The following is a 55844-nucleotide window of genomic DNA, read 5'->3' as shown; positions in this document are numbered from 1 at the left end:
GGCGCGAGCGGGATCGGGGCGGCGTCCGCGCGCGCACTCGCCACCCGGGGCGCACACGTCACCGTCGCCGACCTCGACGACGTCGCCGCCAAGTCGCTCGCCGACGAGATCGACGGAACGGCATGGCACGTCGACCTTCTCGACACCGAAGCCCTCGACGACCTGCGTCTCGAGACCGACATCCTGGTCAACAACGCGGGAATCCAGACGGTCAGCCCGATCGAGGACTTCCGGACCGCCGACTTCCGGCGGATCCAGACGCTCATGGTCGAGGCCCCGTTCCTGCTGATCCGCGCGGCACTGCCGCACATGTACGCGAACGGCTTCGGCCGCATCCTCAACGTGTCGTCGGTGCACGGGTCGGTCGCGTCCCCGTTCAAGGCCGCCTACGTGACCGCCAAGCACGCACTCGAAGGCCTGTCGAAGGTGACCGCCCTCGAAGGCGGTCCGCGCGGGGTCACCAGCAACTGCGTCAGCCCCGGATACGTCTCGACCCCATTGGTGCACAAGCAGATCGCCGACCAGGCCCGGGTGCACGGCATCAGCGAGACCGAGGTGGTCGAGACGGTGATGCTAGGCGAGTCCGCGATCAAACGCCTCGTGGAGCCGGACGAGGTCGGCGAACTCGTGGCCTGGCTGGCCGCTCCCGGCGCCGCGATGGTCACCGGCGCCTCCTACGCGATGGACGGCGGCTGGACTGCCCGCTGACCCAAGCGAGTTCGGCGGACCTGGGAGACAGGTCCGCCGAACTCGTTTCCACGCAGGCGGTTACACGAAGGCGGTCACATGCGGCACGCCCACAGATCGCACCTCTACATGTCGGAGGCGATGATGTTCTCGATGTTCCGCTCGGCGAGCGCGGTGATCGTCACGAACGGGTTCACGCCGACGTTTCCGGGCACAAGGGCCCCGTCCATCACGTAGAGGCCAGGGTACCCGTGCAGCCTGCCGAAGTTGTCGGTCGCCTTGTTCAGCACGGCACCACCGAGCGGGTGGTAGGTCAGGCCTTCGTTCCAGACCTTGTTGCTACCGAACATGTCCGAGCGGTAGACGGTGACCTCCTTCTTGTTGATCTTGTCGAACACCACCTTCGCCAGGTCGATCGACTTCTGGCCCTGCGCCTGCGTCCACGAGAGCCCGACGCCACCGGTGCTCGAGTTGTACTGGAAGGAGGCGCGTTCCGGGTTCTTGGTGATCGCGAGGTACAGGCTGATCCACAGCTCCGCGCCTGCGGGGAACGGCGCGATCTCGGCGAACACGCCGTTGGTGTCCCAGGCGTCGATGCCCATCGTCGGGATCGACGACTGCTTGTTGCCCGTGGCGTCCCATGCGTGATTGGCGCGGGCGACCATGACGTTGCCGTTGTGACCCCACTCCTGGCCGACCGCGCCGGACAGGTTCGGCAGGTGTCCCTGCGCTTTCATCGAGACCAGGAGCTTGCTGGTGCCCACCGATCCGGCCGCGAAGAACACCTTGTCCGCGGTGACGGTCTTGGTGGCGACGACGCCGCCCGTTTCGTTGATCTGCTCCATCTCGACCGTGTACCCGGAGCCCGCGGCGGGAGAGACCTTCGTGACGCGGTGCAACGGGCTGATCGTGACCTTGCCGGTCGCCGTGGCCTGACCGAGGTACGTCTTGGGCAGCGACTTCTTGCCGTAGTGGTTGCCGAAGATGACCTCGCCGTCGAGGGCGGATTTCGGGACGGTGCCCGCCGCTTCCTGCTTCATGTAGTTCAAGTCGTAGACGTTGGGCACGAAGGTCGTCGCGAAGCCGGAGCGCTGGGCGGTCTTTCGCCCGACCCGGGAGAACTGGTACCACTCGGTGGACTCGAACCAGGCCGGGTCGATGTTGTTGACGCCCAGCGTCGCGTTCGCGCGCGGGTAGAAGGTGTTGTACATCTCGTTGGAGTCGACGGACGGCAGGATCTGTTCGAACCAGCCTCGCTTCGGCGTGACGGCCATGCCGCCGTTGACCAGCGATCCGCCGCCGACGCCGCGCCCCTGGTAGACGTTGATCGCGCCCATGTTCTCGGCGTCGAGGATGCCCGTGTACTTGGAGATGTCCTTGTCGATCGAGACGCCGAGGAAGTGCGAGACCGGCTGCTTCGTACGGTCCCGGAGCCAGAAGCCGCGCTGATCGGGCGACGTGGTCTTGGTGAAGATCCTGCCGTCGGATCCGGGCGTGGTCCAGTCGCGTCCCATCTCGACGATGTGGCAGTCGACACCGGCCTGAGCGAGCCGCAGCGCCGTGACGGCTCCGCCGTAGCCGGAGCCGATGATGAGGGCGGGAACGCGGTCACCTGTGTTCAGGGCGCGGCGCGGGGATGCGGCTGCGCTCACCCACGAGGACGAGACCGCGGCGGCGCCGACCGCGAAACCCGTTGCTGCCAGGAACCTTCTGCGGTTGAGCCGGGCAGACGAGAGGGAACTACTGGGGGATGTCCGGAACTCGCTCAACGGAACCTCTTTCGGTCTCAAGCGGAATTGTCGGACTGTGTATACCGAACGGAACCGGACGGATCACCCGAAACTGCCGAGTAGTTTCGACATTGGGTGCGATTGATCGCCATAGTTCGAAAACCGCTGTTCTCCAATCGGGTTCAGCTGTAAGGTCCTTGTCCCCTGCGAATCTGCGCGCACGACGGCGCGGGCGGCAGAACGCAGTTCGGCGGACCTGCTTGCGACAGGTCCGCCGAACTTCTTTCACCGCAGTCGATTACCGAGGATCTCGATCACATGTCGGAGCCGATGATGTTCGCGATGTTGCGCTCGGCGAGCGCGGTGATCGTCACGAACGGGTTTACGCCCGTGTTGCCCGGGACCAGCGCACCGTCCATCACGTACAGGCCCTGGTAGCCGTTGAGGCGGCCGTGGTTGTCGGTGGCCTTGTTCAGGATGCAACCGCCGAGGGGGTGGTAGGTGAACTCGTCGCCCCAGGTCTTGGTCACACCGAACAGGTCGGTCCGGTAGATGGTGCCTTCCTTCTTGTTGATCTTGTCGAAGACGCCCTTCGTCATCGCGATGCCCTTCGCGTTCTGCGCGACGGTCCAGGACAGGTCGACCTTGCCAGTGCCCGAGTTGAACGAGAAGCGGGCGCGTTCCGGGTTTTTCGTGATGGCCAGGTAGAGGCTGACGTAGGTCTCGAGACCGGCGGGCAGCGGGGCGATCTCCGCGAAGATCGGCGCGGCCGGATCCGACCAGTTGTCGATGCCCATCGTCGGGATGGTGGCCTGATCCTTGCCGGTCGCGTCCCACATGTGGTTCGCGCGGCCGACCATGATGTTGCCGTTGTTGCCCCAGCCCTCACCGACCTCCGACGAAAGGTTCGGCAGGTGACCCTGCGCCTTCATCGCGACGAGCAGCTTGCTGGTACCGATGCTGCCCGCGGCGAAGAACACCTTGTCGGCGCCGATGGTCTTGGTGGCGATGACGTTGCCGGTCTCGTCGATCTGTTCCATCGTGACGTCGTAGCCTGCACCCGCGGGCACGACCTTGGTGACGCGGTGCAGGGTGGTGATGGTGAGCTTGCCGGTGGCCGCGGCCTGCGCGAGGTAGGTCTTGTCGAGGGACCTCTTGCCCGCGTGGTTGCCGTAGATCACCTCGCCTGCGAGTGAGGACTTGGGGACCTGCCCTGCGGCCTCCTTCTTCATGTACTCGAAGTCGTAGACGTTCGGAACGAAAGTCGTTGCGAACCCGGAACGCTGGGCGGTCTTACGACCGGTGCGCGCGAACTGGTACCACGGCGTCGACTCGAACCAGGCCTGGTCGATGTTGTTGACACCGAGTGTGGTGTTGGCGCGTGGGAAGAAGGTGTTGTACATCTCGTTGGCGTCGACCGAGGGCAGGATCTCCTCGAACCAGGCACGCTTCGGGGTGACGGCCATGCCGCCGTTGACGAGCGAGCCGCCGCCGACACCGCGACCCTGGTAGACCTTGATGCCGGCGAACTTCTCGGCGTCGAGGATGCCGACGTACTTCTCGATGTTCTTGTTGATGCCGAAGCCCATGAAGTTGCTGACCGGCTGTTCCGTCCGGGTGGCCAGCCAGGTCGAGCGCTTGTCGGGGCTGAGCATCCCCGAGAAGATCTTGCCGTCGGGTCCGGGGGTGTCCCAGCTGCGACCCATCTCGACGATGTGGGCGGGGATACCGGCTTGCGTGAGGCGGAGCGCGGTGACCGCGCCGCCGTATCCCGCTCCGATGACCAGTGCCGGAACGCGGTCACCATTGTTCAGTGCGCGGCGAGGCGAGGCTGCAGCGCTGACCCACGACGACGAGAGGGCAACGGCACCGGCCGCCAAACCCGTTGTCGCCAGAAACCTCCGACGGTTCAGGCGCGCCGAGGAGAGGGCGCTACTGGGGGATGTCCGGAACTCGCTCAACGGAACCTCTTTCGGTCACACGCGGGATGGTCGGATTGGTTATACCGAACCCGCCGAGACCGATCACCCGAAACTGCCGAGTAATATCGATATTGGGTGAAACCTATAGTGATGATTCGAAAACCACTGCTTCGCAGGCGGGTTCGGATATAGGGTCCTTCTCTCCGACGCGCGGGCCACCGAGGCGCCGCGCGCTCCACCGGCCCGGACGTGCCGGAACGCCACCTGGGTGCGCCACGCACCCACACCACCCGAGAACGGCGTCCAGTTACGAACGCCGCCAACGCGAGCACAGGGAAATCATCGTCCGAGCGCATCGTCCGCTAACCGAACAGCACTGCGCCCGTGAGCCTTTCCGGCCCTCCAGCGGACCGACACGACTCACGGGCGCAATACGCACACTCAGATGCTGATGCGACCCTCTTCGGCAGCGAGGCCGATGTCGGTGCGGAAGTGTCCGCCCGGGAGCTTCACGGCCTCGAGCTTGGCGTACGCGTCGGCGCGGGCACCGGCCAGGTCCGGACCCGTCCCGACGACGCTGAGCACGCGGCCGCCCGCGGACACGACGGCGCCGTCCTCGATCGCGGTACCCGCGTGCAGGACACCGTCAGCGTCGGCGCCGACGATCTTGTCGCCGGTGCGGGGCGTTCCGGGGTAGTTCTCGGCGGCGAGGACGACCGTCACCGCGGCACCGTCGCGCCACTGCAGCGGCGGAAGCGACGCGAGCGTGCCCGTCGCCGTGGCGTTGAGCGCCGCGCCGAGCGGCGACTCGAGCAGCGCCAGCACGGCCTGCGTCTCCGGGTCACCGAATCGGCAGTTGAACTCGACGACGGCGGGGCCGTCCTTCCCCATCGCCAGGCCCGCGTACAGCAGTCCGGAGAAGCCACTGCCCCGCCTGACCATTTCCGCGGCGACGGGCTCCACGACGTCCCGGACGATCGTGGTGACCGCATCGGCGGGCAGCCACGGCAGCGGCGTGTACGCCCCCATGCCGCCGGTGTTCGGACCGGTGTCGCCGTCGCCGACGCGCTTGTGATCCTGCGCGGGCAGCAGCGGCACCACCGTCTCGCCGTCAACGAGGCAGAACAGCGAGACCTCGGGGCCGTCGAGGAAGGACTCGAGGAGCACCGGGTGCCCGTGATCGAGGATCGCGGCGGCGTGGGCGCGGGCCTCGGCCCGGTCCGTCGTGACGACGACACCCTTGCCCGCCGCGAGACCGTCGTCCTTCACGACCCAGTTCGGGCCGAAGCGGTCGATGGCCTCGTCCAGCTTGGCCGGGTTGTCGACGACCTCACTGTGGGCGGTCCGCACACCTGCCGCCGCCATGACGTCCTTCGCGAAGGCCTTGGATCCCTCGATCCGGGCGGCGTCGGCGGACGGGCCGAAGCAGGCGATGCCCGCGGCGCGCAGCGCGTCCGCGACACCCGCGACCAGCGGAACCTCGGGGCCGACGACAACGAGATCGGCCTCGACCTTCGTCGCCAGCGCCACGACGGCGTCGCCCGACGCGGCGTCCACCGGGTGCTGCTCCGCAAGCTTCGCGGTTCCCGCGTTACCGGGTGCCGCGAAGAGCGCGGTCACTCCCGGGTCGCGGGAGAGGGCGAGAAGAAGGGCATGTTCACGGGCTCCGGAGCCGACGACGAGTACGCGCACGGGTCTCAGACTACGTTCCGGCCTGGTCGGTCGGCGCGGTCAGGTCGTAGAGGGTGACCCCGTCGACGGTGATGGGCGTGAAGTTCTCCGTCACCCACTGCGAGATCTCCGACGCGGTTCCACTGCCACCCATGCGGCCGCCCATGCCGCCGCCTGCGATGAAGTAGTGGATCTCGCCGTCCGCGACGTACTGCTGGAACCGGTCGAGGGTCGGCGACGGATCGCTGCCGTTGAACCCGCCGATCGGCATGACCGACCGTTCGGTTGCGAGCTGGTAGCCGGAGGCACTGTTGGACCCGACTGCCGCGGCCACCCACGTGTACCCGTCGGCGTCGTCCGTCAGGAGCGCGGTCAGCTCGGCACTCGGGGTGCTGCCGTTGAGCAGGCCGCCCGCGCCGCCTACCATCCCGCCGTCGGGCATCGCACCGACCTCGGTGCCGCCCGGAAGCATGCCGTTCGGGAGCTGGCCCATGCCGCCCGGCGCCCGACCCGTGGCGCCAGGAGGCTGCATGCCGCCCGGCATCGGGGGCATGCCGTTCCCGGCGGCGCCGTCACGCTGCCCGAAGCCGCGGCCGTCACCGGGTCCGCCGCGAACGCCGAAGCCCATACCGCCTGTATTCGGTCCCGCCGAGACGATGGAGCCGGTGTGCGGGGTCGCGATGGTGTCGATGGCGTAGGCGGTGGGACCGGCCAGTCCCGTGAGCACGGCAGCGATCGCGGTGACCGCGGCGAGCCGTCCCGTCAGCCGGGGCAGCAGCATCGCGACCGCGGCGACCCCGCCGACGACGAGGATCACCCAGCGCAGCCACGGCACGAAGTCGGGGCTCCGGCCGAGCAGTTCCCACGACCACACGGCCGTGCCGAGCATGGTGACGGCGGACGTCGCCCGCACCCACCAGAGGTCGCGGTGGTGCCAGGCGGTGACGGCACCCGCACCGACCAGTGCAGCGATCATCGGAGCGAGGGCGACGGTGTAGTACGAGTGGAAAATGCCCGCCATGAAGCTGAACACCAGCCCGGTGACCAGCAGCCAGGTCCCGAAGAGCACGAAGACGGCGCGCTTGCCATCGGTACGGGCACCCCTGCCGCGCAGCATGATTCCGAGGACGCCGAGAATCAGCGCGGCAGGGATCAGCCAGGCGATCTGCCCGCCCTGCGAGGCGTCGAACATGCGGCCGATGCCGGTCTCGCCCCACATGCCGCCACCGGGCATACCGCCCCCGGGCATACCGCCGCCTGCCATGTCGGCGCCGCCACCACCGGGGGTGACACTTCCGGTCTCGTTGCCGTTGAGGCGACCGAGCCCGTTGTAGCCGAGGGTCAGTTCCAGGATCGAATTGTTCTGCGAGCCACCGATCCACGGCCGCGAGTCCGCGGGCCACAACTCGACCGCGAGCAGCCACCAGCCGGCCGAGACGACCATCGCGCCGAGCGCGGCGAACAACTGTGCGATGCGCTTACCCAGCTTGGGCGGGCCCAACAGCAGGTACGTCAGCGCGAGCGGCGGCACGACGAGCATCACCTGCAACTGCTTGGTAAGGAAGCCGAATCCGACGAACACCCCGGTCAGCACGAGCCAGCGGGTGCGTCCATCCTCGATCGCGCGAAGCAGCGCCCACGCGGCGGCGAGCATCAACAGCACCAGAAGCGCGTCGGGGTTGTTGAACCGGAACATCAGTGCGGCAACGGGAGTCACCGCCAGCACCAGCCCGGCGAGCAAGCCAGCGGACGCGCCGAACCAGCGCCGCACCGTCGCCCACAGCAGGGCGACGGACCCGACACCCATCAGCACCTGCGGCACCAGGATCGCCCAGGAGTTCAGGCCGAACGCCCGCACCGACAGTTCCATCGCCCACAGCGACGCGGGCGGCTTGTCGACGGTGATCGAGTTCGCGGCATCGGAGGAACCGAAGAAGAACGCCTTCCACGACTCCGAACCAGCCTGCACCGCAGCGGAATAGAACGAGTTGGCCCACCCGGATGAGCTGAGGTTCCACAGGTACGCGATCGCCGTCCCGATCAGCAGCGCGGCCAGCGCCCACGGCTCCCACCGGGAATGCTGCCGCGGTTGCGGAGCGTCGGGGACCACGGGGTCATGGTCGAGGACGGGGGTGGTGGTCACTGGTCTGCTCCCTGGGTCTGGATCGTGGACTGGTTCGAGGATTCGATGTGGGGTCGGAACACCCACCGCAGGGCGACGAAACGGCTGACGGTGGCAACGAGATTCGCGACGACGAGGACCGCAAGTTCGACGTGGCGGGACGCGTCGGGCACCCAGCGGTGCAGGACGAACAGCGACCCGCTGGTGAGCAGCAGGCCGAACCCGAACACCGCCAACCCCTGCAGCTGGTGTCGCGCCGCACCGGTGGGTCCGCGTACCCCGAACGTGAAGGCCCGGTTCGCGGTGGTGTTGACGACGGCCGTGATCAGCAGGGCCGTGAAGTTCGCGGTCTGCGCACCGAGCAGCGTATGCAGCAACAGGTACAGCACCATGTACGCGACGGTCGACGCGACGCCGACAACCGCGAACCGCACCAACTGACCGACCATCCCGTGCGGAACACCCTGGACGAGTGGTTCGCGGCCGAGGCTGGTGCGCAACGCGGCGATGGGAAGGCGGCCGGTGGCCAGCGCCCGACCGACCCGCACGACGCCCTTGAGGTCGGCGACCGCGGTGGCGACGATGTCGACGGTGCTGTCGGGGTCGTCGACCCAGTCGACGGGTACCTCGTGAATGCGCAGTCCGACGCGTTCGGCGAGCACCAGCAGTTCGGTGTCGAAGAACCAGCCGGTGTCCTCGACCAGCGGCAGCAGTTCCCGGGCGACGTCGGTGCGCATCGCCTTGAACCCGCACTGGGCGTCGGAGAACCGCGCGCGAAGCGCACCGCGCAGGATCAGGTTGTAACAGCGGGAGATGACCTCCCGTTTGGGTCCGCGGACCACCCGCGAGGACCGCGCGAGTCGCGATCCGATCGCGACGTCGGAGTGCCCGGACACCAGCGGCGCCACCAGCGGCAACAGTGCGCCGAGGTCCGTCGACAGGTCGACGTCCATGTACGCGACGACCTCCGCGTCGGACGCGCTCCACACGGTGCGCAACGCGCGGCCGCGGCCCTTCTCGTCGAGGTGGACGACGCGCACGTCGTCGAACTCGGCGGCGAGCAGGTTCGCGACGGCGAGGGTGCCGTCGGTGCTGGCGTTGTCGGCGACGGTGATGCGACTCGGGTACGGGATGTTGTCGGCGAGGTGTCGGTGCAGTCGTCGCACGCAGCGTTCGAGGTCGCGTTCCTCGTTGTACACGGGGACGACGACGTCGAGGGTCACGGTCCGCAACGGGACGGTGACCACATCGGCATCGTGGCGAGCCAGGGACTTCGTCATGGAAGCGACTGTCGCTGCGGAACCTGGAGCGTCCCTCCGCCCGGACTGCGAGTTTCCTGTGAGCGCTTGACCTTCGACCTTGTCGAGACCGGATCATGAGCGGGTGCCCCCAACAGACGACCTGATGACCATCGGCGTGTTCGCCCGCTCGACCGGCATCACACAGAGCGCGCTGCGCTTCTACGCGGACTCCGGTGTGCTCGTCCCTGCCGACGTCGACGAGGCGACGGGCTACCGGTACTACTCCCCCGCGCAGCTCGACCGGGCGGTGACGATCCGGCGACTCCGCGAGATCGACATGTCGCTCGATCGGGTCGTCGAGGTCCTGGCCGCGGGATCCGATCGGGCGTCCGCGCTGATCGACGAGCACGTGGACGAGCTCGCGACCCGGGTCGGGCAGGCCCGCGCGACCGCCGCCGCCGTCCGCGTCGCGCTCGGCCGGTCGGGCGTGTCGGTCCCGGTCGCGACGGTCCGGGGTCCGGCGTTCGCGGCGGCCGTCGAGCAGGTGCTGGCGGCGACCGCCCACGACTCCGAGCATCCGGTGCTGACCGGCGTCCACGTCGAGTCGTCCGAGGACGGCCTCGTGCTGACGGCGACCGACCGCTATCGGCTCTCGACGCGGACAGTGGCGTTGGACCGGCCCGGTGCCGTGTGGGTGGGAACCGTCGGCGGCGACGATCTGCGTCTGGCGTTGGCCTGGATGCGGCGCAGGCCGGTCGTCGATCTGCGTGCGGACGCGCATTCCCTCGTCGCCGACGGTGGTGAGTCCGGGACGCGCGCCTGCCGACTGTTGCCCGAACCCTTCCCCGACCACCGTGCGGTGTTCGACGCGCTCGCCCCGGTCCGCACGCGCGCCGTCCTGCCACGAAATTTGTTGGTGGAAGCCATGTCCAGGATCGACGGCGACCGCATCGTCCTCGCAGTCTCCGAGGGTGCGCTCACGGTGACCGGACCCGGATCGGACGCGGTCCACCTCTCGGCGTCCGTGCACGGTGACGCCGTCACGCTCGCGTTCGAGGTGACCACCCTGCACCCCGCGATCGCCACCACCGCGGGCCCCGACGTGATGCTCGACATCGCCGCCCCCGACCAGCCCGTCGTCGTCCGGTCCGCCGACGACGGCGACCTGACCACCCTCGCCATGCCCGTCCGACACGAAGGAGAAGACGTATGACCGACACGACGATGGACGCCATCATCGAGGCCGTCACCACGGGACGGCAGGGCGACACCGACGCCGCCCGGACTCGGCTGCTCGCACTCTGGGACGAGATCACCCCGACCGGCGACGCGCTGCACCGCTGCACCTTGGCGCACTACCTGGCCGACCTGTATTCCGACGCCGCGGAGGCGCTGATCTGGGATGTCCGTGCCCTCGATGCGGCGTCCGCGCTCACCGACGCCCGCGCCCAGGACCACCACGCCTCCCTGCAGGTCGCCGGCTTCTACCCGTCCCTGCACCTCAACATCGCCGACAACCTGCGCCGTCTCGGATCGTTCGATGCGGCCCGCGAGCACGTCGAGGCCGGGCGCGCCCGGGCGGACGCCCTGCCCGACGACGACTACGGAGCGATGCTGCGCCGCGCGCTGGTGGAGGTGGGGGACGCGGTGGAGCAGAGGTCCACCGCGGTCCGCCCGACGGCGCCGAGCTCGGCGGGCTGAGCAGCCGGAACGGCGACTTCGCCGCGCCCTATGCTGTGGGCATGGATTCGCCCGCCAGCGCCCCGCGACTTTCGGACCGACCTGGCTACCAGTTGGTCAAGGCGGCCATGAAGGTGCGGCAGCAGTACGCGGAAACCCTTGCGGGACTGGGATTGCTGCCGAACCACCACGCAATCTTGAGCATCCTCAACGAACTGGGGCCGTGCCATCAGAAGGAATTGGCGCTCCGGGTCGTCGTCGACCCCGGCGACATCGTCGCGTACCTCGACGGCCTCCAGAAGCCGGGGCTCGTTGTTCGCGAGCGGGACCCCGAGGACCGTCGGCGGCAGATCGTGACCATCACCCCGGCAGGCCTCGGGAGGCTCCGTGACGCGGACGCAGCCCTGGACGAGCTCGAGCAATCGGTGTTCGGTGTGCTCGCTGCACGCGACCGCGTCACATTGGCGAAGCTGTCGAGTCGCCTCGCGGAATCCCTCTAGACCGGTCGGACGATGCCCGGTCGGCGCGACCGCGCGGCCGCCGACAATCTGTGGCCCCACGAACTGGGATTCTCGTAGGTCCGCGCGATCCAGCTCAGGTCGTCCACGGTGAGTCCGCCGTGGCCGTACTCGATCTGCAGCCCCGACGGGCTTCCGATGTACACCGAGGTCATCAGGTCGTTGGTGTGCCGTCCGAGCGACTGCATGATCTCGACGTCGTGAACGTCGAGCAGGTCGATGAGCCGTCCGAGGTCGTCCATGTACTCGACCTCGAGCATCAGGTGATTGAAGCCGGTGTGCCCCGGCAGTTCCGACAGCGCGAGGGAGTGGTGCCTCCCGTTCACGTGATAGAAGCGAACTCCGAAGTGCTTGTTGGTGATGCGATCCGACAGCCGAAAGCCGAGTAGGTCCACGTAGAACTCGTTGGCGGCGTCGATGTCCGGAACCTGCAGGACGATGTGTCCGAGCCCCTGATCGCCGGTGACGAACCCGCCCTTCATCGGCCGACCGGGCGTGAAGGACATCGGGTCGGCGCTCTTCCCCCAGGCCAGTTCGTGACGGATTCCCCACGGGTCCTCGAACCACACCAGATCGGCCACCTCCCGTTCCTCCCGCAGATCCGCGTCACCCTGACGGATCTCGACACCGCGCGAGCCGAGCCGGTCGGCGAACCGTCCGAGGTCGGTCTCGTTGGCCATCCCCCACCCCACGTAGCGCAATTCGTCCTGATCCGACGGATGGATCGAGATGCGGTGCCGGATGTCGTCGACGGCGAGGCGGATCGCGCCGTCCGGCCCGTCCGGTGCGGCCATGCAGCCAAGCAGCGACGTCCCGTATGTACGCCAGTCCTCGGCTCGCGGCGACCCGATTCCGACGTACGACAGTTCTTGAATCATGGTGTGACCCCTTCGATCAGAGACGAGTTCGGATGCCCCCACCACTAATACTGGATCAACCAATCATTGGCAACACCAATGATTTGATCGGTCTCCGCCGCGCCCGTGTCGCACTCGTCGGCGCATAATCGCAGCCATGGCATCCGTGTTCAGCATGATCATCGCCGGCGACCTGCCGGGCCGCTTCGTCTGGGAGGACGACGACGTCGTCGCCTTCCTGACCATCAACCCGATCACCAAGGGGCACACCCTGGTGGTCCCGCGCGCCGAGATCGACCAGTGGCAGGACCTCGACGGCGAGGTGTTCGCGAAGGTCTCGAAGGTCGCGCAGATCGTCGGTCAGGCCGTCCGGAGGGGCTTCGACGCGCCCCGCGCCGGTCTGCTGATCGCCGGCCTCGAGGTCCCGCACCTGCACCTGCACGTGTTCCCCGCGTACAGCCTCGGCGACTTCAACATCTCCGGTGCCGACCCCAGCCCGTCGCCGGAATCCCTCGACGAGGCGCAGGCCACCATCAAGGCTGCGCTCCGCGACCTCGGCCACGGCGCCAACGTCCCCGACTGATTTCACGGTCCCGGCGAGCGGGATCGGGCGGGCGGGCGGGCGGGGTTCCCGGTTGATTGGGTACCCCGCCCGTCCCCTTCAGGAGTTGTGACCGCCACCGTGACCGCCACCGATTCCCCGCTCCACCGTCCCCTGCGTGTTCGCGGGCTCGACCTGCCCAACCGGATCGTCATGACCCCGATGACCCGGACTGCGTCACCGGGCGGCGTCCCGACGGACGCGGTCGCGCAGTACTACCGCCGACGCGCTGCGGGCGGCACGGGGTTGATCGTCACCGAGGGCGTCGGCATCGATCTGCCGAGCGCGATGGACCACCCGGACGTGCCGAACCTGCACGATCCGGCAGCGCGCGACGGCTGGCGGCGCGTGGTCGACGCCGTGCACGAGGCGGGTGGACGCATCGCGCCGCAGCTGTGGCACGTCGGTCCACTGTTCGGCGCGATGCGCCACGTCGACGACGTCGCGCCGATGCGGCCGTCGGGTCTGTGGGGCGAGCCGGGTGTGACCTCGTATCCGCAGGAGTACGTCGAACGCTCCGCCGCGCCGACGGCGGCGATGACCGAATCCGACATCGACTGCGTCATCGAGTCGTTCGCCGACGCCGCCCGCACCGCAGTCGACCTCGGGTTCGACGCGGTCGCGATCCACGGCGGCCACGGCTACCTGCTCGATGCGTTCCTGTGGTCGTCGACCAACCGTCGTGACGACGCGTGGGGTGGAGACCTGCTGCGCCGCACCGCGTTCCCTGCGGCCGTGGTCCGCGCCATCCGCGAGGTGATCGGCGACGACATGCCGATCCTGTACCGCTTCTCGCAGCACAAGCAACAGAACTACACCGGCCGCATCGCGGACACCCCGGAGGAGCTGGGCGTGATCCTGAACGCGCTGGTCGACGCGGGTGTCGACGTACTCGACGCGAGCTCACGCCGTTTCGACGCTCCGGCGTTCGAGGGCAGCGACCTGTCGCTGGCCGGCTGGGCGAAGCGCACCACCGGAGCGATCGCGATGGCGGTCGGCAGCGTCGGTCTCGGTGCATCCCTGCGGGACGGCAGGCTGGCAGGCCCGACGGTGGAGTCCGTGGACAACGTCGCCGAGCTCGAACGGCGGATGGCCGCAGAAGAATTCGACCTCGCAGGAATCGGCCGCCTGCACCTGGCCGATCCCCGGATCGCCGAGACGCTGCGGGAGCGTCGCCCCCTACCCGAGTTCGACCGTCGCAGGCACGAGGCCGTCCTCACCTAGAACAACCCGATCAAACCGCGCCAGGCGATCACCAACCCTTAACCGCGGTCCCGTCGAACAGCGGATCGGCCAGCAGTTCCGGTGCCGGACCGACGAAGGCGCGTGCGGCGTCGGCGTCGCCGGTGAGGGTGAAACGCAGCCACGCGGTCAGGTACCCGCGGAACCCACCCCCGTCGGCCGGCCAGTTGTGGCCGACACCCAGCAGGCGGCCGCGGGCCGCCGGAACGGGGCTCACGGCGTGATAGGCGGCCTGCGGGATCGCCGTCGACACCGGGTCGTCGGACCCGGTCAGATAGAACACGGGACCCGTCAGCCGAGCCACGTCGATCGCGTCGACGGGTCGAGTCGCCCACCAGGGGTCCGGGAGGTCGAGCACGGCGGTGGAGGTGATGAGTCCGTCGGAGTTGGTGCTGGCGTTGATCGAGCCCCCGGCCCCCTGCGAATGCCCGACTGCGGCGACGCGCGCGACGTCGATGCGGTCGTGAAAGACGCTCTCCGGATTGTCGTTCTCTGCCAGGACGTAGCGCGCTGCCGCCAGGATCTCCGTCCCGTCACCGGTGACGCTGCTGTCGGCGACCACGACGACGAAGCCCCATGAGGCAAGGTGCCGCAGCAACTCCTCGTACTGCTTGTACGTCGCGTAGCTTCCGTTGCCGAAGGTGACCACCGGATGGCGGTCGAGGCTGGTGGCAATGTCTGCGGGGTGGAACAACTGGTATCCGGGTACCGCAACGGATGTGACCGCATGGGGGCCGGTCGCGGCATAGCGCTCGCTGACCGGTTGCCGGTCCGGAGCAGCGGGAGCCACCGGACCAGCCGCGGGAACGGAGGCGAGGGCCGGCGCCGGGAATGCGGATGCCATCGGACCAGCCGCGGGAACGGAGGCGAGGGCCGGCGCCGGGAATGCGGATGCCATCGGCATCACGATCATCGCGGCGAGGATCAGGGTCCGGGTGTGCCGGCCGACGGGTAACAGTGGTTGTCTCGATGTCACCGGCCCACCCTACCGAGCGTCAGCTGTTGCACCCGGCGAACCGAAACACGCACTGCTACTGGCGCGGAAGCAGGACCCGGAACACCGCTCCCCCGCCTTCGGGCGAGTCCACGGTGACGGTGCCGCCGTGCGCGGCGACGAGTGCCGCGACGATCGACAAGCCGAGACCACTGCCGCCGGACTGACGCGTCCGGGACGAGTCGGCGCGATAGAAGCGCTCGAAGACCCGCTCGCGCGCCTCCTCGTCGAGCCCGGGCCCTGTGTCTGCGACTTCGAGCAGCGCGTCGTCGCCGACCGTGCCGACCCGCACGGTCACGGTGGCGTCGTCCGGGGTGTGGACGAGAGCGTTCGTGACCAGATTGGTCAGCACCTGGCGCAGCCGGGCGTCGTCGCCGAGCACCTCCGGGCGGCCCGGGCCGCCCACGACCTCCAACGAGATCGCACGATCGGGCGCGATCGCCCGCGCGTTGTGCACGACGTCCGCCGACACGGTCAGCAGGTCGACCGGCGCCTTCTCCAGCGGGCGCTGCGCGTCCAGCCGCGCCAGCATCAGCAGATCCTCGACGAGCAAGCCCATGCGGGAGGCCTCGGACTCGATCCGCGACATCGCCTGACCCGCGTCGGTGACGGCTCCCTGCCGGTACAACTCGGCGAAACCGCGGATCGTGGTCAGGGGCGTGCGCAGTTCGTGGCTCGCGTCGGCGACGAATCGCCGCATTTTCTCCTCGGACCGGCGCGCCGACTCCTCGGACGCCTCGGTCGCCGCGAACGCGGTCTGGATCTGTTCGAGCATGCCGTTGAGCGCGACCGTCAGTCGCCCGACCTCGGTCCGATCCTCGCGGACCGGAATGCGTTGATGCAGGCGGCCTTCCGCGATCGCTGCGGCAGTCTCCTCGACTTCCACCAGCGGTTTCAGACTGCGCCGAACGACGAAGTAGCCGATGACACCGAGTGCGAGCAGCACCACGACCCCGATACCGATCTGCAGCCCGATGAGCCGCTCGACGGTGGCGTCGACGTCGCCGAGCCGCACGGCGACGGTGACGGTGCCGTCCGACGTCGTGGAGGTCAATGCGCGCCAGTGCTTGTCGGGGTCACCGACGGACCCGACCGTCACCGGCGTCCCGACCGGCACCTCCGACAGATCCGGCGCGACAGCCTGGTCGTTTATGACACGCGGCACTTCGCCCGGGGTTTCGCTGCGGACGTAGAACTGACTCGGCGGACGCGACGGCCCCAGCTCCGACGTCGGCGGCGGAGGCAGGGGATGCATGCGGGGCTTCGCCCACGTGTGCGACGCGTCCTCGAGCGAGCTGTCGATCCGCGAGATCAGCGAGTTCGTCATCGCCGACGTCACCGCGATCCCGGACGCGAGCAGACCGAGCGCCGTCAGGACCAGGAGCGTCGCGACCAGGGTGACGCGCAGCGGAGCCGGGTGCAGTCGCAGCACCCCGCTACCTCGGCTCGCGCATGACGTAGCCGACGCCGCGCAGGGTGTGGATCAACCGCGGTTCGGTGGTGTCGACCTTGCGTCGCAGGTACGACACGTAGGACTCGACGACGCCGACCTCGCCGCCGAAGTCGTAGTGCCAGACGTGGTCGAGGATGCGCGGTTTGCTCAGCACCACACCGGCATTGACCATGAAGTAGCGCAGCAGGGTGAACTCGGTCGGCGACAGGGACACCTGCTCCCCTGCCTTCCAGACCTCGTGGGTGTCGTCGTCGAGTTCGATGTCGGCGAAGGTGATCCGGGACGGCTCGATCTCGTTGCCGGACTTGGAGACTCGACGCAGGATGACCCGCAGTCGCGCGACCACCTCCTCGAGGCTGAACGGCTTGGTCACGTAGTCGTCGGCTCCGAGCGTCAGCCCCGACACCTTGTCCTCGACGGAGTCCTTGGCGGTGAGGAACAGGACGGGCGCGTCTATTCCGTCGGCGCGCAGTCGACGCAGCAGGCCGAAGCCGTCCATGCCGGGCATCATCACGTCGAGGATCAGCGCGTCCGGGCGGAACACCTTCGCCTTGTCCAGACCCTCGGCGCCGGTGGAGGCGGTGTCGACGTCGAATCCCTGGAACCGCAGGCTCACCGAGAGCAGTTCCACGATGTTCGGTTCGTCGTCGACGATCAGGATCTTGGCGTCGGTCTTCGTCCCAGTCACCTCGCCATCATCACCCCGTTCGCTGGCGGGACGCTGACCGAAGACTGCGAGTTTCCTGTGAACGACCGGTCAGATCGCTCACACCCGAGCCCTAAGCACCGTGAGCCGTTGCTACGGTGGAGGCGTCAACGACGACATCCGGACGAGCGCACCGTACCCGGCCAGCGACAAGACGGTGCCTAGGAGAGTCTCGTCATGGCATGGATCGTTCTCGTCATCTCCGGCGTCCTCGAAGCCGTCTGGGCCACCGCCCTCGGCAAGTCCGACGGATTCAGCCGCCTCGCCCCCACCGTGGTCTTCGGCATCACGATCGTCGCGAGCATGGCAGGCCTCGCCTATGCGATGCGCACCCTTCCCGTCGGCACCGCCTATGCGGTCTGGGTGGGTATCGGCGCCTCGCTGACCGTCGGCTACGCGATGGTGACCGGCAGCGAGTCCGCCTCGATCGTCAAGATCCTGCTGATCCTGGGGATCGTCGGATGCGTGATCGGACTCAAGGCACTGCACTGACGCCGAACACCAAGGTGTCCGTCCGCGCCGGGTTACAGTAAATCCATGAACCTGGTGGCGATGGTCACACTGCCGGCACGGCTCGGGCTGGCGATAACCGACTCCGCGCTCGGCGTGGTCGAGTCGGCACTCGGCGCGACCCGGGTCGTCATCACCGCGTCGACCACCGCCGGCCCGGGCGGACTCGGCGGCATCGGCTCCGCGAACACGTCCGGACCGCTCAAGCTGCTCCAGCAGGTCGCCGAACTGGCATCCGACCAGCGTCCACTGGGACAGGCGATGCGGCCAGGCGGTCCCGTCGACCGTCTCCTCGAACCCGGTGGCGTCGTCGACCGCCTCACCGCACCCGGCGGCACGCTGGAACGACTCATCGAGCCCGGCGGACCACTCGAACGCGTCCTCGCGCCCGGCGGACCCGTCGAACGCCTCCTCGACGAGGACGGGCCCGTCGAGCGACTGCTCGCCCCGGGCGGGCTGCTCGACCGGCTCACCGCCGAGGACGGGCCGCTCGAACGCCTCACCGCGACCGCCGGACCGCTCGAAACCCTCACCAAGGAGGGCGGGATCATCGACCGCGCCCTGGAGGAGGGCGGCGTCCTCGAGACGCTTCTCGCCAAGGACGGACCGCTCGAACGAATCATCGCGGAGAACGGTCCCCTCGACCAGATCGTGTCGCTGTCGGAGACGCTCACCTCGCTCGCACCGAACCTGGAGCAGCTCGGCGACAGCGTCGAACTGCTCCGCGAGACCGTCGGCGTCCTCAGCGCCGCCGTCGGCCCCCTCGGCGAACTCGCGGGCAGGCTGCCCGGCCGGTGGCTCAAGGGCGGCAAGCCCAACGGCACCGAACTGCACTGAACCGCACCACGCTGGACCGGACCGCGCTAGGCGGACGGCGGCAGGTCCTGCAGGTGCTCGTTGAAGAACGCGTACACCCTTCGCCACGCATCACGGGCCTGCTCTTCCCCGTAGTGGAAGCCGACGACCCGCAGTAGCGGTGCCGCAGGACCGGCGGGCAGGTGGTTGACGAAGCTGTGCCCGACACCGGAGTACGTCTCGACGTCGTGCGCGACGCCCTGCCGCTCCAGCGCAGCGGTCAGCTTCCTGCCCGCACCGGGCAGGATCGGGTCGCGGGCACCGAAACTGGCGACGATCGGGCAGGCACCGGACAGCGCCTCGTCCAGATGCCTCGGCAATACCCCGTAGAACGGGGCGGACGCGTCGAAACCCATGGGCGACAAAGCCAATGCGAAACCGCCGCCCATGCAGAAACCGACCACCGCCACCGCGCCGGAGCATTCGGGGAGCGCTTGGAGGTGGTCACGCGCCGCGAGCAGATCCGACACCGCGCGCCCACGACGCGCGAACAGGTCCCGGAAGACGCCGGTCAGGCAGCGAGCCGTGCCGCCGCGTGAATACAGGTCCGGCGCCAACGCCAGATAGCCGTGGTCCGCGATGTCCCGGGTGATCCCCCGAATGTCGGCGCTGAGGCCGAGGGCGTCGTGCACGACGACCACACCGGGATGCGGGCCGTCACCGTCCGGGCGTTCGAGCACCCCGTCGATGGGTCCGTCCGGGGTGTCCACGGTGAGTTCGGGCATACGCTGGCCTCCCACATGCGCTGATGTGGCGCCAGAATAGACCGCTCACTCCGAGTCGGCCGGGTGTGACTCGTCCGCAGGGTCCGCCCGCTCACGCAACCGGTCGAGCTCGTCCTCGACCTCGACGAGCCGGCGATACAAGGCCTGCACGCTCGCCATGCACACGCCGTTCGCGTCGACCTGCGCGATGCTGCGGTTCGACGACCCCAACCCGAACGTCGCAGCGAAGTCCTGCGCCATCGGCCCGAGGTGCCGGACCGATTCGTGGTCGAACCGGTAGGTCCACACGCTCAGCGGCAACGCGGCGAGGCGTTCGAGCACATCGTTCGCACTGTCGGGGACAACAGCGGAGGTGCCGACACCGCGGCGACGGGTCACATGGGACCGGACCCATTCGATCGGGTGGTGGCGTGACAGTTCCCGGCCGTCCTCTCGACCGGGAACGGTGGACGATTCTGTCATGTGCAGTCAGGGCCGCAGGGGCCGAACGTGATGCTTCGATCCGGCATCACTGATCAGAATGCCTACGCCCGCACCGAGCAGTCCGATTCCGACGCCAACCGCGGCGCCGGCGAGACCGATCACGAGTCCGAGCATGATTCCTCCAAGGCTCTCGTCGAGTCGATTGTCGGGGCACCCTGTCTCGTGGGGCCGCCCCCACGTGTGAACACTTCCACGCTCGTCCTCCCCGGCGGCGAATGCAACAGCGGATTGAGAGAAGGATGTCCGGTTTCCCCGGACGGTCTGATACAGATACCGATCATGAAGCGCATCATGTTCGCCGCACTCGCGGCCGCGTCCGTGTCCCTGCTCGCCGGCTGCGGATCCGACTCCGGCTCGACCGACTCCGCACCCGAGACCACAGCGGCAACGCAGTCCGACGCCGACGCCCTGGCCGCCCCCGCCACGACCGGCGACATCTACACCGACACCTGCAACAGCGTCACGGCCTACCTGAAGACCCTCGAGGAATCGGGCCTGAGCGAGGGCGACCGCGCGCCGCAGGCCGTGGTGGACGAATTCCTCGCCGTCGCGGAAGCCGAGCCGGACTGGGCCAACCAGTCCGACCAGGACAAGGCCGACTTCGAGCGCGGCCTCAAGGCCGCCGTCGCCGGCAGCTGCTGAGCACCACCCTTCGACACGAAAACGGCCCTGAACTGCTGATGAGCAGTTCAGGGCCGGACGGAGCCCCCTGTCGGGATTGAACCGACGACCTTTCGCTTACAAGGCGAGTGCTCTACCACTGAGCTAAGGAGGCGCGTGAAGCGCGCCCATCATATCCGGGTGCCCGTACGCGTTCGCACACCGGCGCCCGGGTGGTTTGCCCGGACGCCGACCGCCGCGAGTTCCACAGTCCGCGCGACGCGGCGTTGCCGTGTCTCCGGCTTCTTCGCCGTGACGATCCATTCGAGGATCAACCGCCTCGACGACGGCGGAAATGCCTCGAAGTGCGCGCGGGCAGTGTCGTTGCACCGCAATGCATCCCACAGGTCATCCGGTAGCGCAGACGCATCGCCGGGTACGGCCTGCCAGGTGCCCGCGGCCTTGGCCGCGTCGATCAGCGCCTGGCCGGTCGCGGTCATCTGCCCCTGCGCGATCATGCGCTGCGCCCGCTCGCGGTTCACCTCACTCCACGAACTCCGCGGGCGACGCGGCGTGAAGCGGAGCCGCGAACTGTGGTCGGTGTGCTTACGGTGCAGCCCGTCGATCCAGCCGAAGCACAGAGCCTGTTCGATTGCCTCGTGGTAGCGCGGACTCGGTGCGGCGCTGTCCTTGTGTTCGATGACGAGCCAGATCTCACTCTCGGACTGCCCGTACCGGGTCAGCCAGTCGCGCCATTGCGCCACGTCCACCGGCGCGAAGGTGGTCTCGACCGCATGCATCTCACGCCTCCCCGAGTACGTCGAGGTAGTGCTGGTTGTGCATGACCCCGAGGATGTTGCCGAACGGGTCGACGACGGATGCGGTGACGAATCCCGGTCCGCGTTCGAGGGGCTTGTCGTGAACCGTCGCACCGAGGGCGAGCAGTCGCTCGAAGGCGGCATCGATGTCGTCGACGTGCCAGTACGTGACCTGACCTGCGGGCTGCTCGGTGCGGGAGTGCGGCGCGAACCGGGCGTCGACGATGCCGAGTTCGTGTTGGAAGTCGCCGATGCGGAACTCGACGTACGCGGTGCGCCCGTCGACCTCGCGAGCGAAGTAGGCAGGGATGCCGAGCACCTCGGTGTACCAGTCGCGGGCGGCCGCGACGTCGTCGGCGTAGAAGCTGACGGTGGTGAGTCCTCGCAACATCGGTGGTTCCTTTCCTCGTTGGCCAACCTGTCGAGATTCATCCTCGGCGTCAAAGTGCTCACCAATTGAGCACTTTTTCTGGGAACCTCGAATCATGCGCGCAGACCGCCTCGTCGCCACCCTCCTGCTGATGCAGTCGCGTGGTCGCGTCACCGCCGCCGAGGTCGCCGTCGAGCTCGAGGTGTCCTTGGCCACCGCCCGTCGCGACCTCGAAGCACTGTCCGCGGCAGGGATCCCCGTTTACCCGCAGTCCGGCCGCGGCGGCGGGTGGTCCCTGGTCGGCGGGGCCCGCACCGACCTGTCCGGCCTGTCGGCCGCCGAGGCCCAGGCTCTGTTCCTGCTCGTCGGACCGGCCGCAGCGGTCTCCCCGGAGGCCAAGTCCGCACTGCGCAAGCTGGTCCGGGCGCTGCCGAAGACGTTCCGCGCCGACGCCGAGGCGGCCGCGGACGCCGTGATGATCGACCCGACTCGGTGGGGCGAACGCGAACGTCACCGACCGGACGTGGTCGCCCTGCTGCAGTCCGCGGTGGTCCGCAGACGACAGGTCCGGCTGGTGTACGTGGGCGGCAAGCACGAGCGCAGCGAACGCCTCGTCGCACCCTGGGGTCTCGTGGACAAGGACGACACCTGGTACCTGATCGCCGGAACCGACCGTGGCAGAAGAACTTTCCGCGTGGACCGGATCGTCGAGGCCGAGGCCACCGACGATCCCGCCGACCGCCCCGACGACTTCGAACTCGCCGCAGCCTGGGACGACGTGGTCGGGTCGATGGAAGAACGCCGGTCGACCACGTGGGCGACCGTGTTGATCGAGACCCGCTTCTTACCGATCCTGCGCGACCACTTCGGCAGGCACTGCCACGACGACGGCGCATCGGACGACGGCCGCACCCGGGTCCGCCTCGCCGCGCCGACCCCACTCGACATCGCGCGCAACCTCGCAGGCTGGGGCGCGCAGGTCGAGGTGCTCCACCCGGAGTCGGTGCGAGAAGAGTTGGCGCGCATCGGCACCGAACTCGCCGATCGCTACACCTGACCCGACCCGACCCCGTGTCGGCCGGGAGACCGCGCGCCCCGGCCGCCCGGAAACGATAGCGTGGCAACCATGAGCACATCCGAGATCGCCACGGTCCTCGCGTGGCACGACGCGTTGAACTCCTCCGACCTCGACACCCTGCTCGCGCTGTCCAGCGACGACATCGAAGTCGCCGATCCGGACGGAGCCGGGCAGGGGATCAACGCCCTGCGCGAGTGGGCATCGACCGCGGGGCTCACGCTCGTCCCCGGCCGCATGTTCGTGCACGAGGGCGTCGTGGTCGTCGAGGAGCAGCGGACGGTCGCGGTCCGGCCCGACGAGTCCACCACGACCGCAGCGGCGTTCCGTGTGGTGCACGACCGGGTGACGTCGGTGTTCCTCCACAAGGATCTCGCGTCGGCGTTCGACGCGACCGACCTGACGGAAGAAGACGCGGTGTCCTGATGGCCTGGTGGCAATCGGCCGTCACCACTCTGGGAAAGCTTGTCGGCGAACGCGCGGTCGTCGACGAGCCGGTCGCCGCGCCCACCCCGCTCCAACCGATCGACCTCACCGAGGACGCCCGGGTCGCCCAGGTGCTCGACCTCGCGGTGCGTTCCGGCGAGGTTCTGCTCGCGGCGGGAACGTCCGCGGTGGACACCGCCGCACAGGTCCAGTTCGTCGCCGCCACCTACGGACTGGCCCGCTGCGACGTCGACGTCACGTACAACTCGATCCGCGTCAGCGCCTACCGCGGACCGACGATGCCGCCCGCGACGAGCATGCGGATCGTCCACTACCGATCACTCGACTTCACCCGCCTCGCCGCCGTCGACAAGCTGACCCGGCAACTGCGCACCGAGGCGATCGACCCGGTGATCGCGCTTGCCGAGATCAGTGCCATCACGCACTCTCCGCACCCGTACAACCGCTGGGTCGCCACCATCGCCTGGTCCGGGATGGCCGCGTCCGTCGCCGTCCTACTCGGCGGCGGCGTCCTCGTCGCGCTCGTCAGCCTGCTGACCACGGCGGTCATCTACCTGGTGAACCTGACCCTCAACCGGTTCGGTCTCCCCTACTTCTTCCAGCAGGTCGTCGGCGGCTTCATCGCAGCCACCCCGGCGGGGATCCTGTACGCGCTGCGGGAGCCGCTGGCCCTCGACGTGAAACCGTCACTGGTCATTGCCGCGGGGTTGACGGTGCTGCTGTCCGGGCTCGCGCTGGTCGGTTCCGTCCAGGACGCGATCACCGGTGCCCCGGTGACGGGTGTGGCCCGGTTTTTCGAGGTCCTCATGCTCACCGGCGGCATGATCGCCGGCGTCGCGCTGTCCCTGCGCATCGCCGCGGCGTTGGGGACACCGCTTCCGCTCACCGTGCCGAGCCAGTTCTCGACGAGCCTGACGGAACTCCCGGTGCAGGTCGTGGCGGGCGCGGCCACAGCGCTGTTCTTCGCGCTCGCCTGTTACGCCGAGCGGCGCGCCGTCGTGGTCGCCGCACTCAGCGGTGCCGCGGGCATCCTCGTGCTCAACCTCGGTCTCGCCATGTCCATCGGGCCGGTGGTCGGTACCGCGATCGCCGCGACCGTGGTCGGTTTCGTCGGCGGCCTGCTGGCCCGCCGTGCCCTGACCCCGCCGTTGGTGATCGCGGTGTCAGGGATTACACCCCTGCTGCCCGGCCTGTCGCTGTACCGCGGGCTGTACGCACTGCTCAACGACGAGCTGCTGCTCGGTATCAGCGGCATGATGTCGGCGTTCGGCATCGGCGTCGCGCTCGCCGCGGGAGTGACACTCGGTGAATGGGGAGCGCGGACGGTGCGACGCCCCCGGATGCTGCGCAAAACAGAAGCGCTCCGGTACCCGTTCCTGCAACGAATGCAGAACGGGCCCGGAGCGCGCAATCTGTGGTTCCGGCGGTAACGCGGCGGGTGGGCCGCTTCGCCGAAAGGCTAACTAGCCGTTACCGGCAGCCTTGTCCTTCTCCATGGCCTCGCGGAGGCTCTTCGGCCGCATGTCGGTCCAGTTCTTCTCCACGTACTCGACGCATGCCTGCCGGCTTTCCTCGCCGAACACGACACGCCAGCCCTGTGGGACCTCCGAGAACGTGGGCCAGAGCGAGTGCTGGTCCTCGTCGTTGACGAGCACATAGAAGCGACCGTCTTCGTCGTCAAAGGGATTCGTGCTCATTTGGCCTCGCTTGTCGCAAACTCGTTCGAAGTGCTGTCCACCACTGTGGAGGCCTCGACCCTACCAAGATCGAGACGTGCTGATCGATTTACCACGAGGGAATTCAGAATCTCTCCCGCACGCACCGCGACATTAGACAACAGCGACGCGGTCAGCCCGTGCGTTTTCTCGGTTCCGCCCTGGAGATAGATGCCGGCGCGCACGTCGTCCGGCGTCTGGAGGCGATAGTCGCGGGCCACTTCGGTGACCTGATCGCCCGTCGGCGCGAGGTCGCCGAGCAGCTCGCTCAGCGGCGCAGGCGAGAAGCCGGTGGCGAGCACCAACGCATCGCAGACGAGAGTGTCGGTGAGACCGTCCAGGTTGCTGCGGACGGAGACCTCGATGCCGTCCTCGCCCTCCTGAGCGGAGACGATTTCCGACGCGCGGTGCATGAAGAGCCGCCGCTTGCCACGCACGAGCTCCTGGTACTCCGTCGTGTACAGCTCGTTGATCAGATCGATGTCGACGACGGAGTAGTTCGTGCCCTTGTGAACCGCCAGCAACCGCTCCCGCTCCTGAGGGCAGGCGGCATGGAACTCGTCGACCGTGGACGGGTCGAAGATCCTGTTGGCGTACGGGCTGTCGTCGGCCGGGCTGTATCCGTATCGGGTGAAGACGCTGTGCACCTCGGCGTCCGGGTAGTGCCGGTGCAGGTACTGCACGACCTCGGCCGCGCTCTGACCCGCGCCGAGCACCGCGAAGCGCTGGTGCCGAATCTCCGGCAGCTTCTCGATGTGGAACAGGAACTGGTGGTTGTGGAAGCAGCGGGCCGACGGCGCAGCCCAGTCCGGGCGCCGCTCACGCAGACCCGCCCCGACCGCGACGTTGCGCGCCCGCAGGGTCTCCCCGTTCGCGGTCGTGATCGCGAACTCGTCGACGGTTCCCTCGTCGGTCCGCAGCCCGGCGACGTCGGTCACCGCCGCGCCGAACCGGACGTCGGCGTCGACGCGCCCGGCCGCCCACTGCAGGTAGTCGTTGAACTCGTGCCTGCTCGGATAGAACGTCTGGTGGTTGACGAAGTCGACGAGCCTGCCCTTCGCGTGGAGGTACGCGAAGAAGCTGTACGTGCTGGTCGGATTCCGGAAGGTCACCAGGTCCTTCGGGAACGCGATCTGCATGGTCGCACCGTCGAGAAGCATGCCGGGATGCCAGACGAAGTGGTCCTGCCGTTCGAGGAAGACGGCGCGCACGCTGTCCTCGGGGGCGCAGGTGGCGTTGTGTTCCTCGATCGCGATGGCGAGCGCCAGATTCGACGGACCGAAACCGATCCCGACGATGTCGAGCACGTCGGAGGCATCCGACGCTCGAACAACGTCACCTCGGTCGCGTGGGGTCGAGTCCATGGCAGTCGTCCATCCTCGCCGTGCTGCGCGGCGGTCCGAGTTTCCGCAGCCCACAATCGAGCCGGGCCGATTAATAGCGCAGCCTACCCTAAGGAACGACGACTTCCGCGACCCCGGTCGTCAGCCCTTGAGGAAGTCGAGGACGACCGAGTTCACCGCCTCCGGGCGCTCGAGGTAGCCGTAGTGCCCGCAGTCCGCCAGCTCGACGTACTGAGCACCCGGAATCGCCTTCGCGACCTCGGCAGCGAGATGCGGCGGAACGAGGCGGTCGTCGGCGAAACCGATCGCCAGGCAGGGCACCGTCATCTTCGCGTACGCAGGCAGCCGGTCTCCGAAGTCGTCGAGGTTCTGCTGCGCACGGACTCCCGGCGAGGTCTCACCCTTGGAGAACGCGAAGATGTCGAGCCAGTCCTGGGCGGCCATCGGATCGACAAGCGACGCGGGCGACAGGTTGAGCACCGCAGTGATCGCCGCGCGGTACGAGGTGGGCAGCGTGACACCCTGCCGGTCGAGTTCGCGCTCACCCTCGGACAGGAACTTCTGCAACGTGTCCCGACGACCGTGGGACGCGAGGAACACCGCCTTGCGCACCAGTTCCGGCCGGGTGAGCGCGAGTTCCTGGGCGACGCGCGCACCGAGTGACGTACCGACGACGTGGGCGGGCCCCCCGAGGTGCTCGATCAGCGCCGCCGTGTCGGCGACCATGTCCTCGACGGTGAATCCGCCTGCGCACTCGTCCGTCGGGGCGATGCCGCGATTGTCGAAGGTGCACACCCGGTAGCCGGCTGCAACGAGCGCCGGAACCTGATGCAGGTCCCACACACGCCCGGGACTGCCTGTGCCCATGATCAGCACTACGAGGTCACCTGAGCCCTTGACCTGGTAATTCAGCTGAATCCCATTGATCGTGGCGAGCGGCATGTACGGACCTTTCCTGCGGGGATGACGACCCAGCCACGCTACCCTGCCCGCCGGACACGCCACCGCGAGACAGCGACGCGCAGCCGAGTACCCCGGTTCGGGCCTCGCAGAGCCCCGAACGCTTGTAGCCTCGCCCCCGACCTCCCCCGGCGCACGAGGAGCACCATGAGTTCACCCGCTTCGGTCCGCAGGCGTTCGCGCGCAGTGTGCGTCGCGTTGGCCACCGCCGTCACGATGCTGCCCGCGCTGTCCGGCACCGCGATGGCGTCGGCACAGTCGAGCTTCGACTGGAGCGACCTGAACTCGGCGTCCGCCGGTTTCGGGTCGTCCGGCGAGCAGCCCGCCCTGCCCGAGATTCCGCCGCCGTCGGCGGCCGCGATCCGACTCGAGGGCGCACGCAATTTCCGTGACGTCGGCGGATACCGGACCGAGGACGGCAGGACCGTCCGGACGGGCCTCGTGTACCGCGCCAACAAGCTCAGTTCCCTCACCGACGCCGATCTGGCGAAACTGACCGCCGCGAACCTCACCCTCGACGTCGACCTGCGCAACGCCTCCGAGCGCAGTGAGGAACCGGATCGGATCCCCGAGGGCGTTCGCTACCAGGTCGCCGACGTCGTCGGCATCGGGAACGGCATCGGATTCCACGAGTTCGTCCCGCTGACGCTGGGCCGCGCGCTGGTCGACGCGGCGGTCAGCGGCTCCTCCGACATCGGTCAGACCGTCGGCTACCCGTTCATGGTCAACTTCACCGGATCCGACGTCGCCTTCCACGACCTGATCACCGCGATCGCGACGAACCCCGACGGCGCGACCGTCTACCACTGCAGCGCGGGCAAGGACCGTACCGGCTGGGGCACCGCGATCCTGCTGACCATCCTCGGTGTCCCCCGCGACCTGATCAGCGCCGACTTCATGGCGTCGAACACCTATCTCGGACGCGACGACGCGGTCGAGCTGTCGTGGCTGAACGCCGCGTTCGCCCAGGTGGACCGCCTGTACGGCGGCATGGACGCCTACGTGCGCGACGGCCTCGACATCGACCAGGCGACGATCGACGCCCTGCGCGCGAAGCTGCTCACCTGACGGACCACGCCGTCCACAGCCGCGCGTAACGTCCCTGTGCCGCAACGAGTTCGGCGTGCGTCCCGGACTCCACGACGACGCCGTCGTCGAGCACCAGCACCCGGTCGGCGGACGCCGCCTGCGTGAGCCGGTGCGCGACGACGAGGGTCGTGCGTCCGCGGGTGGCGGCGTCGGCCGCCGCCTCGAGGTCGCGCGCGCCTGCGCTACCCGCCTCCGCGGTCGCCTCGTCGAGGATCGCGACCGGCGGATCGGCGAGCACCAGACGGGCCAGCGCCAACTGCTGGGCCTGCGCGGCGGTGAGCACGTGCCCGCCCTCGCCGACGACGGTGTCCACTCCCGATTCGAGTGCTCGCACCCAGCCGTCGGCACCGACCGTGGCCAGTGCCGCCTCCGCGTCGAGTGCCGTCGCCGTCGGCCGTGCCAACCGCAGGTCCTCGATCAGCGGGCCGGCGAACACGTGCACCTCCTGGCTGACGATCACCACCTGCTCGCGGAGTCGGTCGCCGAGTTCCGGTAGCGCGACCCCACCGATGGTCACCTGTCCGGCGGTCGGGACGAGAGAGCCCGCCGCGAGCGCCGCGACCGTCGACTTGCCCGCACCCGTCGCTCCGACCAGCGCCACCCGCTCCCCCGGCGCCAGGCGAAGGTCGACGCCGCGTACGGCGTCGCGGTCGTCGTCGTAGCTGAAGGTGACCCCGTTCAGCCGCAGTTCCGCGGAGGCAGGCGTCGCATCCGCGACGGAGGCGGTGGGCGCAGGCAGATCGACAACCCCGACGAGCCGGGCCAGTGAGGCGCCCGCCGACTGCACCTCGTCAAACGTGAACAGGAGCATGCCGATCGGATTGAACAGTCGGTGGAACAGCAGCGCGGCCGCCGTGGCGGCGCCGACGGTGACGTGACCGTCACGGACGAGGACGAATCCGACGACGAGGATCACCGACAGTCCGATGAACTCGGCGCGGTTCCCGCGCCCAGCGAGTCGTGTGAACAGGGAGAACACGGCGATCGCCAGGTCGCGCGCCCGTCCCGACGCGCGGTCGATCTCGGCCAGGTGCCGCTCCTCGAGCCCGTAGGCGCGCACGGTGCGGGCCCCGGTCATGCTCGAGACCAGCGCCTGTGCCCGCTCGCCCATCGCGACCCTCTCCGCCGCGAAGATCGGCCCCGACCTCGGCAGATACCAGCGCAGTGCCAGCGCGTACATCGGCAACGCGACGGCGCCCGCCAGTCCGAGACGCCAGTCCAGACCGGTCATCGCGGCCAGACTCACCACCACCAGCAACACCGCCGAGACCAGGTTCGGGACGACGTCGGCGACGGCCTTGCCGATCACCGAGACGTCGTCCCCGACGCGGGAGAGCAGATCACCCTTGCCTGCGCGCTCGACGGTCGCGACCGGCAGTGTCAGCGCACGTTCGACGGTGGCTTCGCGCAACCCGGCCAGCATGGTTTCGCCGAGGCTGCTGATCAGTACCGACGTCCATCCGGCGAGCACTCCGCCGATGATCGCGGCGACGGTGATGACGGCGATCACCCCGACGATCACGGACGCGTCCGCCTCGTCCCGCACGGCGTCCACGAGCAGCCCGAACACGTAGATCGGCACCAGCGCGGCGGCGGCACCGACGGTCCCCACCAGCAAGGTCAGGGCGGTGCGCCCGCGACGACGGGCGAGTTCGCCGCGCAGCCATGTCCAGCAACGGCGGGCCGCTGCGATCGGCAGCAGGAATCCCGACCCGGGCGACGACTCGGTGGGCGCGGTCATCGCAGCACCGCCTTCCGGTACGACTCGTCCGCGGCGACCAGCTCCGCATGCTCGCCCTCGGCGACGACGGTGCCGTCGTCGATCACGAGGACCCGATCGGCGGCCGCGAGCAGGGCCGGGCTCGACGTGATCAGGACGGTGGTGTGCGCGCGATCGGTGTCGCCGTGCCGCAGGTCCGCGATGCCGTCGGCGATGGACTGCTCGGTGACCGCGTCGACCGCGGTCGTCGGGTCGTGCAGGACGAGCAGCGGCGTCCCGGCGAGCAGGGCTCGCGCCAGCGCGACGCGTTGCCGCTGGCCGCCGGACAGGCTGGCACCGCGGTCGGTGATCTCCATGTCCAACCCGTCGGCGTTCGCGTCGGCGACGTCGACCGCGGCCGACGCCACCAGGGCACGCCACACGGTGTCCGTGTCGGCATCGACCAGCCCGGCCGTGACATTCGATCCGACCGTGCCCGCGAACAGGTCGGTGTGATGCGGCTCGACGAGCAGGGCGCGCCGAGCGTGGACGGGCTCGATGTCGGACAGCGGTACGCCACCGACGGTGACGCTGCCGCTGTACTCCGCGGCGGGAACGTGCCCGGACAGCAGGTGCGCGAGCGCCTCGGCGTCCTCGGGACGGTGTGCGAGCACCCCGAGCAGCTCGCCCGGCCTGGCCCGCATGCTCAGTCCGTCGAGCGAGCGGAAGCCGACGTCGACGAGGTCCAGGTCGGTGCCGTCGGGCAACGGACGGTCACCTGCCGGGACCAGCGGCTCCGCGTCGAGGAGCAGCGCGAGCCGGTTCGCGGATGCCCGGGAGACCGCGACGAACCCGGGTAGCCGTGACAGCGTGCCGAGCGGCTCGATGACGAACTGGGCGAGGCCGACCACGGTGATCAGCTCGCCGACGCCCAGGTGACCTTCGAGGGCGAGCCAGCCCGCGAGCCCGGCGACACCGACGGCAAGGAGCCCGCTGACGGTGACCGACGCGCCGGTGAAGGCGCCGGTCGCCCGTGCGGCGTGCAGGGTGGCGTCCAGCGCCTCCCTGCTCGCGTCGCGGTACCTGTCGGCTGCTCGCCGTTCCGCGCCGAGACCGCGGAGCGGCCTGAGCCCGGCAACGAGATCGGTGGCGACCGCCGCCGCCCGCGCGGTCGTCTCCTGCTGCGCCGTGACGCGGCGCGTGACCAGCGGCGCGGCGAGCTGCATCACCCCGAGGACGATCGGAGTGCCAACCAGCACGGCGAGCCCCAATGGGACGTTGATCACCAGCAGGGCAACGGCCGACGCCGTCAGCGCGGTCAGCGCGGCCGCGGCGCGGGGCACGATGTCGAGAATCCACGCCTCGCGTTCGGCGTCCGACGTGGCGACGGTCAGGAGTTCACCGGCACGCATGTCCGTCCGGACACCGCGAGGGTCGAGGATGCGGCCCGCGACCTCGACGCGCAGTAGGTGCGCCTCCAGCTCCATCGCGCCGACGAGGAGTCGCGCACCGTACCGCCACGCCGCCGTGAGCACGAGAAACAGCGCCGCGAGTGCACCGATGGACCACACCAGCGCGGACGTCGAACTCGGTGTGATCGCCTTCGCGACAATGAGGCCGATCGCGATCGGCACCATCGTCTCGGCCAGTTGGTGCACCGAGACGAGCACGATTCCTGCAGACAGCCGGGCCCGATGCCTCCGGATGGTGCGCCACAGAATCGCGCCGCCGCCGGCACGTCCGGGTGGGTTGGTCATCTTCTCCCGATCGCAGTGAAGTCACTGGAACCTTAAACCTGCGGGAACTGGACCAGCAGGGTCCGGGTCTCCTAGAGTCGCGGGCAGAAATCACGGCTGCGCGTCGCGCGGCTTCCCCTTGGAGGAACGCCACTATGGCAACGAAGACCACCGACACCGAAAACGACATCCCGGACGAGGAACTCGAACCGGTCGCCGACGAAACCGCCCGGCAGGCGCAGCGCGTCGTCGCGGCGTATGCAGCCGATGCCGACGAATGCCGCATGCTGCTGTCTATGCTCGGTATCGGCCCCTCGGCCAAGATCGACTAGTTCGCCGCCCTACCGGCAACGGCAGCTCGGCCAAGAAAAAGGACCACAGTGGGCTCAGCTACTTCGGAATTCGTCGTCGTCGCCAACAGGCTGCCCGTCGATCTGGAGAAGTTGCCCGACGGGAGCACCCGCTGGAAGCGCAGCCCGGGCGGACTGGTCACCGCCCTCGAACCCATCCTCCGCGGTAACAGCGGGGCATGGGTGGGCTGGCCCGGTGTTCCGGACACCGACCTCGATCCGATCGAGCTCGACGGCATCGAGATGCATCCGGTCGCGCTCAGCGCGAAGGAAGTTGCCGACTACTACGAGGGCTTCTCGAACGCGACCCTGTGGCCGCTGTACCACGACGTGATCGTGCGACCCGAATACCGCCGTGAGTGGTGGAACGCGTACGTCGAGGTCAACCGCCGATTTGCGGAGGCGACCGCGGAGACCGCCGCCGAGGGCGCGACGGTCTGGATCCAGGACTACCAACTCCAGTTGGTGCCGAAGATGCTGCGGATGCTGCGTCCCGACCTCACCATCGGGTTCTTCCTGCACATCCCCTTCCCGCCGGTCGAGTTGTTCATGCAGATGCCGTGGCGGACCGAGATCGTCGAGGGCCTGCTCGGCTCCGACCTGATCGGGTTCCACCTGCCCGGCGGCGCGGAGAACTTCCTGTTCCTGGCCCGCAAACTGCTCGGCCATCAGACCTCGCGCGGCACCGTCGGTGTGCGCTCGAGGCTCGGTGTCGTGCAGGTCGGGTTCCGTACCGTCCGCGTCGGCGCGTTTCCGATCTCGATCGCGTCGGGTGAACTCGACGCGGCGGCCCGCCAGAAGGCGATCCGGGACCGTGCCCGACAGATCCGCAAGGAACTCGGCAACCCGAAGAAGATCATGCTCGGTGTCGACCGCCTCGACTACACGAAGGGCATCGACGTCCGACTCGACGCACTGCACGAACTGATCGCCGAGAACCGCGTCGATCCGGCGGAGACCGTGATGGTGCAGTTGGCGACGCCGAGCCGTGAGCGGGTCGAGTCCTATGTGCAGATGCGGGGCGAGATCGAGATGACGGTCAGCCGCATCAACGGGGAGTACGCCGAGGTCGGCCGCCCGGTGGTGCACTACATTCACCGGCCGATCCCCCGCAGCGAGCTGATCGCGTTCTTCGTCGCCGCCGACGTGATGCTGGTGACGCCTCTGCGGGACGGCATGAATCTCGTCGCCAAGGAGTACGTCGCGTGTCGCGGCGATCTCGGCGGCGCGCTCGTCCTCAGCGAATTCACCGGCGCCGCAGCCGAACTCCGTCAGGCATACCTGTGCAATCCGCACGACCTCGAGGACGTCAAGGACAAGATGGAAGCGGCGCTGACCCAGGGCGTCGAGGACGGACGCAGGCACATGCGCGCCCTGCGCAGGCAGGTGCTGGCCCACGATGTCGACCGCTGGGCGAAGGCGTTCCTGACCGCCCTGTCGCGAGACTCGGTGGCCGGCCATTCGCTCATGTCCTCGGACCCCGCCGAGTGAGCGAATCCCGGTGAAGCCCAACGACAACGGGCCCTCGGATCATTCCGAGGGCCCGTTGTCGTCTGCGTGAGTGGCTACACCGGGGTGAGTCGTCCGGTCAGCCAGCGATCGCCGTCCTTGTGCATCTCCATCCGCACCCGGCTGCCGGTGGTGGCGGCATCGGGGACGTCCGCAGTGGTGGTCACCTGGTTGACGAAGAGCAGCACGACGGCGTCGTCCGGGGTGGCGGAGACGATCGACTCCGCCTGCACGGTGGCCTGCACCGTGAGCTTGCGTTCTTTCGCGCCCGGCGCGATGGTCTCCTCGACCAGCTTCGTGTACTCCTCACGGAAGTCACCGGTGAGTCCGTCCGCGGCCGCCGCCAACTGCTGGTCGACATCGTTGTAGTTGTACGACAGCATGGCTGCGGCCTGCGTGCTCGCGGCCGCGACCGCGTCGGTTCGGGCCTGCTCCGACGCCCTGTCGTCGAGATAGCCCTTCCCGAGGATGACGACGGCCACCGTGAGTGCCACGATCACCACTGCCGCCACCGCAGCCAGAACCTTGCCTGCAGCACCAGATTTCGCGCCCTTGGGAGTTGCACCTTCATTCGGGGTGTCGCCGGACACGGTCTCTTCACTCATGACGTCTCCGCTCATGGCACGAACTCCACCTTCGAAGCCGTCTTCGTTCCGCCGTCGTCGGTCACGGTCACCCGCATGCGGAAGTCGCGCGGCCCGTTCTGCGCACCGTCCGGGGTACTGACGTCGGCGCGAGCCGCGACGAGCACCTTGGCGGTGTTTCCGTCCTCGCTCTCGATTCCCGACTCGAGGATCTTGCCGACGGTGGTGACGCCTGCTTCCTTCACGACGCTGACGAACGGGTCTTCCCTGCCGTCGAACTCGGCCTTGAACTCGCCGCTCGCTCCGGCGAGGATCCGCTCGACGTCCTCCTTGGCCGTATCGGGCTTGATCGTGGTCAGGTTGATGACCGTGTCCTGCGCCGTCGTCACGAACTCGGCTCGCTGCGCGTCGCGGTCGTTGGCGGCACTGCGCTCGACGAGGAGCCACCCGGTGACGCCGGCGAGGGCGAGCACGAGGACACCGGCGACGATCGATGCGACGAGGCCGCGAGATGATCGCGCCGGGCCTGCAGTGGCCTCCGACGACTCGTCCTCGACGGCCTCCTCCGCCGCGGAGACATCCGGCGCGGCAGCTGCGACGGCAGGGCTGTCGGGAACCACCTCGTCCTGGTCGCCCGCCGCAGGACCCGAGTCCCCGACGGCCGCATCAGCGGGAGCGGGCGTTGCCGACGCGGGCACCTGTTCCGGCGGCCCCGCGGATCGACTGGCTCGTCTCCGTGCGGCCGGCTTCGTATCGGGCGTCAGCCCTGCTGACGTGTCATCATCGTCTGCCACGTCGTGTCCTCTCTTGCTTTTCCTCCCGACGCCAGCGCGGGCTGGGCGTACAGGCGGCCGTCGGGCCCGACGTACTTACCGGTTGTCGGGTCGTACGGGCGCGCAGTGGCGGGCACCCCCGAGGCTCCGGTGTAGGACGCCGGAGCGGTCGTGTACGAGGGTACAGACGGATCCTGAACGGGCCCGTTCGGCGGGTTGTTGCCCTGTGCAACGTATCCCGCTTCGCTGCGGCACTCCTCGACCGTGCCCGCGCGCTTGCCGGGGAACTCCATGCACGGGTAGTTCCTGGCGCCGCGGACCGCGGACGGGTCGTCGGGCGCCGTCCTGCAGAAGATGTTCGGCGGCGTGTCCGGGATGGACACCTCGTTGCCGGGCCGCCACTGGTCGGGCGGCAGGAAGCCGGTGGTGCACGGCGGCGGGTCGTTGACCGACAGGTGGAAGTTGACGATGGCGCCTTCTTCCTCCGGCCCCGCCAGCGCCGCAGTCATCAGCCCCGTGGTCAACGGCGGGTAGAGGACGAGCACCTGCTCGATGCTCTTGTTGTAGATCACGCCGACCTCGCCCACGCTGACCAGATTGGCCAGCAGAACCGGAAGGGTGGGCTGAAGTTCCTGGAACAGTTCGGTGGCTTCGGCCGCCGCCTCCGGGCCCTTGTCGAGCAGGCTGCGGATCTGCGGGTCGCTGGCCCGGAGCTGATTGCTGAACGTCACCAGATCCTTGGTCCACGACCGGATCTCGTCGCTCGTGACCACCTGGGTGTCTAGCAGCGCGCCTGCCTGGTCGATGAGGGTCTTGGTCGCGTCGACGTTGGCGTTGGCCTCCTGCACGAACAGTCGCGCGGAGTCGATCAGCTGCTGCAGGTCCGGTCCCGCACCGTTGAACGCCTTGAACGACTCGTCGACCACCGTCCGCAACTGGGTGTTCGAGATGCTCTTGACGAGGGCGTCGGCCTGGTCGAGCATCGCCCCGACGTCCTGCGGCGTCGACGTCCGATCCAACGGGATCACGTCGCCGTCGCTGAGGTACGGCTCGGAGTCGGTGCGCGGGATCAGGTCCACATACTGCTCACCGATCGCGGAGACACTCTTGACCACCGCGTCCACGTCCGCCGGAATGTCGTAGCCGTTGTCGACGGAGATGTTCGCGTCCACCCCGTCCTCGGTGAGCACCACCTCGTCGACCTTGCCGACATTGGTACCTCGGAAAGCGACGTTGGCGTGCGGGTAGAGCCCGCCGGTCGAATCCAGTTCGACGGTGACGCCGAACTGTCCGATCCCGAACAGTGCGGGCAGCTTCACGTATTGGGTGGCCATGACGACCAGTCCGACCACGGTGAGGATCGAGAAGATCACCAACTGGGTGCGAACGAACTTGGTGAGCATCATGGCGTCGGCGCTCCTAGCTGAGGCAGGCCGGGAATCTGGATCTGCGGCAAACCGGGAATCATTGGGGTCGCGGGCTTCGGTTCGGCCTGGACCGGGTCGGGACTCCGCGGCGCGGGCGTTGCGAGTGGGTTCTCGGCCTGACCCGCGGTCCCCGCGAACGCGCCGAGGGCACCCTCGACACCGGCCAGCCGGGTACCCGCATTCGTTCCACCGAGGAAGTTCGTGTCGAGCCGAGCGTTGGTCAGGTCGATCATCATCATCAGGTTCGCGTAGTCGCCACGGAACACCTGATCCATGTTCTTCATCGTGAACGGGAAGGTGAGCATCAGCGACAGCACGTCGGTCAGCGCGTTACCAGTGCTGGCCAACTGGGTGAGAATCGGCACGAGCGACGCCAGATTCGACTCCAGGTCGTCGCCGCTCTCGTTGATGACGCGGGTGGCGGTTGTGCTGAAGTTCCCCAGTGCGACAAGGGCGTTGGTGAGGTTCTGCCGCTCCCCGACCAGCACCTCGAGTGCGGGCGGGATCCCTTCCAGTGCTGCGTTGAGCGTCTCGGTCTGCGCGTTGACGGTGCTCGCGAGCCGGTCGATGCCTTCCATCGCGGAGATGATCTCACCGCGCTGGGCGTCGAGGCTCCCGACCAGCTGGTCGAGCTGCGGAAGCAGGTCGCGGATCGACTCCTCGCGACCACCCAGCGCGGCATTCAGTTCACGGGTGATGTCGTTGATCTGCGCCAGGCCACCGCCGTTGAGCACGACCGACAGCGAGGACAGGGTCTGCTCGGTGGTCGGGTACGCACCGGCGCGGTCGATCGGAATGACGGTGCCGTCCTCGAGCGTGCCTTCCGGCGCGATCCCCGGCGGCGGAGCCAACTCCAGGTGCTGCGAACCGAGGAGGCTCGTCTGGCCGATCTTCGCGGTGGCGTTTGCAGGCAACTCGACGCCGGGGTTGATCGACACCGTCACCAGGGCGTGCCATCCGTCCAGTTCGATGTCCGTGACGGTTCCGACCGTCACGTCGTTCACCCGGACCGGTGAATTCTGCGACAGCGTGGTCACGTTCGGCATCTCGATCTGGACGGTGTACGCGCCGTCCTCGCCACCCTCGGTGCCGGGCAACGGAACCGAGTTGAGTCCGTCCCACTCACAGCCGGTCAGGGCCAGCGTCAGCGCCGTCGCCGTCGCGATCACCGCGACCGACCGGCGGGTTCGCCTGCGCGCGATCATCGTCCCCCTCCCGGGTTGAGCAGTGCGCCGAGATCCTTGGGCACGTCGATGGTGGGCATGTCGGCGAGCGGGCCTCGCGCCGTCGCGGTGCGGGTCGGAACCTCACCGGCCAGGCTCGGCGGCGAGTACACGATCTGGTCGGGCGTGGCGCTCGCCCCGATCGCCGGATTCGTCAGGAAGCCGGGATAGTTCATCGCGACCGAGTTCAGCACCGGCCCGAGGTACTGCGCGCAGAGGTCGGCGCTGCGATCCGAGTCGTTGGTTTCGAGACCCTCGATCATGCCGCAGATCATGTTGATCGGATTACCCGCGTTGGTTGCCGCGATCGCACCGTTGAGCGATCCGTGCCGCGGGCTGTAGATGTTGTTGAAGTTCGCCAGCGCGTTCGGTGCCACGTGCAACACCTGCTCCAACTGGGGGCGCTTCTCGACGAGAGTCGTGGTCACGTCGGCGAGTCGACCCACCTGCTCGTTGAGCGCGTCACCGTTCTCCGAGACGAAGCGCTGCACGTCGCCCATCGCGACATCGAGGTCGGTGAGTGCGGTACCCAGTTCGTCGCTGGTGTCGGCGAGGAGCGACGACACGGAGGCGAGCCGGCCACCGAACTGCACGATCTGCTCGTTGCTCGCGGACAGCGCCGAGACGAACGCCTGGAGGTTCCGAATGGTGCCGAACAGGTCGGTACGCCCGTCGGAGAGGAGCTTCATCGTGTCGGACACCTCACGCAACGTGTTGCGCAGCGCGTCGCCGTTGCCGTCGAGATTCGCACCCGCGGTATCGATGAAACGGCCGAGCGAGCCCTGATCCGCGGACCCCTGCGGTCCGAGCTCGTCGGACAACCGGGCCAGCTCCGTCTTGATCTCGTCCCACTCCACCGGAACGGCTGTGCGTTCCACGGGAATCTCGGCGCCGTCGCTCATCGCGTCGCCGCCGTCGTAGACGGGAGTCAGCTGGATGAAGCGCGCCGCGACGAGGCTGGGAGCCACGATCACGGCCTTCGCATCGGCCGGGATGTCGACGGAACGGTCGACGTTCATCACCACGGTCGCGCCGGTGCCGTTGGGGTCGATGCTCTCGATCGAGCCGACCTTCACGCCGAGAACGCGGACGTCATCGCCTGCGTAAAGTCCCGTGGTGGAAGGGAATTCGGCGGTGATGGTGGTCTTGCCGACTCCCGGGAAGAAGAACAGCACACCCGCAACGATCGCCGCGACCACGGCGACGACTCCGCCGCCGATAAGCCACTTCTTGTTCGAGTTCATCTGGGCGCTCACCGGTTCGGGTCCTTGAGCTCGGCCTTGAGAGGGGGAAACTGCTGGAGGTCCTGCGGCACGTGCTCGGGCCACACCAGCTGATCGACGAGCGTCTGCGACACCGCGCCGAGCTGGAAGTTCGCGACATACGCCATGAAGAACGGACCGCTGCTGACGGCCTCGCCGAGCGCGGTGGCGTACGGGGCGAGCCCGTCGAGTCCGCGACTGATGTTGTCCTTGTTGCGCTGCAGGATCTCGACGGTCGAGTTGAGCTGGTCGAGTGTCGGCTTCATCTGCTCCTCGTTGTCCTGGACCAGCCCGGTCAGCTGGCGGGACACCGCCGAGACGTTCGTGATGAGCTCACTGATCGCGTTGCGGCGGCGATCCAGTTCGCCGAGCAGCTGGTTGCCGTCGACGACGAGCGAGTTGATCTGGTCGCTGCGCTCGGCCAGGATGCCCGTCACGCTCTCGGCCCGCTTCAGCAGGTCCTCGAGCGATTCGTCGCGTGCGTTGATGCTCGCGGACAGCCGGCTGGCACCGTCGAGCGCCGCCCGCAGTTCCGGCGGCGTGTCCGCGAGGGTGTCGGATGCCGCGTTCAATGCGTCGTTGAGCTGCTGGGTGTCCAGATCCGACACCGACGTCGTCAAGTCACCGAGGGCGTCGTTGAGCGAGTACGGAGAGTTGGTGCGGTCCAACGGGATCGCACTGCCGACAGGCATGACCTCCGATCCATCGGGGGTCACCTCCAGAGACTTGCGACCGAGGATGGTGTTGGTCTTGATGTCGGCGCGGGTGCTGTCCCCGAGCTGGATGTTCTCGTCCATCGCGAAGGTGACCTGCACGTCGGTGCCGTCCAGTTCGACCTTCTCCACCTTGCCGACGTTGACGCCCGCGACGGTGACGTAGTCACCTGTGAGCAGGCCGCCCGCGTCCTCGAAGTACGCCTGGTAGCGGACACCGCCCGCGATGAAGGGCAGCCGGTCGTACTGGAGACCGGCCAAAATGAGTGCGACTGCGACAACGAGGCCGATGACGCCGATCTGCACGGGATTCCGTTCGGGCTTGCTCATCGGAATGCACACCTCCCTGTCGTCTGCGTCGGGGTCGTCGGCAGTTCCACGTGCATTTCCTTGCCGTCGGGGCCGCTGAACTTGAACTTCACCGAGCATGTGTAGAACTGGAACATGCTGCCGTACGCGCCCGTTCGGATCAGCGTGCGGTAGGCCTCGGGCAGGCGCTCGAGCACCCAGTCGATCTGGTCCTGACCGTCGACGAGCTGGGTTGCCACCTTGTTCGCCTCGGCGATCGTGGCCTGCAGGTCGGGCCGCACACCTTGCAGCAGCGACGCGAGATCACCTGTAGCGGTCGCGATCTCGGGAATCGCGGCGCCGATCGGATCCTTGTCCTGCGCGAGGCCGCTGACCAGCTGCTGCAACTGGTCGATCGTCGTGGAGAACTGCTCACCGCTGTTGTCGATCGTGGTCAGCGTCGTGTTCAGGTTGTTGATGACGTCGCCGATCAGCTGATCCCGGTCGGCGAGCGACGAGGTGAACGAGCTGGTGTTCCCGAGCAGGGAGACCAGCGTCCCGCCCTGACCCTGCAGCACCTGGAGCAGCGAACCGGTCAGGTCGTTGACCTGATCGGCGCTCAGCCCCTTCAGCAGCGGCTTGAAGCCGCCGAGCAGAAGGTCGAGATCGAGCGCGGGTGACGTCTGCGACTCCGGGAGGGTGCCGCCTGCGGCGAGGGTGTCGGACGAACCCTCCCCCTCGAGCAGCTCCAGATACCGGTCTCCGACGAGGTTCTCGTACCGAACCGTCGCCCGCGTGTTCTGCAGCAGCGAGTACTTGGAGTCGACGTCGAAGCTGACCTCGGCGAGGTTGTCGCCGCCGACCTCGACACTGCCGACCGTGCCGACCGGAACACCTGCGATGCGCACCTTGTCACCGGACTTCAGCCCGGAGGCGCTGGTGAATTCCGCGTGGTACCCGTCGCTGGAGCTGAACCGGACTTGACTGAACACCACGGCAAGACCGGCGAAGATCACTGCCATCACCGTGGCGAAGGCCAGCAGCTTGATCGTGGTCGGCCGCATCAGTTCCCTCCCTGCGGTGCGACGCCTGCATACAGCCACTGGAACAGCTTCGGCACGTTGAACGACGCCTCCGTGCTCGGCTGGTAGGGCACCGTCCCGGTATCGGCGACGACGAACGGCGCATGTCCGTCCTTCTTCGGGTCGAAGTTGGGCAGGCCCCAGCAGTTCGGGCCACCAGTGGCATTCACCTTGGGCAGGTCCTTCGGGTACGTGTACGGCTCCGCGCCCGGAAGGAAGCTGGCGCTCAACGCGACGCCGGGCTGATTACCACCCATGATCCGCTCCGCGATCGGGCGAACGTCGTTCAGACCCACGATCAGGCACGCGACGCTCGGCGAGTACTCCGCCAACAGGGACGTCGTCGGGACGAGCAGCGACAGCGACTCGGTCAGGTTCGCCTCGTTCTCGGTGACCACCTGATTCGCGGTGTTCGCGAGTCCGGTCACGTTCATCAGCAGCGCGTTCAAGTTGTCCTGCTCCTCGACGATGGTGCCGCTGGTGGCGGTCGCGTTGTCCAGCAGCGTCATCAGATCGGGGGTGACGTCGGCGAAGGTGTTGGTCACCGTGGCCGCCGCCGCAAGATCCTGCTGCAGCTGCGGGAGCGTCGGATTCATCGTCTTCAGGTACGAGTCGGTCTCGGCGAGCAACTCGCCGAGTTCGTCACCGCGCCCATTGAGTGCCGACGAGATCGCGCCGAGAGTGGCGTTGAGCTTTTCCGGCTCGATCTGCTGCAGCAGTGTCGACAGATTCTGGAACAGCGTGTTGAACTCGACGGTCACCGAGGTGGCCGCGATGTCCGTGCCGGGCGCCAGCGACTGCGACGACGGCTTCTCCGGCACCACGAAGTTCACGTACTTCGCGCCGAACACGGTGGTGGACTTGATCTCCACCGTCGAGTTCGACGGAATCAGGTGCATCTGGGACGGATCCATGTCGAGGTGCAGGACGGCCTGGCCGTCGACCTCGTCGATGGATCCGACCCGGCCCACCTCGACGCCGCGCAGCTTGACCTTCGCCTGCGGGTCCATCACCAGACCCGCACGGTCCGCGGTGACGGTGACGGGCTCGGAGTCCTTGAAGGTGCCCGCGAACAGGGTCAGTGCAAAAGCGACGACAGCGACGAGGCTGCCGACGAGGAGCAGCGCCGCGAGCTTCTTCTTCCATGTGGAATCGGTCATCGGCCTATCCCGAGAGGTTGAAGTTGCCGGACCCGCCGTACACGGCGAGCGAGATGAGCAGGGTGACGGTGACGACCGCGATCAGCGACGTCCGCACCGCGTTGCCGACGGCGACGCCTACTCCGACCGGGCCGCCGCTGGCGTTGTAGCCGTAGTAGGTGTGGATCAGCATGACCGCGATCCCCATGACGATGGCCTGCGCGAATGACCACAGAATGTCCGTCGGCATCAGGAACGTCGAGAAGTAGTGGTCGTAGACGCCGGGCGACTGCCCGTTCAGCACGACGGTGGCAAAGCGACTGGCCATGAACGACGTGACGACGGCAAGCGAGTACAGCGGGATGATCGCGATCATCCCGGCCATCACCCGGGTGCTGACGAGATAGGGAATGGACGGGATCGCCATCACCTCGAGGGCATCGATCTCCTCGGACACCCGCATCGCACCCAACTGGGCGGTGGAACCGGCACCGATGGTGGCGGCCAGGCCGATGCCCGCGATCACCGGTGCGGCGATGCGGACGTTGATGAACGCGGCGAAGAAGCCGGTGAGGGCCTCGATGCCGATGTTGCCGAGTGAGCTGTAGCCCTGCACGGCGATCACGGCGCCGGAGAAGAGCGTCAGGAAGGCGACGATGATGACGGTGCCGCCAATGACGGCGAGGGCGCCGGTGCCCATGCTGATCTCGGCGATGAGCCGGATCGTCTCCTTGCGGTAGTGGATGAGCGACCGCGGCGCCCACACCAGTGCCCGCCAGAAGAAGAGCGCCTGCTCACCGATGCTGTCGATGCTCGTCGACATGCCGTGGAGGCGACGCCGAGTGCCCCGGAACTTTCCGGTCAGTGCGAATGCCATTGCGTCACCCCGCCGTCAGCTTGATACCGACGGCGGTCACGAGGACGTTCACGACGAACAACGCCATGAAGGCGAAGACGACGGTTTGGTTCACGGCGTCTCCCACGCTCTTGGCACCGCCCCTCACGTTGAGGCCGAGGTAGCACGCCACCAGGCCGGCGATCATTCCGAAAAGTCCGGCCTTGAGCTGCGAGAGCATGAGCTCCCCGAATCCGGTGAGCAGCGTGATTCCGTTGACGAAGGCTCCGGGATTGACGTCCTGCAGCAGTACCGAGAACGCGAACCCACCGACGATGCCGATGGTGCTGACGAGTCCGTTGAGCAGGAGCGCGATCACGGTGGAGGCCAGGACACGCGGTACGACCAAGCGCTGGATCGGGTCGATGCCGAGTACGCGCATCGCGTCGATCTCTTCGCGAATGGTTCGGGCCGCGAGGTCGGCGCAGATGGCGGTGGCGCCTGCGCCCGCGACGATGAGCACAGTCACCATCGGGCCGATCTGGGTGACGGAGCCGAGCGCGGCGCCCGCACCGGACAGGTCTGCGGCGCCGATCTCACGCAGCAGGATGTTGAGCGTGAAGGTCACCAGGACGGTGAAGGGGATCGCGACGAGCACTGTCGGCACCATCGAGACCCGCGCGACGAACCAGGCCTGGTCGACGAACTCGCGACCCTGGAACGGTGGCCGCACCATCGCGCGGAACACTTCCGCGGTCATCTGGAAGAAACCACCGACTGCCCGAAGAGGCACGGCAAGGAGGTCGTTCATCGCACCTCCTCCTCGAATGTCGTGGGCGTGGCGCGGTTCGCGCACGCGGCGTTAGGGGAGACGTGTAGATTCCCCCCGGAGTCTGTGATCCAGGTCATATTAATTAGAACACGTTCACCTGTCAAAGAAGTTGGCCGCCTCGGTTGTTTTCCCAGGTAGAGGTGCCGAGACCCGCGAAGTGCCGAGCCTCGGAAGGAGATGTGTTCATCGGGGTCGCCCGAAACGGGCCCGACCCGGTCGGCCTCGCGTCGATGTCGACGAGTCCGAGCACGGCACCGAGGTATTCCACTCTCCGACGAATCCTCGAACGACTCACGTTGCCTGCCTTCGCCTTTCGACGGGTCGAGGGATGACGAACCGGATCGACCGAAATGGACGACAGGACGGGAGCGCCGACTCACGTCTCCGGACGACAGCCTCCCCGACGGTTCATTGCCAGGGGATATCTCGAGCAGATGCTCACGCCCGAATCGGAACCGCTCGGCACATCATGGCCGGTCAGACCCCGCGGCGGAGCAGATTCGAGCAGATTACTTCTCAGTGCGAAAGAAATGCGCCGTCGCGCGCCGGGGGTCTGACGACCCCCGGTCGGCGCGTCAGCCCAGCGACTTCACGGCCTCAGAGGCCGAGAACATGCGGCCGGGATCGCGGCCGTCGAAGTATCCGCCGAGCGAATCTGCGAGCCCCGCTGCGCTCCATTCGGCACCGGGTGCGTCGAACCGCTGCTCGACAAGGGGCGCCGCCATGAGCGCCACCATCGGTCCGTACACAACGAAGACCTGACCGTTGATCGACTCGGCAGCAGGCGAGGCCAGGTACGAGACGAGGTTGACGACGTGCTCGGGAGAGAGCGGATCGACGACACCTTCCGGTGCGTCACCGAAGACGTTCTCCGTCATCGCGGTCCGCGCTCGCGGGCAGATGGCGTTGGCGCGGACGCCGTACCGCTCCAGTCCGCGCGCCGCGGACAGCGTCAGCGCGGTGATACCGGCCTTGGCCGCACCGTAGTTGGGCTGTCCGGCCGGGCCGAGAAGCCCGGCTTCGGACGAGGTGTTGATCAGCCGGCCGTAGACCGGCGCACCCGAGGCCTTGGACTCGGCGCGCCAGTGCACGGCGGCGTTGCGGCACAACAGGAAATGGCCGCGGAGGTGAACCTTGAGTACGAGATCCCAGTCCTCGTCGGACATCGAGAACAGCATCTTGTCGCGAACGATGCCGGCGTTGTTGACGACGATGTCGACGCCACCCAGTTCCTGGGCGGCGGCCATCAGCGCGTCCGCGGTCGAACGCTCGCCGATGTCTCCGGGGACGAAGACTCCCTTGCCGCCGAGCGCCTGGATCTCGTCCAGGAGTTCGTCCGCCTGCGTTCCGGCGGTGAGATCGTTGACGACGACGTTCGCGCCGGACCGGACGAGGCCGAGTGCCTCGGCCTTGCCGAGACCCGACGCGCCGCCGGTGACGATCGCAACCTTGCCGTCCAGAGCCACTTCGCGACTAGCCAATCTCACCACTGCCTTCGTGAATAGATGCGGAACAGGCGACGAGGTTCCCCCAGAGCACCCGTCCCGTTCGTGACGGCTGTCACCTTAGAACGTGTTCTCGTTTGCGGCAAGGGAGCAGGTGTCAGGGTTCGAGGGTGAGCGCGGCCCTCGGGCACTGCGCGACGGCTTCCTTCATCAGCGCGAGGGTCTCCGCATCGTCGCCGACGGGCTGCGTGACGATCAAGTTCTCGTCATCGTCGATGTCGAAGTTGTCGGGCGCGATACCCACACACACGCCGTTGGCCTCGCAACGGTCAAAATCGACCTTGACCTCCATTGATGAACCTCTTCTCTACAGGAATTCGACAGTCGTCCGCCGGTCGCGCTGGGCTGTGCGCCCGGCTGGATCCACCATAAGGCTAGAACCTGTTCCACTCCTGTGCAATGATGCGAAAAACCCGCCGTGACGGGCCGAAAGTCCCACCGTCGCCGGCCGCTCCACTGGAACGTGCATGCCGCGGTTGTCGCCCACTAGAACTTGTGTCAGACCGGAACCCCGAGTCGGACGGAGAGGGATCGATGCACATCACTTACACCGCGGAGCAGCAGAAGCTGCGGGAGGAACTGCGCGCGTACTTCGCGAAGCTGATCACTCCCGAGCGCCGCGAAGCGCTCGCCGCCCAGACCGGCGAGTACGGATCGGGCACCGTCTACCGCGATGTCGTGCGCGAGATGGGCCGCGACGGGTGGCTCACGCTCGGCTGGCCCAAGGAGTTCGGCGGACAGGAGCGGCCCGCCCTCGACCAGCTGATCTTCACCGACGAGGCCGCGATCGCGGGCGCTCCGGTGCCGTTCCTCACGATCAACTCCGTCGCGCCGACGATCATGCACTACGGCTCCGAGGAGCAGAAGAAGTTCTTCCTGCCCAAGATCTCGTCGGGCGAGCTGCACTTCTCCATCGGCTACTCCGAGCCCGGCGCGGGCACCGACCTCGCCAGCCTGCGGACCACCGCGGTCAAGGACGGTGACGACTACGTCGTCAACGGTCAGAAGATGTGGACGAGCCTCATCGCGTACGCGGACTACGTGTGGCTCGCCGTGCGCACCGACCAGTCCGCCAAGAAGCACAAGGGCATCAGCATGCTGATCGTCCCGACCACGGCCGAGGGCTTCTCCTACACGCCCGTGCACACGATGGCGGGCCCCGACACCAGCGCCACCTACTACCAGGACGTCCGCGTCCCGTCGTCCGCTCTGGTCGGCGAGGAGAACGGCGGCTGGGCGTTGATGACCAACCAGCTCAACCACGAGCGCGTCGCGCTGGTCTCGGCCGCCCCGATCCAGGGCGCGCTGCGCGACACGATCGAGTGGGCGCAGAACACCAAGATGGCCGACGGCCGACGCGTGATCGACCAGGAGTGGGTGCAGATCAACCTCGCCCGGGTGCACTCGAAGGTCGAGTACCTCAAGCTGCTGAACTGGGAGGTCGCCTCCGCGGACGCCCCGAGCAAGGGCGACGCGTCCGCGTGCAAGGTCTTCGGCACCGAGTTCGCCACCGAGGCGTACCGGCTGCTCATGGAGGTCCTCGGCCCGCTGGCGTACCTGCGGCAGGACTCGAAGGGCTCGGTCCTGCGGGGCCGCGTCGAGCGGATGCACCGGTCCTCGCTGATCCTCACCTTCGGTGGCGGCACCAACGAGGTGCAGCGCGACATCCTCGCCATGACCGCGCTGGGACAGCCGCCCGCACGGCGCTGACGTCGGCCGAGTGCTGACGTCCCCTCCCCCATACCTGGACTGCACCCCGAAGGAATCATCGTGGACTTCACTCCCACCGAGGCCCAACAGGACCTCGAACAACTCACTCGGAGCATCGCCGAGAAGCTCACCACCAACGACCGGCTGCGGGAACTGGACGCCGCCGAGGACCGTTTCGACGACAAGCTCTGGCAGGCCCTCGCCGACGCGGGCGTCCTCGCGGCTGCCCTGCCGGAGTCGGTCGGCGGCGGCGGATTCGGAATCCTCGAGCAGTGCACCGTGCTCCGCGAGATCGGTCGCCCCGTCTCCCCCGTGCCCTACCTCAGCTCGATCGTGCTGGCGGCCTCGGCGCTCGCCGAGTTCGGCGACGACGCACAGCGTGATCTCGCTCGGCGGGCAGGCGAGGGCAGCGCGATCCTGACCGTCGCGCTCGCCGAGGAACTGAACAACGATCCGGCGCAGCCGGTCACGCGCGCCGACCGCAGCGGCGACGGCTGGGCGATCACCGGCACCAAGATCACCGTCCCCGTCGCGACCCTCGCGGAAGCGATCCTCGTGCCCGCCACGACCCCCGAGGGTGTCGCGGTGTTCGTCGTCGATCCGTCGGCGGCGGGCGTCCAGATCGACCGGCAGTCCACCACGGACTACAGCGCCGAAGCGATCGTCGAGCTCTCGGGCGTCGTCACCACCCAGGTGCTCGGCGGTACCTCGCGCGGCTCCGAGGTCGTGGGCTGGATCCTCGACCGCGCCGCGGTCGGGCTGGCGGCCCTGCAGCTCGGAACCCTGGAGCGGGCACTGGAACTGGTCGCCGAGTACGCCCGCGAGCGCGTGCAGTTCGACCGTCCGATCGGCAGCTTCCAGGCCGTCGCGCAGCGCCTCGCCGACGCGTTCATCGACGTCAAGGGCGTGCGGTCGACGCTGTGGCAGGCCGCGTGGCGTCTGAGCGAGAACCTGCCCGCCGAGGCGGAGATCCGGACCGCGAAGTTCTGGGCGGCGGACGCGGGCCACCGCGTCTCGCACAGCGTGATCCACGTGCACGGCGGCGTCGGCCTCGATCGCGACCACCCGGTGCACCGGTACTTCCTGGCCGCCAAGCACAACGAGTTCGCGCTCGGCTCGGCGACCGAGCAGCTCCGTCGTCTCGGGCAGTCGCTCGCCGACGTTCCTGCCTGATCTTCACCACTCCGGAACGCCCGGCCCCCGTGGGGCCGGGCGTTCTCGTCGTTGGAGGGGGCGACCTCACCCTGCAGAACCGACCGGAGTCCCACTCGCTGCGACCGCCCCTGGTCGGCGTGTGACGGGCCACCTAGACTGCGCACATGAGCATCTCCACGCCCACGGTCGCCGATCTCCTCATGCGCCTGCGTGGCACGGAATCGAACGGAATCCTGTTCGAGGACACCAGGACTCCGTGGTCCGAGCACATCGACCTCGCCGTCGACCTGGCCGCCGCGATCGGCACGCTGCTGGATCCGGCGCGGCCGTCGCACGTCGCCGTGCTCCTCGACAACGTTCCCGAGTTCTCACTGCTGCTCAGCGCGAGCGCCATCGGCGGCACCGTGCTCGCCGGACTGAACACGACGCGCCGCGGCGCCGCCCTCGCGGGTGACGTCGCCCGCGCGGACTGCCAGCTGCTGGTCACCGACTCCGAGAAGGTCTCGCTACTCGACGGACTCGACCTCGACGGCGTTCGCGTCCTGCTCGTCGACTCCGACGAGTGGCACGATCTGCTCGCCGACCATCACGGAAGCGCGGCGCCGGACCGCACACCGTCCCCCGACGACCTGTTCATGCTGATCTTCACCTCCGGCACGAGCGGCGACCCGAAGGCCGTCCGCGTCACCCACAAGATGGTCGCGGGGCCGGGCGTCATGCTCGCGGAGCGCTTCGGCCTGACGGACGCCGACACGGCCTACGCGTCGATGCCGATGTTCCACTCCGGCGCCGTGATGGCATGCTGGGCAGTTGCACTCGCCGCCGGAGCGAATTTCGCTCTGCGGCGGAAGTTCTCGGCGTCCGGGTTCATGCCGGACGTGCGACGGTTCGGCGTCACCTACGCACACTATGTCGGCAAACCACTCGCCTACGTCCTCGCGACCCCGGAGCGTGACGACGACGCCGACAACCCGCTCAAGGTCCTGTACGGCAACGAGGGGTCACCGTCCGGGATCGCGGAGTTCGCCCGACGCTTCGACGTCCGGGTGGTCGACGGATTCGGTTCGACCGAGGGCGGCGTGCTCATCCCCCGGGCACCCGGTACCCCGCCCGGTGCCCTCGGGCTGCTCCCGGCGGGCATCGCCGTCCTCGATCCCGACACCGGAGCTCCCTGCCCCACGGCTGAATTCGACGAGTCCGGGCACATTCTCAACGCCGACAAGGCCACCGGGGAACTGGTGAACACCGCCGGTATCGGCAGCTTCGCTGGCTACTACAACAATCCCGAGGCGGAAGCCGAGCGGGTGCGTGACGGCCAGTACTGGAGCGGCGATCTGGGCTACGTCGACGCCGACGGCTACGTGTACTTCGCGGGTCGCAGTTCGGGATGGATGCGGGTCGACGGTGAAAACCTGGGCACCTCCCCGATCGAGAACATCGTGTCCCGGCACCCGCACGTCGTCGAGGTCGCGGCGTACGCGGTGCCCGATCCGCAGGTCGGCGACCGCGTCGCCGTCGCGCTGGTCACCTCGGACGGGTTCGACATCGACGAGTTCGCCGGATTCCTCTCGCAGGCGCCGGATCTCGGACCCAAGCAGGTTCCGAGCTTCGTCCGGGTGACCGAGGACCTGCCGAAGACCGCGACGTACAAGGTGCTGGGCCGCTCGCTCAGCGCGCAGCGGTGGAACTCCGACGATCCCACATGGTTCCGGGCGTCGGGTTCGGCGTCCTTCGTCCCGGTCACCGCCGAGCTCGCCTCACGGCTGAACGCCGAACTCGACCGCTGACGAGGGGCTACGCGGTGGCCTGCGCCTCGGAGAACAGCGCCATCAGTCTGGCCACTCCGGGGCGCACGCACTCGACGAAGCGGCCCACCGCATCCCGAACCGCGGGCTCGTCGCGGTGGTCACCGACGCCGCGCTGATGGTTCAAACGCGACCGTTCGAGCCAGTCCACGATGTCCGGCTCCTTCGACCAGGACCGCTCGGCCGCCATCTCGGTGAGTCTCCCTCGAACCCAGTCGAGCGGGACGTCCGGCATCCGGTTCGCCGGGCACAGCCGGTTCTTCTCGTCGGCGCCGCGCCCGGAGGCCTCCATGTAGCCGACGAACGCCGCGTTGAACGGGATCAATCCGGAACGGATGGGTTGCAGCGTGATTCGATTCGGAGCGAAGATCGGCACGGCAGGCGCCGGATTCAGGCCCGCCGCGGCGCAGTGCACGTAGAGGTCGTCGGCGTCCGCGGAAACGGTGCCTTCGTCGAGCACGATGGAGCGTGACGCGACGCGCTGCACGTGACCGAGCCGGACGACGTCCTCGATCCTGCGGAGCTCGTCGATCTCGGCGGTGCTGCTCGTGGGCATCTTGAACATCGTGGGCGTGGTGCGCTCGTCGACCCGCAACAGAATCCCACTCTCCTCGAGGCGGTGGAAGAGGTCGGCGAGCGAGGTGGCATTCGCGGCGGCCTGCATCTGCCGCGCACCGCCCTCCACGAGATTCCCGACCAGATCGTCGCTCTGCACGAAATACCTGTTCAGGAGCCATGATTCACGGGGTTTGACCCACCGGATCCGCTCCGGTTCCACCCCGACCCCGAGCAGCCATACGCAGGCGTCCATCGCCGTCTTGCCCGCGCCGACTATCACGTACCGAGGCGGCGGCTCCGACACCGCCGCGAGCTCGCCCACGGGGATGCACCGCACCCCGGCCTCGATGTCGAACGGAGGCGGCGACGTGGCAGGCACCGAGGGCGACAGGTACCTGGCATCGACCACGGCCCTGCGGACCGTCACGTCGTACCGGTCGCCCGTCACGAGCGAGACGAACCCGTTGTCGCCGTCGTACCAGCACATCGGGTGGTACCGGACCGCGCCGGACGGAAGCAGATGGGAGTGCACGACTCGGTCGAAGTAGCCGCAGATCTCGGCGCCGGTCGCCCGTTCGTACATGCCCGCGTTCAGCCCGTCGGCGTCGATGGTGCCGCCGCCGAGCGGCAGTGAGTTCACGCCGTAGTACGAGGACGGCTGATGCAGCCAGACGAACGGGTACGCGTCGTTCCAGTGCCCGCCCGGAGCGTGCCTGCGGTCCACCACGATCACGTCGGCGGAACTGTCCGCGGCCACCGCGTCCGTGAACGCCATCCCTGCCGCGCCTGCTCCGATGACGAGGTAGTCGGTATCGAGGGTGTGCGTCGCCATGATGCTCGCCTCCGGTAAAACCATCCCACCGGGCACACGGCCATGTCCAGTACACACAGGTCAGGGCCGGGCACGACTGCTCGTGCCCGGCCCTGCCGGTGTGGTCCTACGGTGCTGGTGTCAGCCTTCGAGCTTGTTCAGCCGTGCGACCGTCGCCTCGAACTCGGCGACCAGGTCGGCCATCGTGTCCGCGACGGGACGGATCTCGTTCATCCGTCCGACGATCTGACCCGCGGGCATCGCAACGACCTCGGGGTTCTCGGCGGCGGCGATCCGCTGGTGCGCCTCCGCGACGAGGATGTTCTGCAGCGGCATCGGCAGTGCCGACGGGGCGCCGGGCGCGGACCAGGCCTCGGTCCACTTCGTCTTGAGCAACCGGGCCGGCTTGCCGGAGTAGATCCGGGACCGGACGGTGTCGCTCGACGTCGCGGCGAGCAGCGCCCGCTGCGTCGCCGACGTGCCGTCGGCGGCGCTGCCGAGCCGGTACTCGGCGGCGGTCAGCCAGTACGAGCCCATCCACACGCCCTGTGCACCGAGCGCCATCGCGGCGGCGACCTGACGGCCGCTGCCGATGCCACCCGCGGCGATGACCGTCGCGGAATCGCCGACGGCGTCGACGATTTCGGGAACCAGCACCATCGACGCGATCTCGCCGGTGTGGCCGCCTGCCTCGTAGCCCTGCGCGATGACGATGTCGACACCGTTCTCGACGTGGCTCAGGGCGTGGCCCACGGCGCCTGCCAACGCAGCCACCGGGACGCCGTGTCCGTGCGCCTCGTCGATGACGTCCTTCGGCGGGGAGCCGAGGGCGTTCGCGATCAGCGCCGGACGGTGCTTGAACGCGACGTCGAGCTGCGCGCGGGCCACCGAGTGCAGCCACCCGAGCACGCCGGTGGCGTGCTCGACGTCGTCCGACAGCGGCGGCACACCGAGCTCGGCGAGCGTGCGGTCGACGAACGCGCGGTGCTCCGCCGGGATCAGCTTGTCCAGGTCCACCGCCGTGCCCTCGGTGGGGATCTTGGCGGGCATCACGACGTCGACGCCGTACGGCTTGCCGTCGGTGTTCTCGTCCATCCAGTTCAGGACGGCGTCCAGTTCGTCCGCGTCGTTGAACCGGACGCACCCGAGCACGCCCAACCCGCCGGCCCGTGAGACCGCAGCGGCCACGTGCTCGGACGGGGTGAACGCGAAGATCGGGTACTTGATACCGAATTTCTCGGCGAGAGCGTTGTGCATCAGGAGTTTCCGTTGCCGTTCGAGTAGTTGTCGTCCGCCTCGCGGGCCTCGGTCTGCTGCTTGGCCCACTTGTAGTCGGGCTTGCCCGCCGGCGAACGCTTGATCTCGTCGACGAACCACACGCTGCGCGGGACCTTGTAGCCGGCGATCTCCTTGCGGGACGCGGCCACGATGTCGTTCATGCTCGGGCGGGCACCGTCACGCGTCGCGACGACCGCTGCAACCCGCTGTCCGAAGCGCTCGTCCGGGACACCGACGACGAGGACGTCGAAGACGTCAGGATGGGTCTTGATCGCACCCTCGACCTCCTCCGGGTAGATCTTCTCGCCACCGCTGTTGATGGAGACGGAGCCGCGGCCGAGCATCGTGACCGAGCCGTCCTCCTCGACCGTGGCGTAGTCGCCGGGGATCGAGTAGCGAGTGCCGTTGTACGTCTTGAACGTTGCGGCGGTCTTCTCCTCGTCCTTGTAGTAGCCGAGGGGGATGTGGCCGTGGCGGGCCAGCAGGCCGACCTTGCCGGAACCCGCCTCGATCGGGTTGCCGTCGTCGTCGAGAACGACGGTCGCGGCGTCGATCTTCACGCGCGGGCCGCCCGTGTGGGTGGCGCCCTTGGTGACGGTGCTCAGGCCGCCGAAGCCGGTCTCGGAGGAGCCGATGGAGTCGGTGATGTAGCGGTTCGGCAGCAGATCGAGGAACTCGTCCTTGAGCGCCGGGGAGAACAGCGCCGCGCTCGACGCCATCACGTACAGGCTGGCGAGGTCGTAGGGTTCGCCGGTTGCCGGGTTGCCTGCCTTCAGCGCGTCCAGCATCGGGCGGGCCATCGCGTCACCGGTGATGAAGATGAGGTTGACCTTGTGCTTGTCGATGACCTGCCAGACCTCGTGGCCGTCGAACTCGGGGTGCATGACCAGGGTGCCGCCGCCGAAGAGGCTGTGGAACACCGCGGACTGCGAGCCGCCGTGGATCATCGGCGGGATCGGGAAGCGCACCATCGCGGGGCTGGCGGCGCCAACCTTCGCGAGCTCCCACTCGTCCTCGACGCGCTCACCCGTGACGAAGTTGACGCCGCCGCCGAGCACGCGCCACCAGTCCTCGTGACGCCACATGACGCCCTTCGGCATACCCGTGGTGCCGCCGGTGTAGAGCATGAAGATGTCGTCGGGGCTGCGCTCGCCGAAGTCGCGGTCGGGCGATCCCTGCGCCAGCGCCGCCTCGTACTCGACCCACTCGACCGAGCCGCCGGAGGCGTACTCGAGGTCGGTGCCGTCCTCGACGACGACGACGGCCTTGACCAGGGGCGTGTTCGGCAGCACGTTGGCCACCTTGTCGACGTACCGGCGCTCGACGACGAGTGCGGCCATGTCCGAGTTCTCGAAGATGTACTGCAACTCGTTCTCGACATAGCGGTAGTTGACGTTGACCATCACCGCACGCGCCTTGAACACCGCGACCATGGCCTCGATGGCCTCGATGGTGTTGCGTGAGTAGATGCCGACCTTGTCGCCCGGCTGGACCCCCTGACTCTGCAGGTAGTGGGCCAAACGGTTGGTCCGCTCCTCCAGCTGTGCGTAGGTGATCTCGCGGTCGCTGTCCACGAGCGCGACACGCTCGGGATTCAGATCGATGGAGTGCTCGACAAAGTCTGCGATATGAAGGGCCACGTCGTTCAAAGTAGAACGTGTTACCGTTCTTCGCAAGAGTCAGTTTGAGACCCAGTTCACACCGTAATCGGGAGCAGCCAGTGTCCTCCACCACAGCCGAAATTTCCGACGTTTCGGACAAGTCCGCGCACTGCCTCGTCGAGAAGCGCGGCCACGTCCTCATCATCACGATGAACCGCCCGGAGGCACGCAACGCCCTCTCGAGCGAAATGATGGCGATCATGGTGCAGGCGTGGGACCAGGTCGACAACGATCCCGACATCCGCGTCGCGATCCTCACCGGCGCCGGCGGAACGTTCTGCGCGGGCATGGACCTCAAGGCGATGAACAAGAACGCACCCGGCGACGCGTTCGCCAAGGGCAGCCTCGACCCGGTCAAGCTTCCCGCACTACTCAAGGGCCGCCGCCTCACCAAGCCTCTGATCGCGGCCGTCGAGGGCGCAGCCATCGCAGGCGGCACGGAAATCCTGCAGGGCACCGACATTCGCGTCGCCGCGGAGAACGCCCGGTTCGGCGTCTCCGAGGCCAAGCTCGGCCTGTTCCCGCTCGGCGGTTCGGCGGTCCGGCTCGTCCGTCAGATCCCGTACACCGTCGCCGCCGACATCCTGCTCACCGGCCGCACCGTGCCGGCACCCGAGGCCAAGGAACTGGGCCTCATCGGCTATGTCGTTCCCGAGGGCGAGGCGCTGACCAAGGCCCTGGAGATCGCCGAGCGCATCGCCGCCAACGGCCCGGTCGCGGTCCAGGCCATCCTCAAGACCATCCGCGTCACCGAGGGCATGCACGAGGAAGAGGCCTTCAAGCTCGAGGCGAAGATCGGCGCCGAGGTGTTCAAGAGCGCCGACGCCAAGGAAGGCCCCCGCTCCTTCGCGGAGAAGCGCGCCCCGAACTTCCAGGGCAAGTAGAGCGACCCGATCGGCCCGCACCCCACACCGGCGGTGCGGGGCCGATGTCGTTTCCGGGGAACATCATCCGGTGCCCCGGGGTTGTCAGCGACATGACCGACACCGACTCTCGGCTACTGGACCTCGTCGCCACCCACACCCGCGGAGTCCTCGCGACGATCAGACGCGACGGCAGACCGCAGCTGTCCAACGTGATCTACGCCTGGGATCCCGATACCAGGACCGCTCGAGTGTCGGTCACCGCCGAGCGGGCCAAGACCCGCAACGCGGCCCGCGACCCCCGCGTCTCACTGCAGGTCAGTGCCGACAACTTCTGGTCGTACGCGGTGGTCGACGGCGACGCCGAACTCGGTGCGGTCGCGGCCGACCCCCACGACGAGGCGGCAGACGAACTGGTCGCGGTGTATCGCGCCGCGGGCGGCGGCGAGCACCCCGACTGGGAGGCGTTCCGCCGGGCGATGGTCACCGAGCGCCGACGGGTGCTGCGCATCCACGCCACCCGCGTGTACGGCATGGCCGAGCTGCCGCCACCGTCCGCCTGACGGACCCGACGAGTCAGAAGTCCCCGTCGAGACAGGCCAGCCGGGCCCCGGCCATACCTGCCTCGCCCG

At 68.1% G+C, this 55844-nt stretch carries 55 protein-coding genes, 1 tRNA gene and 1 riboswitch (2 of these 57 cut by a window edge); of the genes, 20 read left to right on the top strand and 36 right to left on the bottom strand.

Annotation, left to right across the window (positions count from 1 at the left end; translation table 11 throughout):
• On the top strand, nucleotides 1–708 hold the 3' portion of the coding sequence (locus RHCRD62_RS19610) for a 3-hydroxybutyrate dehydrogenase (protein ID WP_050066427.1). 45 nt of this gene lie to the left of the window's left edge; 708 of the gene's 753 nt are visible here — the last part of the coding sequence; its start codon lies beyond the left edge, outside the window; it ends in the stop codon at nucleotides 706–708.
• 104 nt (nucleotides 709–812) lie between these two features.
• Here the strand turns inward: RHCRD62_RS19610 and RHCRD62_RS19605 are convergent, their stop codons facing one another.
• From RHCRD62_RS19605 to RHCRD62_RS19585, 5 genes are all read right to left on the bottom strand, one after another.
• A complete protein-coding gene (locus RHCRD62_RS19605; RefSeq protein ID WP_253277395.1) occupies nucleotides 813–2339 on the bottom strand; it encodes a GMC oxidoreductase in 1527 nt (508 codons plus the stop codon).
• 392 nt (nucleotides 2340–2731) lie between these two features.
• Complete coding sequence (locus RHCRD62_RS19600) at nucleotides 2732–4072, bottom strand: GMC family oxidoreductase N-terminal domain-containing protein (RefSeq protein ID WP_253277416.1); 1341 nt, start codon at nucleotides 4070–4072, stop codon at nucleotides 2732–2734.
• Nucleotides 4073–4780: 708 nt separating this feature from the next.
• Nucleotides 4781–6031, bottom strand: a complete 1251-nt coding sequence (gene purD / locus RHCRD62_RS19595) for a phosphoribosylamine--glycine ligase (protein ID WP_050066424.1) — start codon at nucleotides 6029–6031, stop codon at nucleotides 4781–4783.
• Nucleotides 6032–6041: 10 nt separating this feature from the next.
• The gene (locus tag RHCRD62_RS19590; protein WP_050066672.1) at nucleotides 6042–8120 is read right to left on the bottom strand and encodes an ArnT family glycosyltransferase; all 2079 of its coding nucleotides are present in this window, start codon (nucleotides 8118–8120) and stop codon (nucleotides 6042–6044) included.
• 29 nt (nucleotides 8121–8149) lie between these two features.
• Nucleotides 8150–9412: a bifunctional glycosyltransferase family 2/GtrA family protein gene (locus RHCRD62_RS19585; protein ID WP_050066423.1), complete on the bottom strand. Its 1263-nt coding sequence runs from the start codon at nucleotides 9410–9412 to the stop codon at nucleotides 8150–8152.
• A 103-nt stretch (nucleotides 9413–9515) separates the two neighbouring features.
• Between RHCRD62_RS19585 and RHCRD62_RS19580 the strand changes: the two genes are divergently transcribed.
• From RHCRD62_RS19580 to RHCRD62_RS19570, 3 genes are read left to right on the top strand one after another with little or no spacing between them, the layout of a single operon-like run.
• Nucleotides 9516–10586 (top strand): DNA polymerase III subunit beta family protein, encoded by a 1071-nt coding sequence (locus RHCRD62_RS19580; RefSeq protein ID WP_216596649.1) that lies wholly within the window; start codon nucleotides 9516–9518, stop codon nucleotides 10584–10586.
• Nucleotides 10583–11074: a hypothetical protein gene (locus tag RHCRD62_RS19575; protein ID WP_050066421.1), complete on the top strand. Its 492-nt coding sequence runs from the start codon at nucleotides 10583–10585 to the stop codon at nucleotides 11072–11074. The genes RHCRD62_RS19580 and RHCRD62_RS19575 overlap by 4 nt, the downstream gene beginning before the upstream one ends.
• A 41-nt stretch (nucleotides 11075–11115) precedes the next feature.
• Nucleotides 11116–11553 carry a MarR family winged helix-turn-helix transcriptional regulator gene (locus RHCRD62_RS19570; protein ID WP_084734383.1) on the top strand — a complete coding sequence of 146 codons (438 nt, stop codon included), beginning with the start codon at nucleotides 11116–11118 and terminating at the stop codon, nucleotides 11551–11553.
• Here the strand turns inward: RHCRD62_RS19570 and RHCRD62_RS19565 are convergent.
• Nucleotides 11550–12449, bottom strand: a complete 900-nt coding sequence (locus RHCRD62_RS19565) for a VOC family protein (RefSeq protein ID WP_084734382.1) — start codon at nucleotides 12447–12449, stop codon at nucleotides 11550–11552. The genes RHCRD62_RS19570 and RHCRD62_RS19565 overlap by 4 nt on opposite strands.
• 136 nt (nucleotides 12450–12585) lie before the next feature.
• On the opposite strand from RHCRD62_RS19565, the gene RHCRD62_RS19560 reads away from it, so the two are divergent.
• Nucleotides 12586–13011, top strand: coding sequence for an HIT family protein (locus RHCRD62_RS19560; RefSeq protein WP_050066419.1), 426 nt, complete (start codon nucleotides 12586–12588; stop codon nucleotides 13009–13011).
• A 99-nt stretch (nucleotides 13012–13110) separates the two neighbouring features.
• The gene (locus RHCRD62_RS19555; RefSeq protein WP_050066670.1) at nucleotides 13111–14253 is read left to right on the top strand and encodes an oxidoreductase; all 1143 of its coding nucleotides are present in this window, start codon (nucleotides 13111–13113) and stop codon (nucleotides 14251–14253) included.
• Nucleotides 14254–14281: 28 nt separating this feature from the next.
• On the opposite strand, the gene RHCRD62_RS19550 is transcribed toward RHCRD62_RS19555, so the two are convergent.
• From RHCRD62_RS19550 to RHCRD62_RS19540, 3 genes are read right to left on the bottom strand one after another with little or no spacing between them, the layout of a single operon-like run.
• A complete protein-coding gene (locus RHCRD62_RS19550; RefSeq protein WP_253277394.1) occupies nucleotides 14282–15247 on the bottom strand; it encodes a poly(ethylene terephthalate) hydrolase family protein in 966 nt (321 codons plus the stop codon).
• A 55-nt stretch (nucleotides 15248–15302) separates the two neighbouring features.
• Nucleotides 15303–16697, bottom strand: coding sequence for a sensor histidine kinase (locus RHCRD62_RS19545; RefSeq protein ID WP_050066418.1), 1395 nt, complete (start codon nucleotides 16695–16697; stop codon nucleotides 15303–15305).
• Between the two features lie 4 nt (nucleotides 16698–16701).
• Complete coding sequence (locus RHCRD62_RS19540; RefSeq protein ID WP_172671103.1) at nucleotides 16702–17406, bottom strand: response regulator transcription factor; 705 nt, start codon at nucleotides 17404–17406, stop codon at nucleotides 16702–16704.
• A gap of 116 nt (nucleotides 17407–17522) precedes the next feature.
• A riboswitch (guanidine-III (ykkC-III) riboswitch) is annotated at nucleotides 17523–17588 on the top strand.
• A gap of 13 nt (nucleotides 17589–17601) precedes the next feature.
• On the opposite strand from RHCRD62_RS19540, the gene RHCRD62_RS19535 reads away from it, so the two are divergent.
• Both RHCRD62_RS19535 and RHCRD62_RS19530 read left to right on the top strand, forming a co-directional pair.
• Nucleotides 17602–17916: a DMT family transporter gene (locus tag RHCRD62_RS19535; protein ID WP_050066417.1), complete on the top strand. Its 315-nt coding sequence runs from the start codon at nucleotides 17602–17604 to the stop codon at nucleotides 17914–17916.
• Nucleotides 17917–17961: 45 nt separating this feature from the next.
• Nucleotides 17962–18771, top strand: coding sequence for a hypothetical protein (locus tag RHCRD62_RS19530; protein WP_050066416.1), 810 nt, complete (start codon nucleotides 17962–17964; stop codon nucleotides 18769–18771).
• 26 nt (nucleotides 18772–18797) lie between these two features.
• On the opposite strand, the gene RHCRD62_RS19525 is transcribed toward RHCRD62_RS19530, so the two are convergent.
• Genes RHCRD62_RS19525 through RHCRD62_RS26650 form a run of 3 tightly spaced genes read right to left on the bottom strand, consistent with a single transcriptional unit; the run spans nucleotide 18798 to nucleotide 20111 of the window.
• A complete protein-coding gene (locus RHCRD62_RS19525; RefSeq protein ID WP_050066415.1) occupies nucleotides 18798–19514 on the bottom strand; it encodes a dienelactone hydrolase family protein in 717 nt (238 codons plus the stop codon).
• Between the two features lie 45 nt (nucleotides 19515–19559).
• Nucleotides 19560–19976 (bottom strand): tail fiber domain-containing protein, encoded by a 417-nt coding sequence (locus tag RHCRD62_RS19520; RefSeq protein WP_050066414.1) that lies wholly within the window; start codon nucleotides 19974–19976, stop codon nucleotides 19560–19562.
• A 6-nt stretch (nucleotides 19977–19982) separates the two neighbouring features.
• A complete protein-coding gene (locus RHCRD62_RS26650) occupies nucleotides 19983–20111 on the bottom strand; it encodes a hypothetical protein (protein ID WP_301280732.1) in 129 nt (42 codons plus the stop codon).
• A gap of 165 nt (nucleotides 20112–20276) precedes the next feature.
• Between RHCRD62_RS26650 and RHCRD62_RS19515 the strand changes: the two genes are divergently transcribed.
• Nucleotides 20277–20639 (top strand): hypothetical protein, encoded by a 363-nt coding sequence (locus RHCRD62_RS19515; protein WP_050066413.1) that lies wholly within the window; start codon nucleotides 20277–20279, stop codon nucleotides 20637–20639.
• 61 nt (nucleotides 20640–20700) lie between these two features.
• On the opposite strand, the gene RHCRD62_RS19510 is transcribed toward RHCRD62_RS19515, so the two are convergent.
• From RHCRD62_RS19510 to RHCRD62_RS19500, 3 genes are all read right to left on the bottom strand, one after another.
• Nucleotides 20701–20772 (bottom strand) — tRNA-Thr (locus tag RHCRD62_RS19510).
• Nucleotides 20773–20788: 16 nt separating this feature from the next.
• On the bottom strand, nucleotides 20789–21397 hold the full coding sequence (locus RHCRD62_RS19505; RefSeq protein ID WP_050066412.1) for a YdeI/OmpD-associated family protein: 609 nt from the start codon (nucleotides 21395–21397) through the stop codon (nucleotides 20789–20791).
• Nucleotide 21398: 1 nt separating this feature from the next.
• Nucleotides 21399–21806, bottom strand: coding sequence for a VOC family protein (locus tag RHCRD62_RS19500; protein WP_050066411.1), 408 nt, complete (start codon nucleotides 21804–21806; stop codon nucleotides 21399–21401).
• Between the two features lie 94 nt (nucleotides 21807–21900).
• On the opposite strand from RHCRD62_RS19500, the gene RHCRD62_RS19495 reads away from it, so the two are divergent.
• The 3 genes from RHCRD62_RS19495 to RHCRD62_RS19485 all read left to right on the top strand — a co-directional run bounded on the left by RHCRD62_RS19495 (nucleotide 21901) and on the right by RHCRD62_RS19485 (nucleotide 24737).
• Nucleotides 21901–22842 carry a helix-turn-helix transcriptional regulator gene (locus tag RHCRD62_RS19495; protein WP_050066410.1) on the top strand — a complete coding sequence of 314 codons (942 nt, stop codon included), beginning with the start codon at nucleotides 21901–21903 and terminating at the stop codon, nucleotides 22840–22842.
• Between the two features lie 69 nt (nucleotides 22843–22911).
• Nucleotides 22912–23286, top strand: coding sequence for a nuclear transport factor 2 family protein (locus RHCRD62_RS19490; RefSeq protein ID WP_050066409.1), 375 nt, complete (start codon nucleotides 22912–22914; stop codon nucleotides 23284–23286).
• The gene (locus tag RHCRD62_RS19485) at nucleotides 23286–24737 is read left to right on the top strand and encodes a threonine/serine exporter family protein (protein WP_050066408.1); all 1452 of its coding nucleotides are present in this window, start codon (nucleotides 23286–23288) and stop codon (nucleotides 24735–24737) included. Before RHCRD62_RS19490 ends, RHCRD62_RS19485 begins: the two co-directional genes overlap by 1 nt.
• A gap of 33 nt (nucleotides 24738–24770) precedes the next feature.
• Here RHCRD62_RS19485 and RHCRD62_RS19480 read toward each other — a convergent pair whose 3' ends face one another.
• From RHCRD62_RS19480 to RHCRD62_RS19470, 3 genes are all read right to left on the bottom strand, one after another.
• Nucleotides 24771–25004 carry an MbtH family protein gene (locus tag RHCRD62_RS19480; protein ID WP_050066407.1) on the bottom strand — a complete coding sequence of 78 codons (234 nt, stop codon included), beginning with the start codon at nucleotides 25002–25004 and terminating at the stop codon, nucleotides 24771–24773.
• Nucleotides 25001–26386: a lysine N(6)-hydroxylase/L-ornithine N(5)-oxygenase family protein gene (locus RHCRD62_RS19475; RefSeq protein WP_050066406.1), complete on the bottom strand. Its 1386-nt coding sequence runs from the start codon at nucleotides 26384–26386 to the stop codon at nucleotides 25001–25003. The genes RHCRD62_RS19480 and RHCRD62_RS19475 overlap by 4 nt, the downstream gene beginning before the upstream one ends.
• 120 nt (nucleotides 26387–26506) lie before the next feature.
• Complete coding sequence (locus tag RHCRD62_RS19470) at nucleotides 26507–27307, bottom strand: alpha/beta fold hydrolase (protein ID WP_050066405.1); 801 nt, start codon at nucleotides 27305–27307, stop codon at nucleotides 26507–26509.
• 165 nt (nucleotides 27308–27472) lie between these two features.
• On the opposite strand from RHCRD62_RS19470, the gene RHCRD62_RS19465 reads away from it, so the two are divergent.
• On the top strand, nucleotides 27473–28393 hold the full coding sequence (locus tag RHCRD62_RS19465) for a tyrosine-protein phosphatase (RefSeq protein WP_050066404.1): 921 nt from the start codon (nucleotides 27473–27475) through the stop codon (nucleotides 28391–28393).
• On the opposite strand, the gene RHCRD62_RS19460 is transcribed toward RHCRD62_RS19465, so the two are convergent.
• Together RHCRD62_RS19460 and RHCRD62_RS19455 are read right to left on the bottom strand one after the other, a co-directional pair.
• Entirely contained in the window at nucleotides 28386–30155 is a 1770-nt protein-coding gene (locus RHCRD62_RS19460; protein ID WP_050066403.1) for an ABC transporter ATP-binding protein, read from the bottom strand. The genes RHCRD62_RS19465 and RHCRD62_RS19460 overlap by 8 nt on opposite strands.
• Nucleotides 30152–31870 (bottom strand): ABC transporter ATP-binding protein, encoded by a 1719-nt coding sequence (locus RHCRD62_RS19455; protein WP_050066402.1) that lies wholly within the window; start codon nucleotides 31868–31870, stop codon nucleotides 30152–30154. The genes RHCRD62_RS19460 and RHCRD62_RS19455 overlap by 4 nt, the downstream gene beginning before the upstream one ends.
• Nucleotides 31871–32004: 134 nt before the next feature.
• On the opposite strand from RHCRD62_RS19455, the gene RHCRD62_RS26105 reads away from it, so the two are divergent.
• Nucleotides 32005–32181 (top strand): hypothetical protein, encoded by a 177-nt coding sequence (locus RHCRD62_RS26105; RefSeq protein WP_171018563.1) that lies wholly within the window; start codon nucleotides 32005–32007, stop codon nucleotides 32179–32181.
• A 48-nt stretch (nucleotides 32182–32229) separates the two neighbouring features.
• Nucleotides 32230–33690 carry an alpha,alpha-trehalose-phosphate synthase (UDP-forming) gene (locus tag RHCRD62_RS19450; protein ID WP_050066401.1) on the top strand — a complete coding sequence of 487 codons (1461 nt, stop codon included), beginning with the start codon at nucleotides 32230–32232 and terminating at the stop codon, nucleotides 33688–33690.
• Between the two features lie 74 nt (nucleotides 33691–33764).
• Here RHCRD62_RS19450 and RHCRD62_RS19445 read toward each other — a convergent pair whose 3' ends face one another.
• The 12 genes from RHCRD62_RS19445 to RHCRD62_RS19390 form a co-directional block, all read right to left on the bottom strand.
• Nucleotides 33765–34313, bottom strand: coding sequence for a h domain protein (locus RHCRD62_RS19445; RefSeq protein ID WP_253277393.1), 549 nt, complete (start codon nucleotides 34311–34313; stop codon nucleotides 33765–33767).
• A gap of 11 nt (nucleotides 34314–34324) precedes the next feature.
• A complete protein-coding gene (locus RHCRD62_RS26485) occupies nucleotides 34325–35086 on the bottom strand; it encodes a flagellar basal body-associated FliL family protein (RefSeq protein ID WP_253277392.1) in 762 nt (253 codons plus the stop codon).
• Nucleotides 35053–36471, bottom strand: coding sequence for an MCE family protein (locus RHCRD62_RS19435; RefSeq protein WP_050066400.1), 1419 nt, complete (start codon nucleotides 36469–36471; stop codon nucleotides 35053–35055). The genes RHCRD62_RS26485 and RHCRD62_RS19435 overlap by 34 nt, the downstream gene beginning before the upstream one ends.
• On the bottom strand, nucleotides 36468–37697 hold the full coding sequence (locus RHCRD62_RS19430) for an MCE family protein (protein WP_050066399.1): 1230 nt from the start codon (nucleotides 37695–37697) through the stop codon (nucleotides 36468–36470). Before RHCRD62_RS19430 ends, RHCRD62_RS19435 begins: the two co-directional genes overlap by 4 nt.
• Entirely contained in the window at nucleotides 37694–38959 is a 1266-nt protein-coding gene (locus tag RHCRD62_RS19425; RefSeq protein WP_050066665.1) for an MCE family protein, read from the bottom strand. Before RHCRD62_RS19425 ends, RHCRD62_RS19430 begins: the two co-directional genes overlap by 4 nt.
• 8 nt (nucleotides 38960–38967) lie before the next feature.
• Nucleotides 38968–40020, bottom strand: coding sequence for an MCE family protein (locus RHCRD62_RS19420; RefSeq protein WP_050066398.1), 1053 nt, complete (start codon nucleotides 40018–40020; stop codon nucleotides 38968–38970).
• The gene (locus RHCRD62_RS19415) at nucleotides 40017–41042 is read right to left on the bottom strand and encodes an MCE family protein (RefSeq protein WP_050066397.1); all 1026 of its coding nucleotides are present in this window, start codon (nucleotides 41040–41042) and stop codon (nucleotides 40017–40019) included. Before RHCRD62_RS19415 ends, RHCRD62_RS19420 begins: the two co-directional genes overlap by 4 nt.
• On the bottom strand, nucleotides 41042–42220 hold the full coding sequence (locus RHCRD62_RS19410; protein ID WP_050066396.1) for an MCE family protein: 1179 nt from the start codon (nucleotides 42218–42220) through the stop codon (nucleotides 41042–41044). The genes RHCRD62_RS19415 and RHCRD62_RS19410 overlap by 1 nt, the downstream gene beginning before the upstream one ends.
• 4 nt (nucleotides 42221–42224) lie before the next feature.
• Nucleotides 42225–43076, bottom strand: a complete 852-nt coding sequence (locus RHCRD62_RS19405) for an MlaE family ABC transporter permease (protein WP_050066395.1) — start codon at nucleotides 43074–43076, stop codon at nucleotides 42225–42227.
• Nucleotides 43077–43080: 4 nt separating this feature from the next.
• Entirely contained in the window at nucleotides 43081–43845 is a 765-nt protein-coding gene (locus RHCRD62_RS19400; RefSeq protein ID WP_050066394.1) for an MlaE family ABC transporter permease, read from the bottom strand.
• Between the two features lie 596 nt (nucleotides 43846–44441).
• Entirely contained in the window at nucleotides 44442–45356 is a 915-nt protein-coding gene (locus RHCRD62_RS19395) for a 3-oxoacyl-ACP reductase (RefSeq protein ID WP_157050997.1), read from the bottom strand.
• Between the two features lie 112 nt (nucleotides 45357–45468).
• Nucleotides 45469–45663: a ferredoxin gene (locus RHCRD62_RS19390; RefSeq protein ID WP_050066393.1), complete on the bottom strand. Its 195-nt coding sequence runs from the start codon at nucleotides 45661–45663 to the stop codon at nucleotides 45469–45471.
• Between the two features lie 242 nt (nucleotides 45664–45905).
• On the opposite strand from RHCRD62_RS19390, the gene RHCRD62_RS19385 reads away from it, so the two are divergent.
• The 3 genes from RHCRD62_RS19385 (at nucleotide 45906) to RHCRD62_RS19375 (ending at nucleotide 50023) form a co-directional block, all read left to right on the top strand.
• On the top strand, nucleotides 45906–47081 hold the full coding sequence (locus RHCRD62_RS19385; RefSeq protein ID WP_050066663.1) for an acyl-CoA dehydrogenase family protein: 1176 nt from the start codon (nucleotides 45906–45908) through the stop codon (nucleotides 47079–47081).
• A 60-nt stretch (nucleotides 47082–47141) separates the two neighbouring features.
• On the top strand, nucleotides 47142–48254 hold the full coding sequence (locus tag RHCRD62_RS19380) for an acyl-CoA dehydrogenase family protein (protein WP_050066392.1): 1113 nt from the start codon (nucleotides 47142–47144) through the stop codon (nucleotides 48252–48254).
• Between the two features lie 146 nt (nucleotides 48255–48400).
• Nucleotides 48401–50023: a long-chain-fatty-acid--CoA ligase gene (locus RHCRD62_RS19375; protein ID WP_050066391.1), complete on the top strand. Its 1623-nt coding sequence runs from the start codon at nucleotides 48401–48403 to the stop codon at nucleotides 50021–50023.
• Nucleotides 50024–50030: 7 nt separating this feature from the next.
• On the opposite strand, the gene RHCRD62_RS19370 is transcribed toward RHCRD62_RS19375, so the two are convergent.
• The 3 genes from RHCRD62_RS19370 to RHCRD62_RS19360 all read right to left on the bottom strand — a co-directional run bounded on the left by RHCRD62_RS19370 (nucleotide 50031) and on the right by RHCRD62_RS19360 (nucleotide 54328).
• Complete coding sequence (locus RHCRD62_RS19370) at nucleotides 50031–51431, bottom strand: NAD(P)-binding protein (protein ID WP_050066390.1); 1401 nt, start codon at nucleotides 51429–51431, stop codon at nucleotides 50031–50033.
• A 120-nt stretch (nucleotides 51432–51551) separates the two neighbouring features.
• Nucleotides 51552–52667: an NAD(P)H-dependent flavin oxidoreductase gene (locus RHCRD62_RS19365; RefSeq protein ID WP_050066389.1), complete on the bottom strand. Its 1116-nt coding sequence runs from the start codon at nucleotides 52665–52667 to the stop codon at nucleotides 51552–51554.
• A complete protein-coding gene (locus tag RHCRD62_RS19360) occupies nucleotides 52667–54328 on the bottom strand; it encodes an acyl-CoA synthetase (protein ID WP_050066388.1) in 1662 nt (553 codons plus the stop codon). Before RHCRD62_RS19360 ends, RHCRD62_RS19365 begins: the two co-directional genes overlap by 1 nt.
• A gap of 80 nt (nucleotides 54329–54408) precedes the next feature.
• Between RHCRD62_RS19360 and RHCRD62_RS19355 the strand changes: the two genes are divergently transcribed.
• Nucleotides 54409–55233, top strand: a complete 825-nt coding sequence (locus tag RHCRD62_RS19355) for a crotonase/enoyl-CoA hydratase family protein (RefSeq protein WP_050066387.1) — start codon at nucleotides 54409–54411, stop codon at nucleotides 55231–55233.
• A 92-nt stretch (nucleotides 55234–55325) separates the two neighbouring features.
• The gene (locus RHCRD62_RS19350; protein WP_050066662.1) at nucleotides 55326–55775 is read left to right on the top strand and encodes a PPOX class F420-dependent oxidoreductase; all 450 of its coding nucleotides are present in this window, start codon (nucleotides 55326–55328) and stop codon (nucleotides 55773–55775) included.
• A gap of 13 nt (nucleotides 55776–55788) precedes the next feature.
• On the opposite strand, the gene RHCRD62_RS19345 is transcribed toward RHCRD62_RS19350, so the two are convergent.
• Nucleotides 55789–55844 carry the 3' portion of a superoxide dismutase family protein gene (locus RHCRD62_RS19345; protein WP_050066661.1) on the bottom strand. Its footprint extends 598 nt past the window's final position, so only the last 56 of its 654 coding nucleotides appear in the window; its start codon lies off the right edge, out of view — the gene reads right to left on this strand; the stop codon is at nucleotides 55789–55791.

It is taken from the genome of Rhodococcus sp. RD6.2 (assembly GCF_001040705.1).
Lineage (GTDB): Bacteria > Actinomycetota > Actinomycetes > Mycobacteriales > Mycobacteriaceae > Rhodococcus_G.
This window is presented reverse-complemented; position numbering and strand designations above follow the sequence as displayed.

Coding starts and splice junctions, on each gene's coding strand:
- RHCRD62_RS19600 (WP_253277416.1), bottom strand. CDS start 4,072: ATGCTCAGCCCCGACAAGCGCTCGACCTGGCTGGCCACCCGGACGGAA.
- RHCRD62_RS19585 (WP_050066423.1), bottom strand. CDS start 9,412: ATGACGAAGTCCCTGGCTCGCCACGATGCCGATGTGGTCACCGTCCCG.
- RHCRD62_RS19575 (WP_050066421.1), top strand. CDS start 10,583: ATGACCGACACGACGATGGACGCCATCATCGAGGCCGTCACCACGGGA.
- RHCRD62_RS19570 (WP_084734383.1), top strand. CDS start 11,116: ATGGATTCGCCCGCCAGCGCCCCGCGACTTTCGGACCGACCTGGCTAC.
- RHCRD62_RS19565 (WP_084734382.1), bottom strand. CDS start 12,449: ATGATTCAAGAACTGTCGTACGTCGGAATCGGGTCGCCGCGAGCCGAG.
- RHCRD62_RS19560 (WP_050066419.1), top strand. CDS start 12,586: ATGGCATCCGTGTTCAGCATGATCATCGCCGGCGACCTGCCGGGCCGC.
- RHCRD62_RS19535 (WP_050066417.1), top strand. CDS start 17,602: ATGGCATGGATCGTTCTCGTCATCTCCGGCGTCCTCGAAGCCGTCTGG.
- RHCRD62_RS19530 (WP_050066416.1), top strand. CDS start 17,962: ATGAACCTGGTGGCGATGGTCACACTGCCGGCACGGCTCGGGCTGGCG.
- RHCRD62_RS19525 (WP_050066415.1), bottom strand. CDS start 19,514: ATGCCCGAACTCACCGTGGACACCCCGGACGGACCCATCGACGGGGTG.
- RHCRD62_RS19520 (WP_050066414.1), bottom strand. CDS start 19,976: ATGACAGAATCGTCCACCGTTCCCGGTCGAGAGGACGGCCGGGAACTG.
- RHCRD62_RS26650 (WP_301280732.1), bottom strand. CDS start 20,111: ATGCTCGGACTCGTGATCGGTCTCGCCGGCGCCGCGGTTGGCGTCGGA.
- RHCRD62_RS19515 (WP_050066413.1), top strand. CDS start 20,277: ATGAAGCGCATCATGTTCGCCGCACTCGCGGCCGCGTCCGTGTCCCTG.
- RHCRD62_RS19505 (WP_050066412.1), bottom strand. CDS start 21,397: ATGCATGCGGTCGAGACCACCTTCGCGCCGGTGGACGTGGCGCAATGG.
- RHCRD62_RS19500 (WP_050066411.1), bottom strand. CDS start 21,806: ATGTTGCGAGGACTCACCACCGTCAGCTTCTACGCCGACGACGTCGCG.
- RHCRD62_RS19495 (WP_050066410.1), top strand. CDS start 21,901: ATGCGCGCAGACCGCCTCGTCGCCACCCTCCTGCTGATGCAGTCGCGT.
- RHCRD62_RS19490 (WP_050066409.1), top strand. CDS start 22,912: ATGAGCACATCCGAGATCGCCACGGTCCTCGCGTGGCACGACGCGTTG.
- RHCRD62_RS19485 (WP_050066408.1), top strand. CDS start 23,286: ATGGCCTGGTGGCAATCGGCCGTCACCACTCTGGGAAAGCTTGTCGGC.
- RHCRD62_RS19480 (WP_050066407.1), bottom strand. CDS start 25,004: ATGAGCACGAATCCCTTTGACGACGAAGACGGTCGCTTCTATGTGCTC.
- RHCRD62_RS19475 (WP_050066406.1), bottom strand. CDS start 26,386: ATGGACTCGACCCCACGCGACCGAGGTGACGTTGTTCGAGCGTCGGAT.
- RHCRD62_RS19470 (WP_050066405.1), bottom strand. CDS start 27,307: ATGCCGCTCGCCACGATCAATGGGATTCAGCTGAATTACCAGGTCAAG.
- RHCRD62_RS19465 (WP_050066404.1), top strand. CDS start 27,473: ATGAGTTCACCCGCTTCGGTCCGCAGGCGTTCGCGCGCAGTGTGCGTC.
- RHCRD62_RS19460 (WP_050066403.1), bottom strand. CDS start 30,155: ATGACCGCGCCCACCGAGTCGTCGCCCGGGTCGGGATTCCTGCTGCCG.
- RHCRD62_RS19455 (WP_050066402.1), bottom strand. CDS start 31,870: ATGACCAACCCACCCGGACGTGCCGGCGGCGGCGCGATTCTGTGGCGC.
- RHCRD62_RS26105 (WP_171018563.1), top strand. CDS start 32,005: ATGGCAACGAAGACCACCGACACCGAAAACGACATCCCGGACGAGGAA.
- RHCRD62_RS19445 (WP_253277393.1), bottom strand. CDS start 34,313: ATGAGTGAAGAGACCGTGTCCGGCGACACCCCGAATGAAGGTGCAACT.
- RHCRD62_RS19435 (WP_050066400.1), bottom strand. CDS start 36,471: ATGATGCTCACCAAGTTCGTTCGCACCCAGTTGGTGATCTTCTCGATC.
- RHCRD62_RS19430 (WP_050066399.1), bottom strand. CDS start 37,697: ATGATCGCGCGCAGGCGAACCCGCCGGTCGGTCGCGGTGATCGCGACG.
- RHCRD62_RS19425 (WP_050066665.1), bottom strand. CDS start 38,959: ATGAACTCGAACAAGAAGTGGCTTATCGGCGGCGGAGTCGTCGCCGTG.
- RHCRD62_RS19420 (WP_050066398.1), bottom strand. CDS start 40,020: ATGAGCAAGCCCGAACGGAATCCCGTGCAGATCGGCGTCATCGGCCTC.
- RHCRD62_RS19415 (WP_050066397.1), bottom strand. CDS start 41,042: ATGCGGCCGACCACGATCAAGCTGCTGGCCTTCGCCACGGTGATGGCA.
- RHCRD62_RS19410 (WP_050066396.1), bottom strand. CDS start 42,220: ATGACCGATTCCACATGGAAGAAGAAGCTCGCGGCGCTGCTCCTCGTC.
- RHCRD62_RS19405 (WP_050066395.1), bottom strand. CDS start 43,076: ATGGCATTCGCACTGACCGGAAAGTTCCGGGGCACTCGGCGTCGCCTC.
- RHCRD62_RS19400 (WP_050066394.1), bottom strand. CDS start 43,845: ATGAACGACCTCCTTGCCGTGCCTCTTCGGGCAGTCGGTGGTTTCTTC.
- RHCRD62_RS19390 (WP_050066393.1), bottom strand. CDS start 45,663: ATGGAGGTCAAGGTCGATTTTGACCGTTGCGAGGCCAACGGCGTGTGT.
- RHCRD62_RS19385 (WP_050066663.1), top strand. CDS start 45,906: ATGCACATCACTTACACCGCGGAGCAGCAGAAGCTGCGGGAGGAACTG.
- RHCRD62_RS19375 (WP_050066391.1), top strand. CDS start 48,401: ATGAGCATCTCCACGCCCACGGTCGCCGATCTCCTCATGCGCCTGCGT.
- RHCRD62_RS19370 (WP_050066390.1), bottom strand. CDS start 51,431: ATGGCGACGCACACCCTCGATACCGACTACCTCGTCATCGGAGCAGGC.
- RHCRD62_RS19365 (WP_050066389.1), bottom strand. CDS start 52,667: ATGCACAACGCTCTCGCCGAGAAATTCGGTATCAAGTACCCGATCTTC.
- RHCRD62_RS19350 (WP_050066662.1), top strand. CDS start 55,326: ATGACCGACACCGACTCTCGGCTACTGGACCTCGTCGCCACCCACACC.